Genomic DNA, 57671 nt, shown 5'->3' on the forward strand with positions numbered 1-57671 from the left:
GCAGTCGGTCAGCGCCGCCGTTGAACGCGCTAAAGCGCTGGTTAAGCAGACCACCTCTTCACGCATTCGTCTTGAACCGCTGGTGCCGCAAGGGTTTGCCTCACAAGAAGATCTTGATCAGGCGCGAACGGCCGAAAAAGCGGCGCGCGCCGAACTGGAGGCCACCCTGTTGCAGGCGAAACAGGCTTCCGCCGCCGTGACCGGCGTTGATGCCATGGTGGCGCAACGGGCGGGGATCCTCGCGCAGATTGCGCTGGCCGAGCTGCATCTCGAATTTACCGAAGTCCGCGCGCCGTTTAACGGCGTGGTGGTAGCGCTGAAAACGACGATCGGCCAGTACGCCTCCGCCCTTAAGCCGGTCTTTACCCTGCTGGATGACGACCACTGGTACGTGGTGGCGAACTTCCGCGAAACCGACTTGCAGAACGTGCGGCCCGGCGTTCCGGCCAGAATCACCGTCATGACCAACCACGGCCGCACCTTCGAGGGCGTGGTCGACTCGGTCGGCACCGGCGTTCTGCCCGACGGCGGCAGCGTCATCGAGGGCCTGCCGGTCATCCAGAAGAGTATCAACTGGGTCCACGTCTCCCAGCGCTTCCCGGTCAAAATCGCCGTCAAAGACCCCGACCCGGCCCTGTTCCGTATGGGCGCCTCCGCCAGCGCCGTTCTCCAGCCGCAATAAGGAGACGGGATGCAGAGCCTGTGGCCATTTCTCACCCGTGAACTCCGCGATGCGCCGGGGCGGGCGAACTACACCCTGCGCCTGACGCTCAGCTGCGCGGTGCTGATCGTGCTGTTTATGACGCTGCATATTCCCTTCCTCGCCGTGGCGCTGATCGTGGTGTTTTACGTCAGCCAGCCTAACGTGCTGATGATTAAGCTGGTCAGCGTGGTTTTCGTGCTCACCGTCAGCGTCGCGCTGGGCGGCGTGCTGCTGATTATCAAGTGGACCTATGACTATCCGCTAATTCGCCTGGTCGCCTCGGTGATCCTGTTCTTCTGCGCCATTTACCTGATGCGGGTGCTCGGCAAGCTGGGGCTGGCGTTTTTCGTGGTGGCGCTGGCGGTCATCTACGCCCAAACCTTCCCGTCGATGACCAGCCAGAGCGAAATTCTGGTACGCCTGCTGCTGTGGCTATGGGTGGCGATTAATACCGCCATTCTGGTGACGCTGCTGGTCAACGCCTGTTTCCAGCAGGCCTTTCCCGGCTATCAGTTTAAAGCCCGGCTGGTGGTGATGCTGCGCCAGACGGCGAAGGTGCTTAGCCAACCGGATGAAGGAGAGCCGCAGCCTACCTTTACCGAGATCGCCGGGCAGTTTAACCAGCTGCAGTCCTTGTATCAGCAGGCCGCGCGCGCCACGCCGGAGATCGCCGCCAGCCCGCAGGCCTGGCAATCGCTGATGGCCGCCGCGCTGCGCTGCTACCATTTGACGGCGCTGCTCCAGCCGGGCGACGACCATCCCGATGCGCGTCGGCGGATAGCCCGCGAACTTAACGCGCTGGCGGACAATCTGCCCGCGACGGCAGCGGCGGATATTCAGACGTTGGTGGTCCCACGCGATAGTGATAACAGCGCCATTTTGCAGGAAATCGCCGAGGTGCTGGCGCGGCTGGCGCGCGGCGAAGCCGTTCCGCTGCCGCGGGGCGAAGTGGAAAAAGCGCCGCTGCTTTTGCCGGACGCGTGGTCCAACCCGGCCTATCTGCACTTTGCCCTGAAAACGCTGCTGGCGACGCTGCTGTGCTACGTCTTTTACACCGCCGCAGACTGGCAGGGCATCCACACCATCATGCTGAGCTGCGTGATCGTCGCCCAGCCGGGCCTGGGCGCCACCATGCAGAAAACGTGGCTACGCATCGGCGGCGCGCTGTTGGCCACGCTGATTGCGCTACTGCTGATCGTCTTTGTGCAGCCCTGGACCGACTCGCTGAGCGGCCTGCTGGCGATGACCCTGCCGGTTTTCGCGCTGGCGGCGTGGATTGCGGCAGGCTCAGAGCGCATCGCCTACGCCGGCATTCAGATAGGCTTTACCTTCGCGCTGGCGTTCCTCAGCTGGTTTGGCCCGCTTAGCAACCTTACCGAACTGCGCGACCGGGTTATCGGTATCCTGCTCGGCGTGCTGGTCTCCTCGATTGTTCATCTCTATTTATGGCCCGATAGCGAAGCGCCGCGGCTTAAAGCGCGTCTGGCGCAGCTCTATCGCCAGCTGGCGCAGACCCTCGCCGCCCGCGACGATGAGGTTCAACTGGTACCGCTCTTTGCCGCGCTGACCGAGAGCGAAACCTTAATCAACCGGGTGTCCGCCGAGCCGCTGGGAACCTACGCCCACCCGTGGCCGGAAGCCAAAAACTGGCCGACGCGGACGAGTTTTCGTCAGGCAGAAGAGATCCTGCGCCTCAGTGAAGGCTATCGCCTGTACGCGGCGCCGGGGGATACCTTTTTAGCCCGCTGCGCCCCGCGGCTTGAGGACTACGCCGCCGGTATCGACGCGCAGCAAACCGCCGCAGAATGCTCTCAGGCGCTTCTCCCGGACCCGGCGAATCCGTTTGGCGCGCCGCTGGTCAACGCGTTGGCAGCGCTGCCAACGTGGCCCTTTGCATCCTCCGTTATTCCGCGACAGGCAACCCGCTCATGATAAAAATCACTCCTCCTCCGCGCGTCTGGCGTACCTCGGCACTTGCCTTCGCCCTGACGCTGTTAACCGGGTGCGCGTTAATCCAGGACGATCCCGGCCAGGTGCCGCTGGTCAACCCGCAGCAGGCCGAGCTGGCGCAGGTGATCCACCTCGCGAACAGCGGCTGGCCGACGGCGCGATGGTGGGAAGGCTATCAGGATCCCCAGCTCAATATGCTGGTCAACCGCGCGTTGCAGAATTCACCCACTATGCAGGCTGCGCGGCTGCGTATTTCACAATCGCAGTCCACGGTGGAGCTGGCGCAGTCGGCAATGGGCGTTCAGGCTACCGCCGTGGCGGCGCAAAACCGCCTGCGGGTGACCAATAAACAGTTCACCTGGCCCTACTCCTTCTCCCTGCCGGTGGATAAAAACGGCCCCTGGTACACGTTGAATACGGTCGGCGTCGGGGCAACGCTGAATATCGATTTATGGGGCGCCGACCGCGCCCGCGTCGCCGCCGCGATTGGCGAAAAGAACGCCCGCCAGGCGGAGACCGCCGGTATCGAGCTGGATCTCGCCAGCAGCGTCGCCCAGCTCTATTTCGCGATGCAGGCAACCTTCCAGAAAATCGAATTACTCAACCAACTGGAGGCCATCGCCAGTCTCTCGGTGCAGGCCCATGAGCATCGTACCGCGCGCGGCGTCGAGGATAGCGTCGATGTCGCCAACGCCCAGGATGAACTGCTGGCGGCGCAGCAGCAGGTGATTACGGCGCAGGGAACGATAACGCAGTATCGGGAAACCCTGCGGGCGCTGATCGGCGCTGATGCGCATAGCATGCCGGAGATCCACCCGGTGGCGCTGCCGGCGCTGCAGGAAACGCTCCCGGACTCGCTCTCGTTTGAGCTGCTGGCCCGCCGCCCGGATCTCCAGGCTCTGCGCGGCTACGTCAGCGCCTCGATGAGCCAGGTGGACGCGGCAAAAGCGGCCTTTTACCCGCACTTTGATATCAAGGCCTTCTGGGGCTACAACGCGCTGAGCGTCGGCGACCTGTTTAAGTCCTCCTTCCAGCAGATCAACATACTGCCGGGGCTCTATTTACCGCTGTTTGACGGCGGGCGCTTAAACGCCACCCTGAAATCGACGCGTACGGCGAGCAATATCCTGATTAAGCAGTACAACCAGGCGGTGCTGGACGCAGTGCGCGACGTTGCGATTAGCTCCAGCCAGCTGAACGATTTGAACCAGCAGGCCGCGCTGCAGCAGCAGAAAGTGACGGCGGCGATGGTGACCACCCGCAGCGCCAGCGCGCACCATCAGCGCGGGCTGGTCAGCTACTATGCGGCGCAGGAGGCGCGTCGCCCGGCTATCGCGCAGCAGCTTTTGCTGCTGGATATCCAGGCCCAACGGCTCAGCACCGATATCACCCTGATTAAAGCGCTGGGCGGCGATTACCGCGGCCCGGCGCTGAGCGAGAACGCCCCATTGCGCTAGCCTAACAGGCGCCATTCGCGCGCCTGGTTTACCGCCTGGATGCGCCCCTTCACCTGCAGCTTTTCATACAGCTGCTTAAGGTGCCACTTGACGGTTTCCGCCGAAATACCCAGCTCGCGCGCGACGCCCTTATTGGAATAGCCGTCGGCAATCAAACTCAGGGTCTGCTGCTCCCGTTCGGTCAACCGCAGGGCGAGCGGCTGCGGGCGGGCGCTATCAATCACGATCCCGGCGGCGGCGAAGCGCGACAGCAAAACGGCGATATCGGCGGTCAGCGCATCATCCGCCGCGCCGCGCTTGTGTATTTCAGCCAGCAACGCAGCCATCTCTTCCCTCCCCTCCAGCAGGCTGCGCCATAGCCCCTGATGCAGCGCGCGCGCAAGCGCCGGTCGGCAGATAGCCATCGCCAGCTCCCGCTCGCCGGCACGCCAGAGGGCCAGCGCCTGCCTGAGCCGCAAACGCACGGCGAACAGCCGCTCGCCGCTGCTTTCCCGCACGCCGGCCAGCGTATCCAGCAGCCGCGCGGCGGCCAGCGGTTCGCCGGCGGCGATAAGGAGGCGGCTCTGGCCGATGGCGATATATCCGCCGACGGATTCCGTCTGGCTGAGGCTCTGCAGACGAAGCAGCAGCGCCTCAGCGGCCTGTTTGTCGCCCGCGTGAAGCGCGACGGCGATCCGCTCCGCCAGCAGCGGCGCCTGCGCCCGCAGCCAGCCGCGTTGGGCCGCCAGTCCTTCGGCATGCAGTAATAGTGATTCGGCCTCCGCCAGCCGCCCCGTTTCCCGGGCCTGGCGGGCCAGAACGATGTAGCTGCGGCTAAGGCCATCGGGCGGACAAAAGCTGTCGATGGTCTCCAGACGCGGAACCAGCAGGCTTTGCGCTTGCTCTCCCTTCCCCTGCTCCCAGGCGATCTCCGCCAGGATGGGCGCAAGGGTTGCGCCGCTGCTGGCGTTCTCGCCGGCGTGCCGCTCCGCGTAGCGCAGCGCCCGTGCCGCCTGGCGTTCCGCTTCGGCGAGATTTCCCTGACGCAGATAGCTCTGCGCCATGACGAACGCCCGGTAAACCGTCACGAACAGGTTGCGGTTAGCGAGGCTAACGCCGGATACCCGCTGCTGCACCTCCAGCGCCTGTTGCGGCCGGGAGTCCGCCAGATGGCAGTAGCTGAGGATATTGCACACCAGACCATCGACCCAGATATCGCCGCAGGGCACCTCGCGCAGCAGCGGTTCGACAATGGCGATACTGCGGTCGATATTGTCGGCAAAGGCTTCGCAGATCGCGCGAACCACCCGCAGCTTAACCCACGCGCTGTGGGCCAGCGCCTCGCCATGCGCCGCCGATTGCATCTCAATGGCGTCCAGCAGCTGGCGGGCTTCGCTGAACCGGAAGCGGTGGGCTAGCGCCCAGGCCAGGTTCAGCTGCAGCGCAATGCGCGACGGGTCAGGATTCGCAGGCAGATAGCGGATCCACTGCACCAGGGTATCGATATCCCCCTCTTCCGCCAGCGACTGCGCGCCGGCTTCCGCATCCTTCGCCGCCGACTTCCCGGCGGCCAGCGCATGGCGTATCGCCTCGGCCCACAGCTGCTGTGAGGCGAACCAGCCGCTGGCGCGGTCGTGCAGCTGGCGAATATCAATCTCACCGCTGTGCCGCAGGCGGTGCAGCAGCGCGTCGCGCATCAGCGGGTGATAGCGAAACCAAAGGCCGCTTTCATCCAGCGCGGAAAGAAACAGGTTATGCCGCTCTATCCACGCCAGCATCGCCCTGGCGTTATTGCGGCCGCAGACGACGTCGCACAGGTCCGGATGCAGGCGATTAAGCATCGAGGTCTGCAAAAGGAAGTCGAACACCTCGGGAGGCAGCGGCGCGAAAATGACTTCATCCAGATAGCGGGAGATTGACCGTGAGCCGGCGCTGAGGCCCATCGCCGCGGAAGCGTCCGCAGAGAGCGCGGCCATTTTCATTCCCGCGATCCACCCTTCCGTGAGCGCGATAAGCCGGGGGATCGCCTGCGGATCCAGCCCCGACGCGCCGGCGAACCAGGCGCGGGCTTCGCTGGGGCTAAAGCGCAGCTCGGGGTCGTACACCTCCAGCAGCTGATCCTGCATATGCAGACGGCTCAGGGCTAAAGGCGGCTGACTGCGGCTGCCGATAATCAGGTGCAGCGCCGGCGGCGCATGGTGCAGCAGCCAGCTCATTCCCTGATGAATCGCCGGGTCGCTGATACATTGATAGTCGTCGAGGATCAGGTACAGCGGATGCGGGCACTGATTAAGCTGATTAACGAGTTCAGCAAAGAACAGGGGGAGGTCGGCCGGAAGCTCGCCTTGCAGCAGCTGCAGAAACGACGGGCTCCACCCCTGCCACAATGGCCGCAGCGCCTCCTGCAGATAGCGTATAAACAGCAGCGGCGCGTTGTCATCCTCTTCAAGGCTCAGCCAGGCCAGCGCATCCCCTTGTCGAAGGCGGTGCCGGTACCACTGCGCCAGCAGGGTGGTTTTGCCAAATCCGGCGGGCGCGCGCACCAGGGTTAAACGGCGGGAGACGGCGGCGTCGAGGCGCAGCAGCAGGCGCTCCCGCGACAGCAGGCTTTCAGGCGTACGGGGCGGCGTAAAGCGCGTGGAGATAAGCGGCAGCGTCCCCGTGAAGCGTAAAGGTTCCTGATGAACAAGCGCTGTCAGCGCATCATCCGCCGAGGATAAAAAAGCCATACCGCGATTACTCCTTAATCCAGTCCGTACGCTCATTATCCCCCCCATCAGGGGGGTAGGCCACGCTTATCGCGCCCGATAGAGTAGTGCCATTCGCCGCAGCGGCTACGACGACATCGGCCGCGGGCCTCCCTAGTTTATTAATCAGTACAAGGTGAGTACAGACATGGCTATCGAAAATAAAGTTGCGCTGGTAACCGGCGCCGGTCAGGGCATTGGCCGCGGTATTGCGTTGCGTCTGGCCAAAGACGGCGCGTCGCTGATGCTGGTCGACGTGAACCCTGAAGGGATTGCCGCCGTCGCCGCCGAAGTGGAAGCGCTGGGACGTAAAGCGGCCACCTTCGTCGCTAACATCGCCGATCGCGCGCAGGTGTACGCCGCCATTGATGAAGCGGAAAAACAGCTCGGCGGCTTTGATATTATCGTGAACAACGCCGGGATCGCCCAGGTTCAGGCGCTGGCCGATGTGACGCCTGAAGAAGTAGACCGCATCATGCGCATCAACGTTCAGGGTACCCTGTGGGGCATTCAGGCGGCGGCGAAAAAATTCATCGACCGTCAGCAGAAAGGGAAAATCATCAACGCCTGCTCTATCGCCGGTCACGATGGTTTCGCGCTGCTGGGCGTTTATTCCGCCACCAAATTTGCCGTACGCGCCCTGACGCAGGCAGCGGCGAAAGAGTATGCCAGCCGCGGCATTACGGTTAACGCCTACTGTCCGGGGATTGTGGGAACCGGGATGTGGACCGAAATCGATAAGCGCTTCGCGGAAATTACCGGTGCGCCGGTGGGTGAAACCTATAAAAAATACGTTGAAGGTATCGCCCTTGGCCGCGCCGAAACGCCGGACGATGTGGCAAGCCTGGTCTCTTATCTGGCAGGCCCGGATTCCGATTATGTTACCGGTCAGTCGATTCTGATCGATGGCGGTATTGTTTACCGTTAAGGGATAAACCCGGCGCAGAACGCGCCGGGTTTTTGCGGGATTACGCGTTAGCCGCGGGCTCCTGCGGCTTGTCGCTACGGGTGTTTTCCAGCATCCGGCGAACCGGAACAATCAGCAGGCACAGCACCGCGGCGCAGATCAGCAGCGCAATGGAGCAGCGTGCGAACAGATCGGGCAGCATATCCAGCTGATCGGCCTTCACGTGACCGCCAATCAGGCCCGCCGCCAGGTTGCCCAGGGCGCTGGCGCAGAACCACAGCCCCATCATCTGGCCGCGCATTCTTTCCGGCGCCAGCAGCGTCATGGTCGCCAGGCCAATCGGGCTGAGGCACAGCTCGCCCAGCGTCAGCATCAGAATACTGCCCACCAGCCACATCGGCGAGACGCCCGCGCCGTTGTTGCTCAGGACGTTTTGCGCCGCCAGCATCATCAGGCCAAAGCCCGCCGCCGCGCATAAAATACCGATAACAAACTTGGTGATGCTGCTCGGACGCACGTTTTTGCGCGCCAGCGCAGGCCACGCCCAGCTAAATACCGGCGCCAGCAGAATAATAAACAGGGCGTTAATCGACTGGAACCACACCGCCGGGATCTCGAAGGAGCCGATCATACGGTTGGTATAGTCGTTAGCGAACAGGTTAAACGAGGTCGGTTTCTGCTCAAACGCCGACCAGAAAAAGGCGGCGGAGATCAGCAGGATAAAGCATACCAGCAGGCGGGCGCGCTCTTTGCGGCTCAGTCCGGCGAAGACGAACAGGTAGATAAAATAGAGCACCACCGACGCCGCAATCACGTAGACCAGCACGCTGGCGACCGCCACCGGGTTAATCACGATAACGCCCTGGGCAATCAGCGCGATGATAACCGCCACGCCCACCGTTAGCGCCAGCAGCCATGCGCCGACGCCGTTTCGTTTCACTACCGGACTGTTCCAGGTGGAATCGAGACCGACTTCACGGTCATAGCGTTTCATCGCCGGAACGGCAAAGACGCGGAAGATAATCAGCGCGACCAGCATCCCGATGCCGCCGATGCCGAAACCCCAGTGCCAGCCGTGAGATTTAATCAGCCAGCCGGAGATCAGCGGGGCGATAAACGACCCCATGTTGATGCCCATATAAAACAGCGAGAAGCCGCCGTCGCGGCGCGCATCGCCTTTTTTGTACAGGGTACCGACCATCACCGAAATACAGGTTTTGAACAGGCCGGAACCGAGCACGATAAACATCAGGCCGATAAAGAACAGGCTATCGCCCATCACCGCCGACAGGGCGATGGAGAGATGGCCCAGCGCGATCAGAATTGAGCCGTACCAGACTGCCTTTCGTTGTCCGAGCCAGTTGTCCGCCAGCCAGCCGCCCGGCAGAGCGGCAAGATACATGGTCCCGGCAAAGATCCCGACGATGGCCGACGCGTTCTCGCGCGCCAGCCCCATCCCTCCGTCATAAACGGTGGCTGCCATAAACAGGATCAGTAACGGACGAATGCCGTAAAACGAGAACCGTTCCCACATTTCGGTGAAAAACAGCGAACCAAGCGGGTACGGATGACCAAAAAAGGTCCGAGTTTCATTTTTATTAACAGAGGAATGCATAACTTCTCCCAGGATGTCCGCCGCGCTTTAACGCAGCGGAAAGCGTGTTGGCCTTTTATACATAAGGTCAATCATTCACATTTAATATGACGTTATTTAACCATTTGATAACCTAAAAATGGTCCTGTCTAGTCCCTTCCCCCAACTTTTTAGATGAAAAGTCGACAAACGTCTACTTTTACAGATTTAAAGTTGGCGATAGGGGAAATGTGATTGACATCATAAAACCGAGCACGTTATGTAAAATTTATCTTAATAAACAGATAGTTAATAATAGTTATTTTTATCATTAGCGGGCGAAACCCGAGGGGGTGGTAACCTATCTATAACCTTAATAAATCCATGTCTGATAGGCACAATGCCAGGAAAGACCGATAAATCTAACAATTGAAGTTGTGAAGAAAGGGTGAGCAGAGAGCAACGGCAAGCCAGTATCAGCTGCCTCTAAGCCTCAAGGGGCTTTGTATTATCCGTGCAAGGTGAGTACCGGGGACATTCGCCCCGGTTTTTCAATCAATTACTTTTGCTTTTCCAGCGCTTCCCACAGACCCATCAGGTAGGTAACGCCCAATGCGCGGTCATACAGACCGTATCCCGGACGCCCGGTTTCTCCCCAAATAAAGCGACCATGGTCCGGACGAATATAACCATCAAAACCATTATCATGGAGAGCCTGCATTATGCGGTACATATCCAGAGAGCCGTACGCGGAAGGGTGCGCCGACTCATAAAAATCCTTGTCTTTAATAAGCTTAATATTGCGTACGTGCGCAAAGTGAAGACGCTTACGCCGGGTAAATTCAGCCAGAATTTCATAGACATTATTGTCAGGATCTTCGGCAATCGACCCTGTACAAAGGGTGATACCGTTCGCGGGTGAATCAACCGTATCGCAAATCAACGCCAGATCGGCATGATTTTTTACCACACGCGGCAGGCCAAAAATAGAATACGGCGGATCGTCCGGGTGGATCGCCATTTTAACGCCCACTTCTTCACATACCGGAATGACTTCACGTAAGAAATAGAACAGATTTTCCCGAAGCCTGGTATCATCGACATCGCGATAGCGCGCGAACAGCTCCTGAACCTTCGCCAGACGCTCAGGTTCCCAACCCGGCAAAGCAAAACCGTTCGCGTTCTCCAGTACCTCTTTAACGACGTCTTCCAGAGACTTATCAATACCGCGCTTTTCAAAGGCCATGGTTAATGAGCCATCCGGAAGCACATAATTCATATCGGTTTTCATCCAGTCGAAGACCGGCATGAAATTATAACAAATGACTTTTACGCCAAACCCCGCCAGGTTACGGATAGTTTGCTTGTAGTTGTCAATATAGCGATCGCGTTCCGCTGAACCAATTTTGATGTCATCGTGAATGTTTACGCTTTCGATGACTTCCATCTTCAGGCCTGCGGCGTGGGCCTGCTCAATCAACGCCTTAATTTTTTCTACCGGCCAGACTTCGCCGGGGGCAACATCGTAAAGCGCCCCGACGACGCCTTCTACCCCCGGCACCTGTCGAATATACTCCAGCGGGATTTTATCTTCCTGCGGCCCGAACCAGCGCATTGTCATCTGCATTTTAACTTCTGCCTTCATCATTGAGATAGTTACCATACTAGTAGTAAAAAGAGTATTCAGTAAGTTTTATTAGATCAATAGTTATTTTAAAAAAAATAAATCTCTCTAACGTCCCACACGTTTTAGGCATCATCTTAATAAGTGAACCACTATTAAAACTTGTTATTTATATGTGAAATAAAATGCGCATGGCGCCTATTTTAATTCATTTACGCCCCTCTTTTTTACCATCAGTTATAAATTAGCCCTCCCCCTTACCGTTATCACAATGGCCCGACATTAAATAATATGAGTTGAGTCACATATTTCCTATTTGCACTTGTATGGTAGTAGACTAAAATTATACGCAGGGTTTAATGTCGGCGCTCACAGGCACTATCAGAAAGCAATATCCATTTAAATCAGACAGCGCTTTAGGCTAAAAAAACCGTGTTCAGCGTCTACTGGAGAACTTATGCCATTGATAAATGATAGTTTTATGATCAGCAATCCGACAGGAAAAAAACTCTATCTTGAGATAGCGAGAGAGCAACCTATTATCGATTACCATTGCCATCTTGAGGCGAAGGCTATTTGGGAAAATGAACCTTTCGCCGACATTACGCAGTTATGGCTGGAAGGCGATCATTATAAATGGCGCGCGATGCGGGCAAATGGTATTCCCGAGGAAAAAATCACCGGTAACGCTACCGCTGAAGAAAAATTTGCGGCATGGGCGCAAACCGTTGAGGCCTGCTTCGGTAACCCTCTCTATCACTGGACCCATCTGGAACTTAAATACTATTTTAACATTGATGACACGTTAAATAGCCGTAACTGGCATGAAATAATGACGCGGTGTAATGAGCAATTACGCCGCAAAGAATTCTTACCTCAGGCGTTAATACGCCGTTCAAATGTCGAGGCCCTGTGCACAACGGATGGGCCGCTGGATAATCTGGAATATCATCAGCGGCTGGCGGCAAATAGTGATTTTTCTCCGCTTGTTCTACCGACTTTCCGCCCTGACGAACTCTTTGATACCGATCCAGAAAGCTTTCAGACGTTTATTTCCCGTCTGGCGGAGAAAACCCAAATTCGTATCGCTTCTTTGCAAGACTTGCTGGCCGCTCTGGAATCACGTATCGATTTTTTCCACACTGTAGGGTGCCGCATATCCGATCACGGTCCTCTGGAAATCGTTTACAACCCTCTGGATGAAGCCGCTCTGGCCGCGCTTTTCCAGCGCCGTCTGAAGAACGAGGCCCTGACAAAAGACGAACAGCAGGCGTGGGATAGCGCAATTTTTATCGCACTCGCCAAAATGTATAAGCAGCGCGAGTGGGCTATGCAGATTCACTTTGGCGCAATTCGCAACAATAACAAACCGATGTTTAAGAAGGTGGGCATCAACTGCGGCTTTGATTCCGTTGGCGATCAAACGCTCCTCGCCGGAAGCCTGAATGCGCTCCTCAACGCCATGGGCGAGAACAATGGCCTGCCCAAAACCATCCTTTATAACCTCAATGCCGGCTATAACGATGTGGTGGCCTCTGCGATCGCTAACTTCCAGAGCGGCGAAGATGGCGTGAAATCCCCGCTGCAGTTTGGATCCGGCTGGTGGTTTAACGATACTCGCCGCGGCATGGTCAATCAGCTCAATACGCTCGCCGATCAGGGTTTACTGGCCAACTTCGTCGGTATGCTCACCGATTCCCGCAGCTTCGTCTCCTATACCCGACACGATTACTTCCGCCGGATCCTCTGCGATCTGATTGGAGGATGGGTGGAAAATGGAGAAGTTCCTGACGATAAAAACATTCTTACCTCAATGATTCGGGATATTTGCGTAGAAAACGCACGCCGCTATTTCCGTTTTTCACAAGCCTGAGACAGGTATAAACCATGACCCTTAAAAACAGAAAAGTAACCATTCCTGTCAGTATCGGCTACGGTCTGACGGATATTATGGGCGGCGGCGCCTTTACCGTCATTGGCGCGTGGCTTCTCTTTTTTTATACCACTTTTGTCGGTCTGTCGCCGATTGAAGCGGCTTCAATCGTGGCGATTGCCCGTATTGTTGATGCTATCGTTAGCCTGTTTATGGGCAGCTTCACCGATCATTTCTATAAAAATTATCTGGGTAAAAAATTTGGCCGTCGTCGCTTCTTCCTGCTGATTGGCGCGCCGCTCATGCTGGTTTATATCCTGCTGTGGATGAACGGTATGAATTTCTGGTTCTATCTCGCGGTCTACCTGGCGTTTGAAGTTATCGCGGCAATGGTGCTTATCCCATGGGAAACGCTGCCCTCTGAGATGACCAAAGACTTTAACGATCGTACCAAACTCTCCACTTGCCGAATGTTCCTGTCGGCCTCCGGCACCTTTCTCGCCACCTTTATTCCAGGCCTGTTGATCGGCTGGCTGGGCGAGAACAACGCCGATGCCTATTTAATCAACGGGGTAGTCTTTGCCGTTATGTTTACCCTCTGCGTATTCATTTCCTGGAAAGTCACCTGGGAGCGCGAGTTAACGCCGGAAATGCAGGCAGAAATCGAGAAAGAGACGCAGCCTACGACCTTCGGAGAGAAAATCACAGCCTTCGGTAACTTGTTTAAAGAGTACGCCTCTACCCTGAAGGTGCGCGCATTCCGTAAACACCTGGCTATCTATCTCTTTTCCTTCACCGCGAAGGATATCTACAACACGGTGTTTGTCTTTTTCTGCGTCTACTGCCTGAATGTGTCATCCTCTCTGGCGGGAACGCTGCTGTCGATGAGTATCGTTGGATTGCCGGTCACGCTGGCGGCGGGCGTCGCGATCATTAAATACGGCCCCTCCCGGCTTTATGTTTTCGCCTATACCCTGATGATGCTGTGTCTCGGCGGATTCTTCCTGGTCTATCAGTTCCCGACGGATAACAAAGTAATGCTGCTGGTGATCCTCGCGGGCGTTTATCAGGTCGGCCGCTGCGTACTGGAATTTACCCCGTGGAACGTATTCCCGTTTATTCCGGATATTGATGAAATGATAACCCGCCAACGCCGCGAAGGTCTGTTTGCTGCGGTGATGACCTTCTCCCGTAAAACAACGGTTGCCATTGCGACCTTTGCGGTAGGCCTGCTGTTACAGAGCGGTGGTTTCATGAAAGGTAGCCAGGTTCAGCCTCAGGAAGCCATCACCACGATTGCTATGCTGCTATTTGTCGGCACCGCCGGGCTGTTGATCATCGCGCTATGGCAAGCGCTGACTTTCCATCTGAACAAGCGTACGCACAAAATTTTAGTCGACGAGATCGAACGCCTGAAAGCGCATGGTCGCAAGCAGGATGTGACGCCTGAAGCCCGCCATGTTGTGGAAGATCTTACCGGTTACGCTTATGACAAACTGTGGTGTCAGGATGCAACTGCGCCAGCGACCTCCAATAACCCGGGGGCTGCCCTGAACGGATAGATACGGTCGGCTCCCTGCTGCGTAACGATGCCAAAAATGGGAGCCAATCTATCGCTTCTTTCTGATATCTTGCCTCCGTCTGTACAGCAGGTGGAGGCAAAATCAAATCCCACTACCGAGGCGCCTCTTCATCCAACGAGATCACCTGAATGCCGGCGTTGCGATACGCCTGAACGTCATCGGGCAGACGATCGATCACCACGGTATCAATCCGATCCGCGGCGGTAAATTGGGCAAGGGAGGTGTTATTCAGCTTGCTGTAGTCGCAGACGATAATCACCTGGCTGGCGTGTTCAACCATGCCGCGTTTCGTTTCTGCCAGCATGATATCGGCCACGCAGGCGCCGTGTTTCAGCGACAGCGAATTGGCGCCCATAAACGCTTTATCGACGTTCAGCGTATCGAGAATGGAGCGTCCATTGATCGCCACCACGCAGTGGTACCCCTTCTTGACTATCCCGCCCAGCAGAATGGTTTGAATAGAGGGGCTGGCTTCCAGCTCGCGGGCGATTTGGTAATCGTTGGTCACCACCGTGACGTTTTGTCTGTCGCGAATATTGCGCGCGATATGCAGGGTCGTGGTGCCGGTATCCAGCACGATAATGTCACCATCCTCAACCAGCGCCGCCGCGCGTTGACCGATGCGCTCTTTCGCGCTGAGATTAACGATTTCGCGCGCGTCAGAGGCCTGTTCAAAGCTCGCCCGCGTGCGAAGAACGGCGCCGCCGTGGGTACGGGTCAGCAGCCCCTCCTCTTCCAGCTGGCGGAGATCGGCACGAATGGTGGCGCCAGATACATTAAAGACGTCACACATCTCAGAAACAGCCACTTTGCGTTTTTCCCTGAGAATACTGAGCAACTTCTCCTGTCTTTCTTCTGCAAACATTCTGCCTCTCTCTATATTTACGGCGCTCTCCGCGCGATAGCATACCTTCAGTCTGGCCCCGCGCTCAGCGCATCCAGCCTGTCGTATAAGGCGGCGGATTGCCGGTAGAGCGTATCAAAAAGCTCGCTGCAGGCCTGGTAATAATCCCGCAGACGGGGATCCGGCGAAATCAGCTTGTCGAACTGCACCGTCTGCCGCACGCCGCTGGCAAAATCCGCGTACAGCCCCGCGCCAACCCCGGCGATAATACCGCATCCGGTGACGCCATTCTCCTGATTGCGCGTGGATAATATCGGAAGATTGTACGCCGCCGCTTTGATTTCAAGCCACAGCGGGCTGCGCGCGCCGCCGCCGGAAGCGATCATTTGCTGCGGATATTGCCCGCACGCCTGCAGCTGGCGAAGATTGCGCCAGGACGCAAAGGCCACCCCTTCCAGGACCGCGCGGAATAAATGGCCGCGGCGATGCTTGCGCTGCAGGCCGAAGAACTGCGCCCGCGAGTTCGTGTGCTCGGCCAGGCGCTCTCCCGTCAGATAGGGAAGAAAGAGTAGCCCTTCCGCGCCGGCCGGCACCGCGGCTGCTTCCTGCAAAAGCTGCGGGTGCGTTATCTGGTTATCGGCCAGCGCCAGCCGCGCCCAGCGGACGGCATCGCCCCCAGCATCCAGAATCGTAAATCCGCCCCAGGCCGCGTTGGCGAGATGGAGGTTATTGACCAGCGGATGGCGTAACGGCCGCTGCGATACCACCGTTATCAGCGTCGACGTGCCGGTGGAGTCGGACGCCATACCCGGCTCATACACGCCCGAACCGAGCAGAGAGGCCGCCATATCCGACGTACCCGCCACCACCGGGATACCGACAGGCAGCCCCGTGGTATCGGATGCGCGCGGCGTCACCTGGCCGATAATGTCGCTGGAAAGTTTAAGCTCCGGTAGCTGATCGACCCGCAGGCCAAACGTTTCGCAGGCTTGCGAAGACCAGGCGCGGGTTTCGCTGTCCATCAGGAAATAGCAGGACGCCTCGCTATAGTCGGTCGCCAGGGCGCCGGTGAGCATGAAATTAATATAGTCCTTCGGCATTAACACTTTGGCGAGCTTTGGCCAACGTTCTGGATGATGTTCACGCCACCAGGCTAATTTGAAAGCCGGCCACGCCGCCGCGGGCGGATTATTTAAATGTGCCAGCCACTTTTCCCGCCCTTCGCGCGCGGCAAAGGCATCCACCTGCGGCTGGCTACGCTTGTCATTCCACAGCAGCGCCCGGTCCTCCACCAGCTCGCCGCAGTCGTCCAGCAGGACGGTGCCGTGCATCTGTCCGCAGGCGCCAATGACCGCAATCTGCGTAACTGTTTCAGGATAGCGGTAGAGCACCTCGCGTATGCATTCGCAGGCGGCCCGCCACCATAGAGAAGGGGCCTGTTCTGACCAGCCCGCACGCGGCGTGGTCTGCTCATACTCCCTTTGCGCAAAACCGACCATCGTGCCATCAACGCGCAAAATAGCGGCGCGGGTACTGCCAGTGCCAACATCAATCGTGAGTATTTTATCTTTCATCACTGACTCCGGTGACGTTTTATGGCGGGCCATCAGGCCCGCGGTCTCTCAGTTTAATCGGCGTTCAGCTCGGGAAAGCGTTCCGGGTGCTGCTCCAGTTCAGTCAGCACTTTGCTGACCGCGCCGTGACTCATGCCAAAGCGGCGGACGCCAAGCTGGTAAAGCGCGCGCACCGTTGCCAGATCGCGAATGCCTCCTGCGCCTTTGATATCGATTCGGCCTTTAAGCTGGTCGGCAATGATGCTGACTTTTTCCACCGTCGCGCCGGTGGGCGCCCAGCCGGTGGAGGTTTTGACCCACTTCATCCCCACCTCTACGGCGATATCGCACACGCGGCGAATCTGCTCCTCATTGAGATAGTGCGTTTCGAGGATCACCTTCGCCGGTACCGGCGCGGCGGCGTCCACCACGCGGCGTAAATCTTCGCGCACATAGTCATAATCGCCGGATAACACTTTGCCGATGTTCACCACCATATCGACTTCGCGGGCGCCATCGGCAATCAGCTGCCGCACTTCCTGAACCTTGGTATCAGTAGCATGCCCGCCGCCGGGAAAGCCGACCGGCCCGCCGATCATCACCTCTCCCGTACCCTGCTGCGGCAGCAACGTACTGAGAAACCGCGTCCAGCAGGGCAGCACGTGGACGGAAATAATGTTGTAGCGGGCGGCCAGCTCAGCGCAGGCGCGAACGTCCGCTTCGGTACTGGTGGCCTGGACTGCGCTCAGGTCGACTAAACGTGCAAAACGACGGGTTGTTTCATTCATGGTTTCATCCTGCTCTTTGTTTTTAATTACTTTCATTTAATGCTGTTAATCGGCTTAAATCCATTTAAAAACGCATCAAATGAAAATAACGTGATCAAATTAGCATTTTTTTATTTTCATTTGTTTTTAATTAGCAGGCAAGAAATGAACAGTGCCCTCGCAGAGCGGGCGTAAATGGTCATAAACGGGCGCAAAGGCAATGTTGCATTTATTTTTGTTTGTTTTTGTTTATGCCTGAATAGCGGGCGAGATAGCAAAAACGCTGGCGGCAGTGCAGCCGAAATGCGTGCGCTATCACACTGTCCGGCAGCGAAAAGCTCGCCTTCGTCGGACATTCCCGAGGTCTCAACGCCCTGCGCTAGGGAAAGGTAATCTGATTATGTACTTCAGGAGAGAGCTATGTTGCCGCTGGAACGTCATCGTTTGATTGTTGAACTGCTGGGCCAACGCGGCGTGATGCGGGTGAATGAGATTGCGCAAGCGACTCGGGTCTCAAGGGAAACGATTCGCCGCGATCTGAGCGTGCTGGAACGGAAAGGGATCTTAAATCGGAGCCACGGCGGAGCGCTGGCGGCGGAAAACCCGCTGCCGACGACCCGAGCGGCAGCGTCCGCCCTGCCGGTCGAAGATAGCCAGGGAAGCTTTCAGCAGAGAACGCTGCTGCACAGCGAAGGCAAAATGCGCGTTGCCCGTAAAGCGCTGCAGTTTCTGCAGCCGGGAAAGACCATCATCCTGGACGGCAGCAGCACCAGCTGGTTTTTGGCCCGGCAGATGCCGGAGATGGCGCTAACGGTGATTACGCCCTCCATCCGCATCTTGCAAACGCTGATGAGCCGACGCTCGTTGCATCTCGTAGGACTGGGGGGCGATTTTTCCCCGACCGAGGAGTCGTTCTTCGGTGAAACCGCCTCACGAACGCTGCGCGAGTACGCCATCGATACGCTCTTTTTCTCCTGCCAGGGTCTGGAGCGCGATAGCGGTTTATATGCGGGTACGGAAGCCCACGCCGCCCTGCTGAAACAGATGATGCTGGCCGCCCGTCAGACGGTGGCATTAGTCGACGGCAGCAAGCTGGGGCGAACAGGCGTCGCGCGGATCGGCGGCTTAGGCGAACTGGACTGTTTAATTACCGAAAAGTTTGCCGATCCGCTGCTGGAAAAAGAGATGACCTGGCATAACGTCGGCCTACAAATCGCCTGAGTACGCCGTCATGACGTGACGGCCAATACGCGCAATGTCGAAACGCCGCTTCATGCGGCAGGGCCAGACTTTGCCTGAAATCAGCCACTACCGGAATAAATGAGGCCTTATGCGTTATTACCTTTCTCCCTCGCTCATGTGCATGGACATGATGAAAGTGACGGAACAGCTGCACTTTTTAAACGGCAAAGCCGACAGGCTGCATGTCGACGTGATGGACGGCCACTATGTCAAAAATCTGGCGCTATCGGCCAGCTTTGTGACGCAGATTCGTCCCTACACATCGCTTCCCATCGATGTCCACCTGATGGTCGAAGAGCCCGCCTCGTTTATCCCGGCGCTAATAGAAGCCGGCGCTGACGCTATTTCACTGCATCCGGAAACCATCTGCCGGGAAGCCTTCCGGCTCATCAATATGCTTCGCCAGGCGGGGAAAGCGGTGGGCATGGTGCTCAATCCCGCCACGCCGGTTGAGAGCATCCAGCACTATCTGCATCTGCTCGATAAGGTCACGGTGATGACCGTCGATCCAGGCTATGCCGGTCAGCCTTTTATTCCCGAAATGCTCGCCAAAATCGCGCAGCTTCATCAGCTAAAAGAGACCCGCGACCTCCACTTCTTGCTGGAAGTCGACGGCTCATGCAACCGCACCACCTACCGTGAGCTGCTGGACGCCGGAGCGCAGGTATTGGTGATGGGCAGCAGCGGCTTATTCCGCCCGGATATGCCGCTCGAGCAGGCCTGGGAAAAAATGTCCCGCGATCTGTCCGCCGCGCTGCACTCCCCCGAGCGCGTATAAAGGAGCGAATGATGTCAGGAAAAGTCTGCGTTTTTGGTTCATTCAATTTCGACATGGTGGCCAGAGTGGAGCGCTTTCCGGTACCGGGCGAGTCGTTAGTGGCCTGCGGGAGTATGACCAGCGCCGGCGGAAAAGGGGCGAACCAGGCCACCGCTGCGCTAAAAGCGGGAGCGAATGTCCACTACATCGGCAAGATTGGCAATGATACCTTCGGCCATTTTGCCCGCCGCCATCTGAAAGGCGTGGGGTTTAACGCCGTGACGCTGCTGGTCGCCGAAGATATCCCCACCGGCAATGCGCTGATTTATGTGGCCGGCAACGATGCTGAAAACATGATCGCCGTCGATCCCGGCGCGAATATGACGGTGAGCGATGATGAAATCGCCGGCTGCGTCCCCGCTATCGGCTGCGCGGATGTGGTGCTGGTTCAGTTGGAGAACAATCTTTCCGCGATTGAACGGGTCGTTGACGCCGCTAAAGCAGCCGGGGCCTTCGTGGTGCTCAATCCCGCCCCCTGGCAGCCCGTTGATAACGCATTTCTGAGTAAAGTGGATTTGCTTACCCCGAACGCGACGGAGGCCGGGTTAATGACCGGGTGTCAGGTCGATAGTCTCGCGGCCGCGGCCGAGGCCGCCGATACGCTGCATGCTCAGGGCGCGCGCAACGTCATTATCACCCTTGGCGCAAAGGGCGCCCTGCTGAGCGAGCAGGGCGTGAAATCCCCTATCCCGTGCTTTCCTTCTCATCCCCGCGATACCACCGGCGCGGGCGATGCCTTCAACGGCGCGCTGGCGGCGCGGCTGGCCTGCGGCGAACCGCTGCATACCGCGGCCCGATTTGCGGCGGCCTATGCCGCCGTCAGCGTCGAAAAGCAGGGCGCGTCATCCTTACCTGACTACGAAGAGGCACGAGAACGGCTTTTGCGTGCCGCCTCTGATTATGAAATGGCATAAACCCTACTGTATAAAAACCATTAAGAGGATAGCTCAATGAGTACGTTAATAACGGATAAGGTCGATAAAGCGGCGGTCCACAATGAAAAACTGGATACCAGCGCGTATTTACCGCACACCCCCTGGCTGCAATTTTTACTGGTCTGTTGCCTGTTTGCGCTATGGGGCATGGCGGGCAACCTGAATGATATTTTGATCGCCCAGTTTAAAAAGGGCTTCGATTTAACGGATACCCAGACGGCGCTGGTGCAGTCGATTTTTTTCCTCGGCTACTTTTTTGTCGCCCTGCCTGCGGCGGCGCTGATTAAGCGTTATTCCTATAAAGCGGCGATTATTATTGGGCTGTGCCTGTACGCTCTCGGCTGTTTCCTGTTCGTTCCGGCCGCGCAGATCATGACCTACGGCGCGTTCCTCGCCTGCCTGGGGGTGATCGCCTGCGGACTCTCTTTTCTGGAAACGTCGGCAAACACCTACTCAAGCCTGCTGGGCCCGATTCAATCCTCCACCCAGCGCATTAACTTTTCGCAGATCTTCAACTCGCTGGGGGTGATTTCCGGCGTGCTGATTGGCCAGGTGATGGTGTTTGGCGAAAACGATCCGAGCCATGAACAGCTGCAGGCGATGCCCGCCGCCGCCGCGGACGCCGCGCGCCATCAAATGGTCGGCCAGGTGGTCGGGCCCTATCTGATTATCGGCTCCGTGCTGGTGGTGCTGGCGCTGGTGTTCGTGTTTATTAAATTCCCGTCGTGCAAGGGCACGCCGTCACAACAGCAGCAGATCCCGACAGAAAGCATGGGGTCAACGCTGAAACGCCTGTTTGCTATCCCGCGCTTTCGCCTCGGGATCCTGTCGCAGTTTTTGTACGTCGGCGCCCAGGTTGGCGTATGGAGCTTCACGATCCGCTTTGTGCAGCTCGTGCAGCAGGGCACCAGCGAGCACTCCGCGACCTACTGGCTGCTGGCTTCTCTGGTGATTTACGCCGTGGGTAAAACCGTCGCCACCTGGCTGATGAACCGCCTCAATCCGGCGCTGCTGCTCGGCACCTTTGCCCTGGCCGCCACCGCCCTTTTATTGGTTGCCGTATTCAGCAGTTCAATGCTGGCGGTCTATGCGCTCATTCTGGTCAGCTTCTGTATGGCGCCATGCTGGCCGACCAACTTTGGCCTGGTCATTAAGGGCATGGGGAAAGATACCCAGACCGCAGGCTCGATCGTAGTGATGTCGATTATCGGCGGGGCCGTTATTCCACTGGTGATGGGCATTATCTCGGATATGAACGGCGGCAATATGCAAATCGCCTTTATCGCTCCGCTCCTGTGCTTTGTGTATGTCGCTTTCTACGGTTTCTGGTGCGTGCGTAAGGGGGTATAACATGCGCGAACTTATCAACACGATTGCTCATATTGGCTATCAGGTCAGCGACTTAACGCATTCGCTTGCCTTCTATGAACCACTGGGCTTTCAGCGCCAGCAGCGGTTTAGCAAGCCGTCGCCGCAGGGCACTATTGAAGTCGCGTTCCTGGAAATGGCGGGCGCCGTCCTCGAGCTGTATCAGCTTCCCGCAGGAACGCCCTTTGACGCTCCTCGCTGCGGTATCGATCATCTGGCGCTGGAAGTCCGCGACCTGGATGCGGTGCAGCAGCGGCTGGCGGCGCTCGGCTATCCGCTCGATGAAGGGCCGATTGAGGAAGAAAATGTGCGCTTCCTGCTTATTCGCGGCCCCGACGGCGAACGGCTCGAGTTCGATGCCTTTAAACGCTAAGCGGCAGGGCTGATCCCTTTCTTCCTTTTAGGCCCGGTTAATACGGGTCTAAAAGCGGGCTTCCTCAGGCTTTACAAAAGCCTGTCTGATTCCAGTATTTCTCCCCCCTATCCGGCCTCTCCTGCCTATTGTGCAATGTTACAAAATTGCTTCCGTTTTGTTGATTTTCTATTGTGAGCCATTCGGCAATTTCCTCTCCTGAATTTCCCCAGACTACTTCCAGTCAATACGCAATATCAGGAGAGACAAATGAGCAGCACCTCCGCCGACTTCCAGAATCTGTACCAGGCCCTGAGCCGCAGCGCCGCCCGTAGCCCGGATGCGCTGGCGCTGGCGTTTGAGGATCGGCGCTATCTGTACCGCGATTTTCACCTGCGGGTACAGCGAGCGATGGCGCAGCTTGACCGCATCTGGTCGCTGCGCAAAGGCGATCGAATCCTGCTGGCCTGGGGGAATCATCCCGCTTTTTGCGAAGTCCTATTTGCCGCGCTGGGTCTGGGCATCGAAGTGGTGCCTTTCAGCACTAAGCTTAAGCAGGCCGAAAGCGAGGAGCTGGTGGGCCATATCGCCCCGCGGGCCGTGCTGTTCGATGCAACCGTGCAGGACTGGCTGAAACAGACTCCCGACGCCCTCTGCGTTTCGCTCAGCGAATGGCAGGCGCTCTCTCTTCCCGATCCGCTAACCTGTTTGCCGACCCCGGTTAACCGCGATGATACGGCGGTGATGATGTTTACCTCCGGTACCACCGGAGAGCCGAAAGGGGCGATTATCACGCACCACAACCTGCTCTGCGCGATTGACGCTTACGCGCAAAAACTGAATCTCACCGCCGCGGATAGCACCATTCTGGCGGTGCCTATCTATCACATCACCGGCCTGTCGGCGCTGCTGGCGCTGTTTATTAGCCTCGGCGCGAGCCTCTGGCTACAGCACCGGTTTAACGCCCCGCAGGTAATCAACACCCTGCGCGAGCAGAACATTACCTTTCTGCACGGCTCGCCAACCATTTTTATCCTGCTGTGCCAGGCTGCGCGCGAGCAGAGCGCCAGCCATCCAGGCGATTTCCCCGCGCTACGCACGATTGCCTGCGGCGCGGGCCACCTGAGCGACGGACTGATCGCTGAGCTAAAAACCCTGTTTCCGCATACGGCGATTCAGCCGATCTACGGTCTCACCGAAACGACCTCGCCCGCCACCATCTTTCCAGGCGATGTCTGGGGCAGCGATAAATGCGGCAGCTCGGGGCAGGCGATCCCCGGCCTCGCCATTGCGATCCGCAACGATCGCCAGCAGCCCCTCCCCGCCGGCCAAATCGGGCATATCTGGCTCAAAGGCGATGTGGTGATCCGCGAATACTGGCAGCACAGCGAACGACGGCCGAGCTGCGATGCGCAGGGCTGGTTTTGTACCGGCGATCTGGGCTATCTCGACGACGAAGGCTGGCTGTACATCAAAGACCGCAGCAAGGACATGATCAATCGCGGCGGAGAGAAGATCTACTCGCTGGAGCTGGAGAACATCCTCTCTACCTATCGGGGAGTGCGGGAAGTTGCCGTGATCCCGACCCCCAGCCCGGTCTATGGCGAAGAGCCGGTGGCGTTTATCGTGCCGGACGGTCAGCACCACCTGACCAGCGAAGAGATCCTCGGCTGGCTGAAGGTCAAAATCGCCCGCTTTAAGCTGCCGGCGCGCATTATTTTCACCCGCGTTTTACCGCGTACCCATAACGGAAAAGTGAGCAAGCAGCAGCTCAAAGCGCGCCTCGCGGAATCCATCATCACGCTATCAACGGAGGATAAAAAGTGAGCAGCAAATTTATCGACGCCCATCAAGCGGCGCAGCGGGTCGCCAGCGGCGACACCGTCTGTACCGTCGGGATGACGCTTATCGGCGCGGCGGAGTCCATTTTAAGCGCTATCGAAGCGCGCTTTCTGACCGCGGGCGAACCGCGCGATCTGACGCTGCTGCATGCCGCTGGGCAAAGCGATCGCCAGCGCGGTATCCAGCACTTCGCCCATCCGGGTATGGTGACGCGCCTTATCGGCTCGCACTGGGGCCTGGCGCCGCGCTGGATGGCGATGATCAACAACAACGAAGTGGAAGCCTGGTGTCTGCCGCAGGGGCAGATCGTTCATCTCTATAGCGCGATGGCCGCCGGACTTGCGGGGAGGCTTTCCCCCGTCGGGCTCGGTACCTTTGTCGATCCGCGCATGGAAGGCGGGCGGATGAACGCCCGCACCCGCGAACGGCCCGATCTGATCGAGCACGTGACGTTTCGCGGCGCCGAATATCTGTTTTACCCGGCCATTCCCCTGGACGTGGTCATTGTGCGCGGCACCCATGCTGATGAAGACGGCAACCTCACGACCGATGAAGAGGTGATGAAGCTGGAAGTTCTGCACGCGGTTCTCGCCGCCAGACGCTATGGGGCGAAGGTGCTGGCGCAGGTGAAATATCGCGTGGCGAAAGGCTCGCTGCATCCGAAAAGCGTCACCGTTCCCGGCAACCTGATTGACGCCATTGTGGTGTGCGAAGAGCCGCAGACGGATCACCGCCAGACCTCCAGTTGGGACTTCGATCCGGCGCTGTGCGGCGATATCCAACTGCCCGCCGCGCAGAGCGCGCCGCTGCCGCTCGACCTGCGCAAACTTATCGGGCGGATAGCCTGCCGCTATCTGACGCCCGGCTGCGTCATCAATCTCGGCACCGGCATTCCCAACGACGTTATTGGCGCCATCATTCACGAAGAACGGCTCGGCGAGCAGGTCACCATCACCGTGGAGTCGGGGATCTACGGCGGCCAGCAGGCGGGCGGCGTTGATTTCGGCATCGGTCGTAATCTGAGCGCGATGATAGGCCACCAGGATCAAATGATCTATTACAACGGCGCGGGAGTCGATATCACCTTTATGGGCGCCGGCGAGATGGACCCGCACGGCCACGTCAACGCTACGCGGCTCGGCGCATCCTGCCCCGGCGCGGGCGGTTTTATCGACATCACCCAGAATGCCCGCCACGTCGTGTTCTGCTCCTCTTTTACCGCCAAAGGGCTGGAGATCGCCTGTGAACAAGGGGCGCTGCATATCCGCCGCGAAGGCGAGGTACGTAAATTCGTCGCCGGGGTTAATCAGATTTCTTATAACGGCGAGCTGGCCCGCGCCAAAGGACAAACCATGCATTACGTCACCGAACGGGCGGTTTTCGAACTACGCCCGGAGGGGCCGGTGCTGACGGAAATCGCCCCCGGTATCGATCTTGAGCGCGACATCCTGGCGCATATGGATTTTCGTCCGACGATCGCCGCGGATCTTCAGGTTATGGACAGCCGCTTGTTCACCCCGCAGCCCTGCGGCCTCGCGGAACATCTGTCCCGGAATTCATCCTCTGACTCACAAGGAAATTAGCTATGAAACTTGCCAGTAAAACCGCCATTGTCACCGGCGCCGCGCGCGGTATCGGCTTTGGCATTGCTCAGGTGCTTGCGCGGGAAGGCGCGCGCGTAATCATCGCCGATCGCGACGCGCACGGCGAAGCCGCCGCCGCGTCCCTGCGCGAATCGGGCGCACAGGCGCTGTTTATCAGCTGCAATATCGGTGACAAAGCGCAGGTCGAAGCGCTGTTTTCCCAGGCCGAAGAGGCGTTTGGCGCGGTGGATATTGTGGTGAATAACGCCGGAATCAACCGCGACGCCATGCTGCACAAACTCTCCGAAGCGGACTGGGACACGGTGATCGATGTCAATCTGAAGGGCACTTTTCTCTGTATGCAGCAGGCCGCCATCCGTATGCGCGAGCGCGGCGCGGGCCGCATTATCAATATCGCTTCCGCCAGCTGGCTTGGCAACGTCGGACAAACCAACTATTCGGCGTCAAAAGCCGGCGTGGTGGGGATGACCAAAACCGCCTGCCGCGAACTGGCGAAGAAAGGCGTCACGGTCAACGCCATCTGCCCGGGCTTTATCGATACCGATATGACCCGCGGCGTCCCGGAAAACGTCTGGCAAATCATGATCAATAAAATACCCGCGGGTTACGCCGGGGAGGCGAAAGACGTTGGCGAGTGCGTGGCGTTTCTGGCGTCTGACGGCGCGCGCTATATCAACGGTGAAGTGATTAACGTCGGCGGCGGCATGGTGCTGTAAGGAGAAAAACGATGACACAGGCTAATGATATTGTGGTTGTCAGCGGCGTCCGTACCGCTATTGGCACGTTTAACGGCAGTCTTAAGCATACCCACCAGCATGACCTCGGGGCGGCGGTTATTCGCGAAGCGGTCAACCGCGCCGGACTTGCGCCGCAGGATATCGACGAAACGATCGTCGGCAACGTCGGGCAAATCGCCGAAAGCGGTTTTATCGCCCGCATCTGCCAACTGCGGGCGGGGATCCCACAGGAGAGCACCGCGTATTCGGTTAACCGCCAGTGCGGATCCGGGCTCCAGGCCCTCGCGGACGGCATGATGCAGCTGCAAAGCGGCCAGGCCGAGGTGGTCGTCGCCTGCGGAACGGAAAATATGACCCAGCTCCCCTACTACCTGCGTAAAGCGCGCGATGGCTATCGCATGGGCCACGGCGAGCTGGAAGATGGGCTGATCTCCATTCTCACCTGGCCGGAAGGGCCTTATCACAACGGCATCACGGCGGAAAACGTTGCGCAACGTTTCGGTATCACCCGCGAAGCGATGGACGATTTCGCCTGGTCGAGCCAGCAGAAGGCGCTGAAGGCGATCGCTGAGGAGCGCTTCCGCGAGCAGATTCTGGCTCTTGAGGTGCCGGACGGCAAAAAAGCGACCCGCCTGTTCGCGACCGATGAACACCCGCGCGACACCCCGCGCGAAAAGCTTGCCGCGCTGCGTCCGGCATTTAAAGCCGACGGCGTGGTGACGGCGGCCAACTCCTCCGGCATTAACGACGGCGCGGCCGCGCTGGTGATGATGACCCGCCAGCAGGCGGAAAAGCGCGGCCTCACCCCGCGTATGCGAATTCGCGGCTGGGCGGTTGCCGGCTGCGGCGCGGAGATTATGGGGTTTGGTCCCTCTCCCGCGACCCGACGCCTGATGGACCGTCTCAATATGGATGTTCACGCCATCGATTTAATTGAACTCAATGAGGCCTTCGCCGCCCAGGCGCTGGCGGTGATGAACGATCTGCGTCTCGATCCGGCCCGCGTCAACGTCAACGGCGGCGCGATCGCTCTCGGCCATCCGGTGGGCGCCAGCGGTGCGATCCTGCCGGTCAAACTGATGTATGAAATGGCGCGCAGCGGCGCGCGCACCGGTCTGGTCACCATGTGCATCGGCGGCGGCCAGGGGATTTCTATGCTGTTCGAGCGCGAAGGCGCTTAGGAAAAGACGGCCCGAAGTGGGGCTTCGGGCCGGGCGTCGTTCGGGTCAGCACCCGGCGACAACCTGTGAGCTGACGAACGGGATCGACGCGATCCCGGCAAGGCTTCTGACCACGAATACGGGGAAATAATAACCATGTCCGCAATAAATGAAAAGGCGGTAAACGGGACGCAGCTACAGCGCACCCATAAAAAGATCTACCGCCATTTGATGCCGCTACTTATCGTGGCGTACATCATCAGCTTTATTGATCGTACCAATATTGGCATGGCGAAAGCGACCATGTCGGTGGATATCGGCCTTTCCGCAACCGCATTCGGCCTCGGGGCCGGGTTGTTTTTTCTCACCTACGCGGTGCTGGAGATCCCCAGCAACCTGTTTTTAACCCGGATTGGCGCGCGGCGCTGGATCGCCCGCATCATGATCACCTGGGGGATCATCTCCTGCGGTATGGCGTTCGTCACCGGGCCTACGTCCTTTTACGTGATGCGCCTTTTGCTCGGCGCCGCCGAAGCGGGGCTGTATCCGGGCATTATTTACTACCTGACCCTCTGGTTTGGCCGTGAAGAGCGCGCTAAAGCCACCGGCCTGTTCCTGCTGGGGGTCTGCCTGGCCAATATTATCGGCGCGCCGCTGGGCGGATTGTTATTAAGCCTTGATGGAATGTCCGGCTGGCACGGCTGGCAGTGGATGTTCTTTATCGAAGGGCTGCCCGCGATAGCGCTGGCGTTCGTCGTCTGGCGCAGGCTGCCGGATAAACCCGCCGACGCCCGCTGGCTGGACAGCCACGACGTACAGGCAATCACTGCGGTGCTGGAGAAAGAAGCCGAGGAGACGCGCCATACGCCAAGCCGCTTTTCCCTGAAAACCGCGCTCACCACCCGCGTATTTTTGTTGCTGGTGCTGATTTACTTTACCCACCAGTTCTCGGTTTACGGCCTGAGTTATTTCCTGCCGGGGATCATCGGAAGCTGGGGCCAGCTTACCCCGCTGCAGATCGGTCTGCTGACCGCCATCCCGTGGGTCGCCGCCGCCGCTGGCGGGATCCTGCTGCCGCGTTTCGCCCGGACGGAACAGCGTTCGCGCAGCATGCTGATGGCCGGGTATCTGGTCATGGCGACCGGCATGGCGATTGGCGCGATTGCCGGCCACGGCGTGGCGTTGCTTGGCTTCTCGCTGGCCGCCTTCATGTTCTTCGCCATGCAATCCATCATCTTTAACTGGCTCCCCTCGATCATGAGCGGACATATGCTGGCGGGCAGCTTCGGACTGCTTAACTGCCTCGGATTGTGCGGCGGCTTTCTCGGGCCGTTTATCCTCGGCGCGTTTGAGGACCGCACCGGCGCGGCGACGTCCGGCTTATGGTTCGCCGTCGCGCTACTGATTGTCGGCGCGCTGGCATCTCTGTTGATTAAAAGTTCGTCATCCTCTACCCCCGCCTCGGCAAAACAGGCCCGCGGCGAAAACGCTTAATCAGGAGCGCCTTATGCGTATCGAAGTGTTACTGGATTTAAAAACTCGCCTCGGCGAGAGCCCTGTATGGGATATCGAGCAGCAACGTCTTTGGTGGGTAGATAGCCTCGACGGGCGCCTGTTCGCCTGTAACGCGCAGGGCGGCGCGATTAAGAGCTGGGACGTGCGGCAGAAAATTGGCTCTTTCGCCCTGCGCCAGAACGGCGAAGGCGCGGTGGTAGCGCTACAGAATGGCGTTCATCTGCTCGACTTCGCCAGCGGCGGGCTGACGCTGCTGCACCATCCGGAAGCGGACCGGCCCTTTAACCGGCTCAACGACGGTAAAGTCGATCGTCAGGGACGCTTTCTGTTCGGGTCGATGGATATGCGCGAAGAGGAGCCAAGCGGCGCGCTATATCGCCTGGACGCCGATCTGTCACTGCACGTGCTGAAGAAAAATATCATCGTCTCTAACGCCCCCTGCTGGAGCCCCTCCGGCGAAACGTTCTACTTTGCCGATACCTGGACGGGCGAAATCTGTGCCTGGGACTACAACACCGCGACCGGCGATCTCTCTGGCGAACGTGTCTTTTGCCACGTCGATCGCAGCGAAGGTGGCGCGGCGGATGGCGCCACCGTGGACAGCGAAGGCTATCTGTGGAACGCGCTGGTCTATGCGGGCAAGCTGGTGCGCTACACGCCGGAGGGCGAGGTCGATCGCATCATTGAGATGCCGGTGAAAAAAGTCACCAGCGTGATGTTCGGCGGCGAAAACCTCGACGTGCTGTACGTCACCTCAATGGCGCAGCCGCCGCTACCGCGCTTCCCGGAAGATAATCAGCTACGCGGCAGCCTGTTCGCCATTTACGACCTGGGCGTCACCGGCGTAGCGGAACGGCGCTTTGCCGGTTAAACGAATATCCGGCTCGCCGCGATAACAATAATACCCGGCGAACCCACTCTGACCCTGATACCTGGCGGCGCGCGCCATGCTGTCGCGACGCCGCGGAGTAAACACGACTATGACAACAATCAATCAAACACCTGCCGGCGAACAAGGCGCAAAAAAGCGGCTGATACATCGTTTCTCCTGGGTTTCGCTGCTGGTTTGCTGGCTAATCTGGGTGCTTAACGCCTACGACCGCGAGATGATCCTGCGCCTTGGCCCGGTCATCTCTAAGGAGTTCTCGCTCTCGCCGGAACAGTGGGGCAACGTCGTCGCGCTGATTATGGTTGCCCTGGCGGTGCTGGATATCCCCGGCTCCATCTGGAGCGATCGCTACGGTTCAGGCTGGAAGCGGGCGCGCTTTCAGGTACCGCTGGTGCTGGGCTATACCGCCCTCTCTTTTATTTCCGGGATTAAAGCGATCAGCCACGGGCTGACGGCGTTTGTGCTGCTGCGCGTTGGCGTCAACCTCGGGGCCGGCTGGGGCGAGCCCGTCGGCGTCAGCAACACCGCGGAGTGGTGGCCGAAAGAGAAGCGCGGCTTCGCGCTGGGGGTGCATCATACCGGCTATCCGATTGGCGCGCTGCTGAGCGGCGTGGTGGCAAGTCTGGTGCTTTCCGCATTTGGCGAAGGCAGCTGGCGCTACTGCTTCCTGCTGGCGCTGATCGTCGCCATCCCGCTGATGATTTTCTGGGCGAAATATTCCACCGCCGATCGCATCAACACGCTTTATCAGCATATCGATAGCCAGGGGATGACGCGCCCGGCGACCCAGGAAAGCAGCCATGTTGCCAAAGGCGAAGGGATGAAGACCTTTTTACGTACCCTGCGCAACCGCAATATTTCGCTAACGGCGGGCAATACCCTGCTGACGCAAATTGTCTATATGGGCATTAACGTTGTGCTGCCGCCGTATCTTTATCACGTCTCCGGCCTGTCGCTGGCGGCATCCGCCGGGCTAAGTATTATCTTCACGCTGACCGGTACTCTGGGCCAGATAATCTGGCCCTGGCTATCCGATAGCTTTGGTCGTAAACGTACTCTGATCGTCTGCGGTCTGTGGATGAGTATCGGCATTGCGCTGTTCTATTTCGCCACCAATATGCCGCGTCTTATCGCCATTCAGCTCTTTTTTGGCCTGGTGGCCAACGCCGTGTGGCCTATCTACTACGCAATGGCCTCGGATTCCGCCGAAGAACGCGCCACCTCTACCGCCAACGGAATTATCACCACGGCGATGTTTATCGGCGGCGGCCTTTCGCCATTGCTTATGGGCTGGCTCATCCAGTTCGGTGGGGGATGGGAAAATCCGGCGGGTTATATCTACGCCTTCTTTACCATGGCGGGATGCGCGCTGCTGGGGATGTTGTTGCAGCTGATGACCACCGATAAAACGCCGCGCAAAGCGCATTAACGCAGGAGAACGCATGAAGATTGTTATCGCGCTGGATTCGTTTAAGGGCAGCTGTAGCGCGCAGGCCGCTTGCGCAGCGGTCGCACGGGGATTGCGCCGGGTTGACGAGGCGCTGGAGCTGGTCGAAATGCCCGTGTCGGACGGCGGAGAGGGACTGCTTTCGACCCTTGCGGAAAGTCCGCAGCTGAAGGGCGCGAGGTGGCAGCAGCAGCGCTGTACCTCGCCTTACGGCCTCGCCGTACAGGCCGCGTTTCTGATCCTGCCCGGCGAGCGGGCCATTATTGAGATGGCGCAAAGCTGTGGGCTCGAGCTTACGCCGAAAGCGCAGCGGGATGTGCGTCTGGCCAGCAGTTTTGGGCTGGGCGAACAGGTAAAAGCGGCGCTGGATGCCGGTTGCCGGCGTCTGATTATCGGGCTGGGCGGCAGCGCGACCAACGATGGCGGCATCGGTTTCGCCCAGGCGCTTGGCGCACGATTCTTGCGCAAGGACGGCACGCTGCTGCCGGTTCCCGCCGCGGGCCAGGATCTTGCGCATATCCAGCGCATCGATTTAAGCGAACTGGACCCGCGTTTACGACAGGCCGAAATTCAGGCCTCCTGCGACGTCACCAATCCTCTGCTTGGAACCGATGGCGCCACCTGGGTTTATGGCGCGCAGAAAGGGGCGGATGGGGCGGCGCTGAGCGAGCTGGAGGCGGGTATGGCGCACTACAGCCGGCAGCTTACGCAAACGCTCGGCTACGACGTCAGCGAAGCGCCAGGCGCCGGGGCCGCGGGCGGTATGGGAGCTGCGCTGATCGCCTATGCGGGCGGCACGCTGCGTCCGGGCATTGACCTGGTGCTGGAATTGCTAAACGCCGACCGCCATCTTAGCGATGCCGCGCTGACCATCGTCGGTGAAGGCTGGCTCGATCGCCAGAGCGCCTTTGGTAAAGCCCCGGTGGGCGTGGCGGGCAAAGCGGCGCGCCACGGCGTACCGGTTGTGGCCCTTTGCGGCGGGCGCGATGAGAGCAGTCGGCAATTGTATCAACACCATATTGACGCGATGTGGTCTATCTGCCAGCGCCCTATGCCGCTGGCGGAGTCGATGAACACATGCGAACAGCTCCTCGCCGACGCAGCGGAGAATGTTCTACGAACCTTTCTGAGCGGACGGCGCGGAGAGGCACATAAGCGGATAACTGTATGATTATTACGACGGCGCTGGCTAATGAAATTGTCGCCCGGGCAATGGCGATAATTCATCATAACGTGAACGTGATTGACCATCATGGACAGATTATTGCCTCAGGTGAACGTCATCGTATCGGCGAGCAGCATGAAATCGCCCGCGAGGTGATACGCACCGGTAAACGTATTTGTATTAATAACACCGCGGAAGCCGCGCGTTTTCAGAATGTGCATCCCGGGATTAATCATCCCATTATGTATGACGATCGCGTGGTGATGGTGGTGGGCATCAGCGGCGACCCGGCGGCAATAAGCCGCTATGCTGAACTGGCGGTGCTTACCGCCGAACTACTGGTCCGCCAGGCCATAGAGATGCGGGAAACCAACTGGCGACAGCGTCTGCGCGACACCCTGTTTTGTCAGTACCTTGAGCAGGGAGCCGCGCCCGCCGGACAGGAAGCGCTTCATCGCCTGGTGGAGCTTGGCTTTAATTTTAATGCCCCGCTGATGCCGGTTGTGGTGACCGTGCAGGTCGAACAGCACCAGCTAAGCGAAGTATTGAGTACGCTGCTGCGGGAATTCTCGCAGCTGTCCGGGGTAAGAGACGTCATTTTGCTGGGCAGCAATGAAATACTTATCCTCAATATGCTATGCGAACCCCAGGAGACGATGCTGCGGGGCATCGAGTTTGTTCTCAGCAATCAGATCAGCCATTACCATATCGGGATTGGCGTGCAGGCGGACAACGCCCCGGATATTCGCGAGGCTATCCGATTCGCCCGTTCGGTGATTGAGGTGGGGAGCAAAGTGCAGCCGCAGCGACAAATCTACTACTTTCGCGAGATGGCGATGCTCTGCCTGTTCCGGGTGCTGGAAGACAGCTATATGGTGAATTTTTTTATCAATAACGTACGCCAGCTGCTTGAGCATGATTCCGGCGAAGTGCTGCTGGATACCCTGAGCAGCTTTATTGCCAATAACGCCGAGCCGGGCAAAACGTCGCTGCTGTTGGGGATTCATCGCAATACGCTCACCTACCGGCTACAGCAGATTAAAAAGCATATTCAGCTCGATCCGATGGTCTTCACCGACCTGACGCAGCTGGCGGTGTCGGTACACTGCTATCGTCGGCAGAACCCGCGCCAGAGCGAATGGATTGATACCTTAAGCTAGAGAGCGGCGGGTGCTCTCGCCCGCCCTGCAGGGGAAATACCCCACAGCCATGTCCGGGAGGAAGCGGCTCGAACGTTACCGGTCGCGGTGTATCACTCTGAGATCGACGTTTATCAAAATAATAGCGCGCCCGGCGTTTTTATCGCGAGCGGGGCGCCCGTCGCCGATGGCGGGCTTTTCGCCTCATCCCTTCGGCGAAGCTTGCTCGCTTCAGTCGCCATTTCTGTACATAATTTAATCAAATGGCACCTTTCTTGCCTTTTATCTACGTTCCCCGACGGCGGCGTTCGTCGGTCAATATAGATAAAAAGGACAGGAAAATGGCGCAAATGAATGAAAACGTCGCGACCGCACCGGTCTCTCCCTTACGCGATTTTTTCGCGAAACCACGCATCATCGCCAGGCCCGGTTTTAACCGCTGGCTGGTGCCCCCGGCCGCGCTGGCCGTTCATCTCTGCATAGGTATGGCCTACGGATTTTCGGTTTACTGGTTGCCTATGTCGCAGCTAATAGGAGGAAGCGAGTCCTTACAATGCCCCGTCACGATGTCGTTCTGGCAGCAGCTGTTTACCCGCGATTGCGACTGGAAGATCTCCATGCTGGGATGGACCTACACGCTGTTTTTTGTTTTTCTCGGCTGTTCGGCGGCGCTGTGGGGCAGCTGGCTTGAGAAGGTTGGACCACGGCTGGTGAGCTTTATTGCCACCTTGTGCTGGTGCGGCGGCCTGTTGCTATCTAGCGTCGCTATCTATTTCCACCAACTTTGGTTGCTGTGGCTGGGAGCCGGGGTCATCGGCGGAATCGGTCTCGGACTGGGCTATATCTCACCGGTTTCGACGCTGTTGCGCTGGTTTCCGGATAAGCGCGGAATGGCGGCCGGGATGGCGATCATGGGTTTTGGCGGAGGCGCGCTGGTGGGGGCGCCGCTGGCAAACGGACTGATGAATTACTTTGCCGGTCCGGCCGGCAACGGGGTATGGCAAAGCATTCTGGCGCTGGCGGCGATTTATGCGCTGTTTATGCTCGCCGGAACCTTTGGCTATCGTCTGCCGCCCATGGGCTGGCACCCTTCGGGCGAGAAGGCGCAAAAAACGATGCGCAATAATCCCACGATCCAGGTGCACGTCCGCGTCGCCTGCCGTACCCCGCAGTTCTGGCTGCTGTGGATGGTGCTGTGGCTCAACGTCACCGCGGGGATCGGCATTCTCGGTATGGCCTCGCCGATGCTGCAGGAGATCTTTGCCGGTAAACTGCTGTCGCTCGATCTGAGCTGGCATGAGCTGAACGGCGAGCAGCTGAAACGCATTGCTACCATGGCCGCAGGATTTACCGGCCTGCTCAGCCTGTTTAACATCCTGGGACGTTTTTTCTGGGCATCGGTATCCGACCTGTGCGGGCGCAAAATGACCTTTGCGATTATTTTCTGCCTGGGCGCCGCGCTGTACGGGACGTTGCCGCTGGTGAATCACGGCGGCTATATCGCGCTGTATGTCTGCGCGATGTGCATTATCATTTCGATGTACGGCGGAGGCTTTGCCAGTATTCCCGCCTATCTGGCCGACGTCTTTGGCTCACAAATGGTCGGCGCGATTCACGGGCGTTTGTTAACCGCCTGGTCTGCGGCAGGGATCAGCGGCCCGGTGCTGGTCAACTATCTACGCGAGTATCAGCTGACGCACGGGGTCCCGCCCGAGCGCGTCTATGATATTACGCTGATGGTGCTGACCGGCCTGCTGGTGATGGGTTTTATCTGTAATCAGCTGGTGCGTCCGCTGACGGAAGAGCATGCGATGACCGCGGAACAGCAGCAGCAGGCGAAAGGTCTGTACACCATCAACAAGAATGCTCAGCTCACGTGGGAGGCCCGTCCGTCCACGCTGCTGCTAACCGTAAGCTGGGTGGCGGTGAGCGTGCCGCTGTTATGGGGCGTCGGCACCACGTTACAGCAGGCCGTGAAGTTTTTTATGTAGGTTCTTGCAGCCGATGCCGCCCGTGATTCCCTGGCGGCTCTTTATGCGCTTACCGGAGTGCCTGACTGGATATGTTGAAGGATCCTCTCGACCGCCTCTTCGGCGGTCAGTACGGAGGTATCCAGAGTCAGGCTGGCGGCCAGCAGGCGAGCAAGGGTTGATTTCCCGGTACCGGGCAGGCCACCAAAGATCAGTAACATAGAGACGACAGCGTCATGTTGTTTCCGCTGGTGATGATTATTGATGATTTTCCAGCTTACCTGAACACGGATCTTATTCAGTCAGGTATGATTAATATTCAATACTGGCTGAAGCGGCATCAGGAGGCGTCTGCAGATAATCGTCACGTCCAGGGCAACGTTCAGTGATAGTGATCCCGTCCCGCAGGCAATTTACTTAAGCCTTTTGCCCTCATCATCCACCACTTTCTCGCCATCTTCCTTTGCAAACGCGCCCTTTTGCGCGTCAGGAAGGATATCCAGTACCCCCTCCGATGGGCGGCACAGGCGCGTTCCCAGCGGCGTCACCACAATCGGGCGGTTAATCAGGATTGGATGCCGCAGCATGAAATCGATTAACTGGTCATCGGTAAATTTATCTTCCGCCAGGCCCAGTTCTTCATAGGGCTCAACATTTTTACGCAGCAGCACTCGTACCGCGATCCCCATATCGGCAATGAGTTTGACCAGCTCATCGCGTGGCGGTGGATTTTCAAGGTAATGAATAACGGTGGGTTCAGTACCGCTGTTGCGGATCATCTCCAGCGTATTACGCGACGTGCCGCAGGCCGGGTTATGATAAATGGTAACGTTGGTCATTTGTGTATCTCATGACAAAGTGAAAGAGAGACGTAGCGCCAGCGCGGCCAGCGTTACAAACAGTACAGGCAGAGTCATGACGATCCCGGTGCGGAAGTAGTAACCCCAGGAGATGGTCATGTTCTTCTGTGAAAGTACGTGCAGCCAGAGCAGCGTTGCCAGGCTACCAATAGGTGTAATTTTCGGCCCCAGATCGCAGCCAATCACGTTGGCATAGATCATCGCCTCTTTGATCACGCCGGTTGCGGTGCTTCCATCGATAGACAGTGCCCCCACCAGCACGGAAGGCATGTTGTTCATGATGGAAGACAGGAAAGCCGTCAGAAAGCCAGTACCCAGCGTCGCGGCCCAAAGTCCTTTATCCGCCAGCACGTTCAATACCCCTGAAAGGTATTCGGTTAGCCCGGCGTTGCGCAGACCGTAGACCACCAGGTACATCCCCAATGAGAAGATGACGATCTGCCAGGGTGCGCCACGCAGCACTTTGCCGGTATTGATGGCATGACCGCGCTTAGCGACCGCAAGCAGAATGATCGCCCCTGCCGCGGCAATCGCGCTGACCGGAATGCCAAGCGGTTCGAGGACGAAAAAACCGACCAGCAGAAGAATCAAAACTATCCAGCCGGTGCGGAACGTAGCCGGATCTTTAATGGCGTTTGCCGGCGATTTAAGCAGGACCAAATCGTAGGCCGGCGGGATATCTTTGCGAAAGAACAGGTGCAGCGTCACCAGCGTAGCGCCTATGGCGGCAATATCGACCGGCACCATTACCGAGGCATATCCAGTGAATCCCAGCCCGAAGAAATCTGCCGATACGATGTTCACCAGATTCGACACAATAAGCGGCAGGCTGGCAGTATCAGCAATAAACCCGGCAGCCATCACGAAGGCCAGCGTCGTGCCCTTGCTGAATCCTAATGCCAGCAGCATGGCAATCACGATGGGCGTCAATATTAATGCCGCGCCATCGTTGGCAAACAACGCCGCCACCGCTGCGCCGAGCAGAACAATATACGTAAACAGCAAACGGCCACGACCGTTTCCCCAACGAGCTACGTGCAGCGCAGCCCATTCAAAAAAGCCGGACTCATCGAGCAGCAGGCTGATAATAATTACCGCAATAAAGGTCGCCGTCGCGTTCCAGACGATATTCCACACCACCGGGATATCATCGACATGTACAACGCCAGCAATCAAAGCCAGTACCGCGCCCAGCGACGCGCTCCAGCCGATGCCTAACCCCTTCGGCTGCCAGATAACCAGAAAAATGGTCAGGACAAAAATAGCACCTGCCAGTAGCATACCCCTCCCTGAAAATCACATTCGATAAAACATATATGTTACGGCAAATTTTTAAAGGCAGAACGCTTTACCGCTTCCAGAACAGTTTGCTGATGCCAGCTTGCGGGCGATGGCCTGTACGATCTCCTGTTGGCTTAACCAGGCCTGCGCTATTACCTGTGCCGCCCATGCAGGCATATGCGGTGATAAGCGATAGTGCACCCACTTACCCTGCTTGCGATCCAGCAATAATCCGCTTTCCCGCAGCATAGCCAGATGGCGGGAGATCTTGGGCTGCGACTGATCCAACGCCGCACAGAGATCGCACACGCACAGTTCCCCCATCTCTTTAAGCAGCAGCACAATACCCAGGCGGGTTTCATCGGACAGATTTTTGAAAAGCTGTAAGGGTGTTAATGACATCATTCCTCCCGATCGTCGACGGGCAGGATACTCCACAGAGATATAAGTTCAACACCACATATGAAAAATCATATGTGTTAAGTAACAAAAAACAAGAGGCAAGTATGCCAGGCGGGTTAACCAGATCAATTTATAGGGGAAGAGCAGAATTCAGAAGTCTGGAGCGGGCGAAGGGATTAGAACAATCAATGTATTTAATTGAATTTAAACAATTTTTTAAGTTATAAGTGAATTTATACCCCCATACATACCCCCAAAGCAAGGATGCTTGAAATCCCACCTCTTCCCTCGTATTGATAAATCAGCAGATAGCGTGATGATAGCAAAATGCTTTCATACTCAAAGGTAGAAATGCAATTGTTCTAAACTAGCTACGGTTAGTGATACCAAGATAGCGACGAGCCCTCATGATATCAACAATCGTAAGGTAAGGCGCTTGCTCCTGCCAGCTAAATCCCCTTTGGTCGACACGGACCAACTCGTACTTCTCCACCAGAGAATTAACGGCATCGACAAGCGTGATGCCAGCTTCGATATGTCCCTTAATAACAGCTTCATCGCTGAACGGCGTGTCATTTAACGTCAGGCCATAGTGTTGCTCAAGTAGCCGAGCAAGCAGCATTTGCCAGACAACCACGGGCGATGGGTATGGCTGAACAGCCCGCTGGTTTATTGCAGGTAAAGTATTCATGAGTTGTTCTTTAAAAATGAGCACTAAAAGTCGGTTAGCTTTGGGTGGGATAAATGGCGATATAAACGTAACCGCAGGAGCCCAGCGTATCAGCTTCGCAGGTCAGCCCCTTTGCATAGAGCGTAACGCAATGCTGGTGTCGGGGATTCAGTTCGCCGCTGGTAAGCATGAGCTCCACCTGCTTCAGCAGTACCGGGAATGCCTGGTCAAGATGGAGTAAATCCGCTTCATTGAACTGACCTGTTATGCTGGCGCGGTCAGCCAGGTAATGCAGGCGATTACCTTCCTGGACCATACGTGCGCCAAAACAAGGGATGACGTTACGACTCAAGCCCCACCAGGGCTCAGCAGTATCGTCATTCGCTGTCAGTGTCTTATTCGACATCTTAATCTCCTTTTATAAGGTTAATTTAGAGTGACGCTGCGTAGACAAACATAAGGTCCGTTCCGGTCCTGGCGTCGTTCGGCAAAGACAGCCAGAACACCTTTGATATCCTGAACTTCACGACCGTAGTAATGGCAGACGCTTCCGGACCAGCTATATTTCCCGGTACAGAAGCGAAACAATCGGGATTCAGGATGCAGACGATAAATTGCCATCGCCTGACGCTTACTGATAATTTTCATTAGCCTTCCTCTTCTTATAGCCATCCATGCTCAGCAAACGACAACGCTTCACCATCACCAATGATGAAATGATCCAATAGCCGGACATCGACCAGCCCCAGAGCCTCTATAATCCTGGACGTAATAGCTCTGTCAGCTTTACTGGCATCGGTAATGCCAGATGGGTGGTTATGAGAGACGATTACCGCAGCTGCATTATGACGCAGTGCAGATTTCACAATTTCGCGAGGATGGATTTCGGTATGGTTAATCGTGCCGAGGAAGAGCGTTTCATGCTCCAGCAGACGATGTTGATTATCGAGATAGATAACAACAAAGACTTCGCGCTCCTGCTTTGCCAAATAGAGCTGTAACCATTTTTTTGCGAAACTAGCGGCAAGGAACGACTCACTGGGCTGCCGCTGATATTTCTCCAGTAATCGCAGGGCACGACGGATGGTACGTTGCTCATTCATCGGGAAGACCGAAGGTAAATTCAGCTCGGACATGGTGGCTCCTTAAAAGTAAAAGCCCCGTAACAACCAGCTACAGGGCTATAAACAAACACAGAGATATCGTTCATGAGGCGAGTTGCAGCATATTTTCTGCCATCACCCACAGCGCTCGATTCAGCTTCACATCACCATCAATACCTTTAATTGCACGTGTATGTGTGCGTCCTCCTTTTGCATTGCGACCGTTCAAACCACCTTTGATTAGGTTCTCCTGAATACGCTGATAAGTTGTCCAGAGATCTCCGGACTCATCCTGCCAGCGACGAGGGGCTAATAGCTGTGATTCCGTCACGGGCTGATGCTCCTCGCCAAAGCGATATGTCAGTGCAGCTTTTGCCAGTACCTGTTGTGCTGGTGGCGGAAGCATTAGTGACTGCATGGCGTCGCGTTTTTCCTCCACCCTGTCAAACACCCCAAGCACCTCGTAAGCCCCTTCAATAACCTTTTCCACCACGTTGCCCTTATGGGGCACTCGCACCTCTCCAAAGCTCTCGCCGCAAATCAGTCCGTTCTGACAGACCGATCGGAACAGTCCCGGCAGCATCTGGTATGAACTAGAACCGTCATGGCTGTTAAGCAGGATAATTTCCGGCACCTGTTTACCGGTAATCTGCCCTTCGCGGCGCAGACGTAGCATATGTTTGGTGTGTTCCCGCTTGTCGGGGTTACGCACACGGGTCTGGCAGGCAAAGAACGGCTGAAAACCTTCGCGCTGCAGGTTATCCAGCAGAGTGATGGTCGGGATGCAGGTATAGCGCTCGCTGCGCGATTCATGCTTTTCCTCACTGAACACGCTGGGAACATAGTGAGCAAGTTCATCACGGGTTAAGGGACGGTCACGGCGAACAAGGTTCACCGCACCAAAGCGGGATGCTAATCGCATAATTCACTCCTTTGTGTGTTTATCGGTATAAAAAGAAAAGGCCACGCTCCCGAAGGAACATGGCCTTTAACATTAAAAATGGCGTGGCGGATAAGACGTTATTGCCCCATGTATTCAACCCTGGCACCGGTGGCCTTACCATCAGCACCAACGGTCACCACCACCTTATCGTAGGTACGATATCCGGCATTGTAGACCTCATAAACCACAGTATTTCCCTCCACTTTGTAGCTGCCAAAATCAGCGGCCTCAGCCGTGTCACGGTCATACTCTTTCGTGTACGCTTCTTTGGCCGCTTTCATGACTGAGCCTTTGTTAATCTCCGGCGCTCGACTCCCGGTACTGGCAGCAAGGGCAGATACGTATTTCGGGCAGACCGTCATCATGTCCCCACGGGTGAATGTCAGTTGCGCACCAAAGACCTGAAGGGTCGATGTTTCCTGACCTGCAATCGAAGCAATTGCCTTTCTGGCGGCTGCAGGTGCCTGCCCACCTTCAACCTCAACAGCCTTAAATCCTGTTTGCTGGTTGCACAACTGAGATGTGGGTACCAGATTGCCGTTTACACTGATGCGACTCCCCATCAGCTCCTGCGGGCCATTGGGGCAGCCCTGCAACTGACCAAAGATGCCAATGGTGTTGTTTTTCAGCATCACCAGTGCCTGACCATTATCGGTCAGCGTCTGGCACCAGCCGTTTTTCACAGCCCAGTTACCCGCCTGAGCAGAAACCGAAATGGCTGACAAAACAAGTGCAATCACGGTCTGAATTTTCATATGTCACCTTATTAATGAATCAGAAGCGGCAACGGAGGACGCGGTACACAGAACCTGATGCATCTTTGTATCCGGACCATCACGTCAACGTCCCTGTTCGTCGTGCTCATGAACACTTTTGAGAAAGAAATATCCCTTTGCTTTGATAGGTAAAAGCGATCAATAGGGGGCTTATACATCGATATTTTAATAGATAAAAACGATCGATATTCTATTATCGATCGTTTTTACAGATCAATGTACTGTTTTTTGAATGTGGTAATTGAGGGGTAAAGCGGCAGATTTCAGCCAAATACTCGGTCCCATAATGTCGTGGCAAGTTGCACTAATTTTTGTCGGAGACTCCTTAACAGAGCAGTCCAGACAGAAGGCAGGTGGTCAGGATTAATCACCGTGTCAAAAGCCTTACCCGCTGCCTCACCAAACTGCTGCCGTACAGCGGCGTCAGTGTCCGGGGTCTGATGCTCTGGTTTCAGCTGGCAATACACGGCACTGCTGGCCTGTACGGGCAAGGCATGCACCATCAACTCCACCAGGGCGGGCAGGTTATAGCCGGTATGTGCAGAGACAGCCATGACCGGGAAAGAGGACGGCAACTGACCGGCAACCTGCGCACTGACTGAAGCCAGTGAAAGACTTTGCTCAGAAGAAGGTGATGCCTGCCAGGGCTCACCATCCCTGAGGGGTGGAATGCGGTCGGCCTGAGTCAGTACAAACAGGAAACGTGAAGGGTCGGCACCGGCTTCCATCAGTGCCCTGTATGCCGTGATATCCGTTGCCCGAGCACGGTCATCGGCACGCAGTACCCAGATAATCAAATCCAGCTCTACCAGCATCGCCTTATAGAGCGCCAGATACTCCTCGTCGTATTCCGGTGTCTCGCCCACCCCAGGCAAATCCACCAGTGTCATGCTGCGCTCACCAACGGTGAGTAACAGACGCTGGGGTTCCCGGGTGCAGCCCAGCAAATCACTGGTCAGACAGACGGGTTGCTGAAAAAGCGCGTTGCATAATGAACTCTTGCCCGCACCACTTTTGCCCATGATGCCTATCATGGGTTCATAGCGAATCGCCTCCTGGAGGCGGGAAAGAATACGTTCAGCAGAATGCGGGGGTAAGAGATTAAGACAGGTGCGCAGAACATTGCTTGTATCCTGCGGGTCGGGGATTTGAGGCATGATTTACTCCTGTGAAAAAATAGCGCCGGAAAATGGTTAACCGTCTGTTCAAAGGAGTAATATAGGTTTAAATTTTTCTGGAATGAGGGAATATGAAATGGCTAAATGTGTACGAAAAAACTGCAATCGTTTAGTGTCCCCATTACCTGAAGCAAAACGTAAAAGGCTCTGTAAAAAACATTATTTGCGCTTCTGCGAACTGAGTGAGCGCAAGGAAAAAGACCTTGTTTATCGGATTAATAAATATATCCCTCGTAAAATAAAACGATTAAAGAAGGGGCGCATTTACTATTGCGCATTCAATAGCAGGAGGGGATATGTCAGAAAGATATCTTCAATTGAAAATGCTGGATTAATAAGACAGGCCAGAGAGAAGCTTGTATTAATACGAAAAACACCGGCTTGGAGAAACACAGAAAGCTATGTACGCCGTATAAGAATCGGGCCGGATATTCCTGTTTCATTAAATGAAGTAACGGAACTGTATAGTATCTACTCCTGGATTAATTTTTGTAAAAACAGCAAGCTTTATGCAATAAATTATCTTGGTGGCGGCGAGGGAAATTTAAAATTGCAACTTTATAAACTTCCTTCCCCAAGTAAGATAGGAGATTCCTCACACCAACAAAACATTATCACACCTATTACTTTAAAAAACAAAGTAATTAATCAACTCGCAAAAAACCGCAATTCCAGGGGGACTACTAACGTAAAAAAACCACTCAGCCTGTACAAATCTTTGATTGAGTTAGAGGATGAACGGGTTGTGGCATTAAAATTACTCCAATTAACAATTGAGACATCTGTACACCCTCACCAATATAGTAATAATCTACCGTATCTTAGCCCTGGCGATGTCCCTCCATTATTTGGCCTCTTATTAAATGAACTAAAAAGACTGAATGTCGTTGGCGTGAATGATTCGATGTTAAAACTCGCTAAAAAATACAAAAATGAATCCTTTACGTTAGAGTTAATAGCAATTCATGTTATTTTTAACATGGCAAGAAATGGCACCCCCGAAGTTTATTCATTTTTATCAAGTAAGTTTGATAAAAATGGTCATTTGTACAGGTCCGTAATGATTATCTTCATGATGCTTGAGTTGGATTTGGATTCTTATTCTGAATTATTGGGGTTTTACAACTCTTTCTTTAGTACGGATGTAATCAAAATCAAAGATAATATATTGCTATGGGCGTCAGGTAAGAAAGAAACACTCCCTTTTGAATACCAACCTGGAATTTAAAAATTAAAGGTGTCTAACACCAACAAATCTGATAGTGATTGTCATTCTCATTTGTAAATTTCGTTTTTTTAGCATGTGCGAAAAAATCGATCATGGTGGTGAAAGCCTCGTTAGTGCTATGACATAGCTTGCTATGCGCTAAACGCGCAGAGCTGTGAATCTCAACCTTGAGAGGTACTTCTGGAAAATCAACATAGCTTTACACAGTCTAAAATTTGCTTGCAGGCGGCTCGATAGGACTCTCTTAAGTACAACCCTAACAAAGGGCACATACTGAGCATAAAAGATATTAACTGTATTTTTTTACTGTTGAGTACCATGGTGTGAGGTGAATATCCAAGGTACCACTGGGTACCACACATCGCCTCCCGAACTCACACTACATTGCGGGAGCATTTCCATGACAAACAAAACTCATCCGATATCATCCAGCACCCAGACAACCACATCTTTACTGAATGATCAGCTCGTTGATATGACGTTCATCACCGCCTATACAAACATGACAGACAAATGGTTCTACCGATTAATTTCAGAGAATGCGTTCCCTGCACCAATTAAACTGGGTCGCAGTTCACGCTGGCTAAAAAGCGAAGTGGAAAAATGGATGCTGGATAGAATACAAGCATCTCGAGGTTAGAACCTTTAGTGTTGGTGTTTTACACAGGAAGGTTACGTAATTTAATATAGGTTTTTTAATATAATTATACTCACTCTCATTTGTTCTTATATTCACCGCTTACTGTCAATGTCTCTTTTAAACACCCTCGCAAATACTATTGGAACAACCAGCCTCGCCTTTAAAGCAATAATTAATTTAAGTATCAGCTCAGCATTGCCTTAAAGAAAAGTCTTGCATGAAACATCATTAACTTAGTGCTTGCACTGGCCTCTCTCATCATCAGCAGTGGAATAATCATGCTAAAAAATTCAGATAGAAATTTTAATGAAGACTGGTTCCTGGCTTCAGTTCTCAATGCACACATCGATGAAATGATAAACAGATACTCATGCCTTTTGGCATTACGTATGGATTTTTTCTACAAAAAGAAAAGTGCCAGGCATTCACACTTAAATCACCAAACACTTGAACATGATTTGCGTGAACTAATGGAGAAAATGACAAAAGAGAAAGGTGTGGTGGGCTATTTCTGGGTTGTCGAATGGACTGAACGACATAGATACCATGCGCATGTCGTATTCTGGCTGGACAGACAAAAAACACAGCACTCTTATCCCTTTGCCCTTACAGCAAATACACTTTGGGAGGAAATAACGCACCGGGACGGCGTATCGCACCGATGTGAATATCGGCCGCAGTATTCTAGAAATATCAATATACCTGTTCGGTATAACGATCCGGAAAGCATTAACAATATCCGTCATGTTCTGAGCTATCTGGCTAAGGAAGAACAAAAAGAAGGTTTGTGTGCATACGGCTGTAATGACGTTTCTCCACGATCAGCGGCAGGGCGTCCACGTAAGCCAGGCCCCTGATCCTACGGCTACGCAACTGGCTCTGCATCCTGTACAAACCCCGTTATTACGGCGACAAATAATGTCCTCGCGGACATGACTGGACCTGCCGCTGGAACCCTGACGTTCCGACCTGTAGTGAATCAACAATTCCACAACTCCATTTATACCCGGCAGCTCTCCTGTCGGGTATTTCTCATATCTGTCAAACAAGGGACATCAAAAATGAAACAGCCAGAGAACACGATCGCGGTAAAAGTGGCGGAATACCGTTTACACATCACCCGGCTAAGGATCTGCCGGGATAGCCTGGCTGGATGTTGCAGTGATGCCGAGCGGCGTGGCTGGCGTTTGAGAGCTCTTGAGCAGTTAAGTAAAGCCTCACTGCTCTACTGCCGACGGGCAAGTTCTGCCGATACCTGCAAGTTTCAACAGGCCTGTGAAGGTCTCCAGCAACACATCAGCAGAGTTTTACCAGAAGGCCAGTGGTGCGGTGATTTGTTTGGGCAGGGGATGCAGGCAAAATTTTGAGGTATCTGTATGAAACAACAACCGACTAAATTCGCGATCGATGAATGGGGGAATTTGGTCAATGCAGAAGATTTTCGCTATCCCTCATTCTGGAAACTGTACTGCTTCTACTGCAAGAGTCCGGTAGTACTGGTTCTTGCCCCGAACGGGCAGGTATCGCATTTTCTGCATGATGAAACCTTTATGGTATCAGCCGATTTCATGGCATGCCCGAACGTGGAATGTTCCTAACCGCAGTAACCCGCGTCAAAAGCAGAAAACGACTTTTTCGGCCACAACGTCCCCTTTTACACACGCCCCTTATTTCCATTATTGAAAGAGAAATTGATGAACAATTGTGCTGAAAATGAAGCGTTAAAGACGAACTCTGATGGTAACAATGTCATGCTTATTCGTAGAGTGTTGCAGCAGGCGACTGATCATTACCCACGACTGGCTGCGCTGGGGTTTACTCTACAGTATGCGAATTGCCACTCCTGCGACAACGAACAACAAAGTAATGCCCAGTTGCTACGTTTTCACGCTGAAGCCTATTGCAGAATTGGCGAATATTCAAAGAGGCGTATTGAAGCGGGTAAACCATCGCAACCTGCGCTTCTTCGCTGGTTGTGGGAGGCTGAAAGTATTTCAACATGTCGGATGATGATGCTATTCAATTTGGGTGTTTGCAGTCATCCCCGATATGACTCTTCTGCATCGGATGAAATTCAGGAAGTAATGTCATTGCTGGCGGCTGCATGGCGTGAAGTCGAACCGGACGGGGAGTTAAAGGAAATAAAAGTCCATCGGATAGAGAGAAATAAGCCAGCAGATTTCGATAAGCGTTATGCTGAGTTACGAGATACGGCATTGCAAATGGCCTCGCCAGTTGCTTTTGCCAAGAGTTTTCCGACAACGTAGTTATTGCCACCCATTTCTACTGGCATTGCAGTTCGGTAACACTATGAGAATACTGCTTATCGCTGGCCCCAAAAAACCTGCAATAATCTTTTCGATTAATGAATATCACTCATAGTCCCAATCCTCCTGCCTGTGATTATCAACAAGCACAAACCCGTTAACATACCCTTATCTCTTCATGTCCAACGGATCACCATGCTTAATCAACAGGCAAAAACACAGTCAGCTACAGCTAAAAAAACCGGTCTCTCGTTTCTACTCATTCTCAGCGCGTTAATGGCTGTTACTTCGTTATCAACCGACATCTATCTTCCGGCTATGCCGGTCATGGCAAAAGATTTACAGGGTGACGCAGAGCTGACAATCACAGGGTTCCTTATCGGTTTTTGCATTGCACAACTGATTTGGGGACCAATTAGCGATCGTTATGGACGCCGTCTACCGCTGTTTATCGGTTTAGGTCTATTTATCATCGGCTCGGTGGGCTGCGCGTTATCAACAGATATTGTACAAATTGTCTTCTGGCGAGTTTTTCAGGCGTTAGGTGCCTGTACCGGGCCGATGCTGGCTCGAGCAATGATCCGTGACCTGTTTAGCCGCACTCGTGCAGCACAAATGCTTTCGACTCTGATGATCATCATGGCCATCGCGCCGATTGCCGGGCCCCTGATCGGCGGGCAGATGATTAAAGTCACCTCGTGGCATGCCATTTTCTGGCTGCTGGCGATTATCGGGACATTAATGCTGATGTCTTTATTCTGGTTGCCGGAGACATTACCTGCTGAAAAACGCTCGCACGCCTCCGTAACCAGAGCATTTCACAACTACTATGCCTTGCTCACCAACGCCAGATACATGCGATTTACTTTGTGCCTGACGTTCTACTACGTTGCAGCCTACGCCTTTATCACCGGTTCCCCATTTGTGTACATCACATACTTCGGCGTTGACCCGCAGCATTACGGTTGGCTGTTTGCAGTAAACATTGTTGGACTGATGGCGGTGAGCATGGTCAACAGACGTTTGGTTCACCGCTATCCACTGGAAGCGTTGCTCAGGAATGCCGTATTCATCGCCGCTATTGCGGCAATAGTGCTGGCAGTCACCACCGGTCTGGGTATGGGTGGAATTATCGTGATTGTCGGCGCTGTGTTCGTGTTCTTCTCTATGAATGGCATCATCGCGGCGACATCCACGGCTTGCGCTCTGGACGCAGTGCCTAATGTGGCTGGTTCCGCATCGGCGCTAATGGGCGCGTTACAATACGGCAGCGGCATCATCTCTTCACTTCTTCTTGCCCTGTTCAGTGATGGCACACCATGGACGATGGGCTGGATAATTGCGTTGTTTACAGCAGCCAGCGCCCTGATGGCACTGACCGTTCAGATAAAAAAATAAAACGTAGTTATTGATGCCAGACGACACTTTCGTCCAGAGATACCCGCCCTTCCCTGTAACTCAGGAAGGGATGCGTTTTATCTGGGATCCCAAAAGAAATACCGTAAAGCAGCCTGAAACTCTCAGGAACATTTAATATTCGACGCACCGTTTGGGCAAAATAACTCAGCACTGCCTGTGGAACGCCTGCGTAACCTCGAGCTGCCAGAGAAAGCAGGAATGTCTGGGCATACATACCGGCGTCCGAGGCTACGCGAACGTTGTCCCCTACAGCAGGAATGAACAGCAGAGCAACATGAGGCGCGCCGAAAAATCTCACATTACGCTCGACCACTTCTGAGCGACTTAAGTTATCCCCCCGCGCAACGCCCAGTGCCTGATAGTACGAGCGCCCCTGCTCCGAAGCCCGTTGCCTGAATGGCTCGGGATAAGCTTCTTTATCAAAGGTAAAATCAAGACTGTAGTTCCCCGCCCTCAGATCTTCCGTCAGTGCGTGGCTTAATTCACGAAGTTTATCTCCTGCAACAATATGCAGGGACCAGGGTTGAGTATTGCAGTTGGATGGTGCGCATTGCGCTTCGAGCAAAATGTCTTTGAGGATCTCTCTGGGGATAGGAGTTGGAAGAAAGGCTCTTGCCGAGTATCTGTTTTTTACTACCTCACTAAATGTTGGCTCTTGCGAACTCATTTGCTTCTCCGCCTGAAAGTAATTTGAAGTGAATGATTCACTCTATCCAGATCCATCCTGTCACATCAGTCTCATCGTTTTCATTCCCGGTTCCAGATTAGGTCTATGAATTCTATTCATAGCGCCTATTTAAGCAGCGTAATTATCTTTAACCGCAACTTCGTTAATCTGGGTCTATCGCGTGAACACGCAAGCGGAAAATGGCTACAGCTGATGGACATACCCCAGCCTGCGCGGCTGGGGCATCATCGGAGGCTAACTAAATATTCTTATTGAAGAAGACGTCTAACTTTTGCATTGCCTGGTCAACGTATTTGGGCACCCAATACGTCTCGATATGGGTAGCGCCATCGATCAGGAAGAGTTCTTTGTCCTTCGTACCAGTGGCTTTCGCGAACGCGTCTTCAGTCATATAGAGCGTATCCGCTTTTGTACCGGCAATCATCAGCAGCGGTTTATTGATGAGATTGATATGGTCCGTTACGTCAAAGCTCATCAAATCCAGAAGACTGCTGGTGGTGTATTTAAACGTGGAATTCGGGTGCGCGTGGGTTTTCCAGTAGTACTCGTAGCCCTGGCGATACAAGGCAAAAGGTAATTTAGCAATCTGTTCATCAGTCAGGTTGGCATCGCCGGAGTAGAGCTCCTCTCCTCCGGCTGCTTCCTGAGCACGTGCGTCAGAAGCCTGCTGAAGACGCTGCTGGATAGTATCCAGCTGTGAATCCTGCATACCGTTGCGGCGCACAAGGCCTGAATTAAACATGCTGATGGTTGCTATCGATTTGAACCGCTTGTCAGTTTCAGCCGCAACAAGTGAATACCCGCCGCCTCCGCAAATACCCAGCAGACCAAGGCGGGCGGTATCTACACCAGGATACTGACTGATGTAGTCAGCCATGCCGTGAATGTCCTCGATACGATTAGCAGGTTTATCCACGCTGCGCGGCATCCCACCGCTAGCGCCCTGATACGCCGCATCGGCGGTAATCGTGATGTATCCCTGCTCGGCAAGACGCTGAGCATACAACCCGGCGACCTGTTCTTTTACGCCGCCATTAGGATGTGCCACCACTACAGCAGGGTATTTTTTGGCGGGATCGTAGTTAGCAGGGGTATAGACATTCGCAGCAATCTGGATGCCATGCAGATCGTATTTCACGGGATGAATGTTGACCTTGCCTGTGACGTTCTCAGTTATGGCACCGTCATAGACGAGTGTGAATGGATTTTTTTTGTAATCAGCCGCATTGACTGAGGTCACTCCGGCCATTGCCGTGAGTAGCATTGCACTGATAAGCGTGAATTTCATGGTCTCTCCCGATGAGTGTCGGCCTGGTTATACAGGCCCGCAGAATCAAATTTGCAGGCTCAGATTAGGCGGAGAGGGCTGTCAGCATCGTGACAGGGAAATAACATTTTTGTCAGGAAACAGGCTGGGATGGGAAAGCATTTCTGACAGCGCTGTCAGGTAGCCGTCAGCTTTATGTTGGCAATCCAAAGGCAGAATGGTCTCGCTTAAATGAGATTCATGTTCAATTTTCTGAGAAACGGAGCGATCAATGAAAAGACAGAATGCCCCAACAATGCCAGAGCGGCGCAAGCTATTAGTCGCCGGGGCCGGTATTGCCGCCGCCTCGCTGATTCCGCACGTATCAGCGGCGAGCCAATCCTCTCAGGTCGATTCATCCAGACAACCCAGCCAACGCAATGCTGCTCCGGGCAAGCGTAAACTCGGGAAGCTGGAAGTTTCTGCCGTCGGTCTGGGCGTGCAGAACATGAGTCGTAAATACGACACCTCCGTTCCCTGGCGTCCCGAGATGATCAATGTTATCCACCGGGCATTTGATGAAGGGGTAACATTCTTTGACGCTGCTGAAGCCTACGGCCCGTTTGAAGTCGAAAAAATTCTCGGGGAAGGCGTCGCCCCGTTCAGGGACAAAATCGTTATCGCCACCAAGTTTGGCTGGAACATTGACCAACAGACGGGTAAGCGTCTGCCGGGCCTTAACAGCAGACCTGAGCATATCCGACAGGTCGTCGACAATATGCTCAAACGCCTGCGTACCGATCGTATTGACTTACTGTATCAACACCGGGTTGATCCACAGATCCCGATCGAAGATGTCGCCGGTGTGGTGAAAGATTTAATGGATCAAGGGAAAGTCCTGCACTGGGGTCTGTCTGAAATGGGCATCAACACGTTGAGACGCGCTCATGCAGCATTACCCGTTACCGCCGTACAAAGTGAATACTCCATGCTCTGGCGTGGCCCTGAAAAGCAGGTATTTCCGGTGTGTGAAGAACTGGGCATTGGGTTCGTGCCATGGAGCCCACTCGGCGTGCAATTTTTAACGGGCTGGATTGATGAGAGTACCCGGTTCGCTACCGGTGATTTCCGCGCGACAGAAACGCGTTTCTCGCCTGAAAACTTGCCACACAACTTACAGCTGGTTGAACTACTGAAATCCTGGGCAATACGAAAAAATGCGGCACCGGGACAGATTGCTCTGGCATGGCTCCTTGCGCGTAAACCCTGGATTGTCCCCATCCCTGGCACCACCAATAAAGACCATATGCTGCAAAACACAGCGGCTACCGGCGTATCGCTGACTTCCGCTGAGATGACCGAGCTCACCCGCTCACTGGATGCGATCACTATCCAGGGGCAACGTCTGCCGGATGCCGTGCAGGTTTATTCCGATGTTGAAGCACCAATGAAAAGTTAAGAGGAAGTCCCGTTATGCGCCTGTTGTTAGTCGAAGATGAAGAAAAAACGTCAACCTATCTCTCCCGTGCGCTGGGTGAGTCCGGGTTTACGGTAGATGTCTCTGCAGATGGCGCGGAAGGACTGCATTACGCGCTGGAGTTCGACTACGACGCGATAATACTGGATGTAATGCTGCCGGGGATGGATGGTTACCGGGTACTTGAGGGTGTGCGAGCAGCCAAACAGACGCCGGTGCTGATGCTCTCGGCTCGGGGTTCGGTCGATGAACGCGTTAAAGGGCTTCGCCTTGGCGCGGATGATTATCTGCCCAAGCCCTTCTCGCTGATTGAGCTGGTGGCGCGTATTCAGGCACTGGTGCGCCGCCGCGCTACGGATGGCGCAGACATCACCCAGCTGCAAATTCACGATCTGCATCTCGACCTGCTGGCTCGTCGCGTATTTCGCGCCGGAACACGGCTGGAGCTGACCGCGAAAGAGTTTTCCCTGTTGAGCCTTTTGGCCCGGCATCAGGGAGAGATTCTGTCAAAAATGATGATTGCGGAGCAGATATGGGACATGAATTTCGACAGCGATGCCAACGTGGTTGAAGTGGCCATTAAACGACTTCGGGCCAAAGTGGATGCGCCGTTCGATATCAAGCTGTTACATACCGTTCGTGGCATGGGGTATGTCCTCGAAGTCCGGTCCGAATAAATGAAGGGGATAAGCATGCTTAAGCGTTCCATCTCCGTTCACCTGGCGCTGATGTTTGCCTTATCCGCGCTACTGATTGTTTCCGTTATCGGCATCCTGCTCAGAAGCTCCTTGCATGACTCTTTGCAAAAGCAGATGCACAACGAGCTGCTGTTCCGCGAATCATTAATGAGTCCGTGGATCACCGCACAAACCTCTGCTGACGGCTGGTCACTGCTTGCCAATAAATTTACCGTATTAACCAATTCTGAAGGCGAACGCGTTCGCTACTGGATAGTGAGCGATAACCCACGCTTTAGCATGGGGGGAACACCACCGGTAGGTGTTCAGTGGTCTTCTTTGCGGGAAGGCTTTAATAAAGTGCCCGGCGCATCAGAAGGTGCATGCTCGCTGTTTCTGTTAGTGAAAACGATCCCCGCCAACGGTGAGCGGCCTGAGCTGCGCTATGTGGTTGCCATCGACTCCACGCCGTATATGGGCACACTCGATGCGTTCACGCGGACATTGCTGATCATTACCGCACTGGGCGTCGTGATTGTCGCCTTACTGGGATACGTCGTGTCAAGGATCGGTCTTCGTCCCGTTGGGGCGCTCAGTAAACAGGCTCGGCAACTCGCTCCTGGGGACCATGGTCAGCGCCTGAATACCGAAGCATTACCTGACGAATTACAGCAGTTAGCATCATCTTTTAATGGCGTGCTGGAACGGCAGGAGGTCGCCTGGCGGCAGCTCGAAAGCTTTAATGCCGATGTTGCGCATGAACTCCGGACTCCGCTGACTAACCTGATCGGCCAGACGCAGCTGGGGCTTTCGCGCCGACGCTCGCAGGATGAACTGGAAGAGTTACTGGGTTCCAATCTGGAAGAACTTGAACGCATGACGTCTATCGTTAACGACATGCTGTTCCTGTCCCATGCCCATGCGGGTGAACATGCTTCCCAGCTTACGCATGTGTCCCTGCGCGAAGAAACCCTAAAAACAGCGGAGTATGTGGAACCCTCTTTTGCTGAAAAACAGCTCTCTCTCGATGTTCAGGGCGACGTCACCGCGGACATCGACCGACGACTGTTCCACCGTTCACTGGCCAATTTACTGGAAAACAGCGCAAAACACTCCCCCTCCAACAGTACGGTTACGGTGCGGTTAAGCGAAACCGGTCATCAGGCCTGTGTTGAAGTGTCAAACCCGGGCGATCCAATAGCACCAGAGCACTTACACCGGCTTTTCGAGCGGTTCTATCGCGTTGACACCTCCCGGGCCAGGAGTGATACCCATCATGGGCTGGGCCTGTCGATCGTGCGTGCCGTCGCCATTATGCACCGGGGAGATGTCTTTGCCCGTAGTGAAGGAGGCATCAATACTTTTGGCCTCACCTTTGCGCTACAAGCGGATAAAGCGGCAGACAATGCTCAATCCGGTACTGAGCCGGGACCCGGGTTAGCTGACAGAATTGTCAGGGGGGCGTCAGCCTGACGTCATTACCCTCCCGATAAAATCATCGCAGGCAATCCCCTCTTCATTGATAAGGACGCTTTGCATGATCGGACATTTACGTTACCTCGGGCTGTTACTGCCCTTCTTCACATTTTCATCCTGGGCAGCGGAACAAAATCCCGCTGTCCATATCGCCCCCGCAGGAAGTCAGAATGCGGTGTTCGGGCCAGCCGAGAACTTTACCGGTCTTGTCAGGGTTGATCCTCTCTTCAAACCGGATAACGACATCCCTGTTTCCGGGGCTTATGTCACGTTTGAACCCGGCGCTCGTTCCGCCTGGCATACGCATCCGGCAGGTCAGCGGCTGATTGTGACCTCGGGTGTTGGGCTCACCCAGCAAGAAGGCCAGCCGGTGCAGGTTATCCGCGCTGGTGACGTTGTCTCTTGCCCGGCGGGCGTCAAACACTGGCACGGGGCGGCCCCCGGCAGCGCGATGACGCATCTGGCGATAACTGGGATTGTGGATGGCAAAAGCGTTAACTGGATGGAGAAAGTGACAGATGAACAATACCACGCCCATTAAAACATTAGCGGCAGCGGTACTGCTGACCTTTGGTTTTGGTCTCGCGGCACATGCTGCGTCCGTCAATAAAGGAGCCTCAGAAATGAACCACGAACAAACGGTTTCAGATACGCTGTCAGCCAGCCAACAGGCCATCCCGTTGATTGCGGCATCGATGGCCAGCAGCCAGATGGATAAGCTGAATGCAGCCCTGAATCAGGGTCTTGACGCAGGGCTCACGATAAACGAAACCAAAGAGATTCTCGTCCAGCTTTATGCCTATACGGGCTTCCCCCGTAGCCTGAATGCGCTTAATGAACTGATGACGGTCGTCGAAGCACGTCAACAACGTGGTATCAAGGACATTGAGGGTAAAGAGCCGGTTGCGCCGATCCCAGTCGGGGATGAGCTTCGCCGTGTCGGTACCGCAAACCAGACAAAAATCTCAGGCGCTCCCGTCCAGGGCCCGCTGTTTGATTTTGCCCCGGTGATTAACCAGTTCCTGCAAACGCACCTTTTCGGCGACATTTTCGCCCGTGATAACCTCGACTGGCAAAGCCGCGAGCTGGCAACGGTTGGCGCATTAGCGGCCACGCCGGGCGTCGAATCACAACTGCTGTCGCATACGCGAGCAAGCATGCGGGTCGGCCTGACGGCAGCGCAGCTGCGCCAGCTGGCACAGGTTCTGCGTGAACATGGCGAAAGTGATGCAGCAACGCGAGCTGAAAAGGCGCTGCAGCAGGCGCTCGCAAACAATTAGGAGTGGATTATGGAGCATGATCCCAACCGCAGAATGTTAATCACCGCACTTGCCGGGCTGACGCTGGCGAACGTTTCTTTTGCCTCAGCTGCGACCGGAACCGCAAACGAGCAGGGTAAAAGCCGTGTTCTGGTGGCGTACTTTTCCCGCAGCGGAAATACACGGGTGATTGCGGGCGTCATTCACCGCAGCCTGAATACCGATCTGTTTGAAATCGAACCGGCTACGCCTTATCCGGAAGACTATTTTCAGACCGTTGAACAGGCGAAAAATGAGCGAGAGCGGGGAGTAAAACCCGCATTGAAAAATAGCGTCGCAGATATCTCACGCTACGAGACCGTGTATTTAGGCTTTCCGATCTGGGGGACCAGCGTGCCGCCTGTCGTGCAAGCATTTCTCAGCAGCCACAACCTTGCGGGCAAATTACTCATCCCCTTTATTACTCACGGTGGCTACGGTAAAGGAGACAGCGACGACATCCTTGCCAGTCTCGCCCCAACTGCGCGTCGGGAAAAACCGCTGGTTATTGAATGCGACCAGGAGCGAAGAACCACTGAAACGGTAACAAGTTGGTTAGAGACAATACGCAGTTAATCGTCCGCATTCATGAGTCTGCCCAATAAGGGCAATCAGGGGTGCTAAATAATTAACGCTGACTACTCAGATATGATTGAACGGCAAACATAACAGAGGATGTAATCTTGAAGACAATCTTAAAAACGCTGGCCATCTGCGTAATGGCGGGTGGCCTGGTGGCTCAGTCGGTCTATGCCGAGCCGCTGGTCATTCAGGAACAGGGAAGCTTTTCTGCTGGTGGCACTATCATCACCGCACCAGGAACATTTGATGCGAAAAAGCCGCTGGATTCAGCTGGCCAAACCTGGCATGGCGATCATGCCTCAGTGTTCTACCAAATCCCGGAGAATCCGCATAAATACCCTATCGTCATGCTGCACGGCGCAGGTCAGTTCTCCCGTACCTGGGAAAGTACCCCGGATGGTCGCGAAGGGTTCCAGAACATCTTCCTGCGTCGCGGGTTCTCAACTTATCTTGTCGATCAGCCGCGTCGGGGCAGCGCCGGACGCACGACTGTAGAAGGTACTGTTACGCCTAAACCGGATGAACAGATGTGGTTCAACCAGTTCCGCGTTGGCGTGTGGCCAGAGTATTTTAAGGGCGTTCAGTTCTCTCACGACCAAGAAACACTGAATCAGTATTTCCGTCAGATGACCCCAAATACCGGGCCGTTTGATATCAATGTTATCTCTGATGCGATGTCCGCCGTCGTGGATAAATCCGGCCCGGCAATCCTCTTCACCCACTCTCAGGGCGGCGGACCAGGCTGGTACACGGCGATGAAAAACAACAAGGTCAAAGCCATTATCGCCTTCGAGCCTGGCAGCAGCTTTGTCTTCCCTGAAAAAGAACTCCCAGCCCCTATGCCAAGCGCGTTTGACACGCTGAAGGGTGAGCCTGTGCCGATGGAGCAGTTTATGGCACTGACCAAAATCCCGATTCTGATTATCTACGGCGATAACATACCTGATCAACCTGTCGCCATGCCCGCGCAGGACAGCTGGCGCGTACGTCTGGCGATGGCTCGCGAGTGGCGTGATGTGGTGAACAAGCATGGCGGGGATGTGATTGTGACGCATCTGCCTGAAGTGGGAATCAAAGGGAATACCCACTTCCCGTTCTCTGATTTAAATAATGTGCAGATTGCTGATTTGGTGAGTCAATTTTTGAAAGATAAGAATCTACAGTAGCATAAGAAAATGTGGGCCCTCAATACTGAGGGCTCAGATCCAATATCTTATTTATAAGGACATTCTCTAATATGAAGTAGTTGAAGCGTCCCTGGAATGGCATGATGCCTTCAGTATGTATGAACAGTGGCCGAAAGTAGCTTGTTACCAGAGAAAGTGCATAGACTTATCAATTTTATGAAGGTAAAAATGGCGAGTCCGTTCGGTTAGCACTAATACAACTAACAGGGGGCACCATAACTTCCTTTTCTTTAATCATTTCGAAAGAGCGATGGTAAATCAGCTCAATATTAAACTCGAATTGTTGAAGGGTTGTTGCCTTATCCGAAAGGATTTCAAGTAACCACTGAATTTCTTCATAGACCAATTTGTCAAATAGTCTTTTTTTCTGCGCAGAACAAAGCCACTGTTTTATAAATACTTTCTGATTGATACTATTCACAGAGGGAAGATTGAATTTGTTAAGTTTAATAGCCAGAAGAAAGCAGTAATAAAAATGATTCAGAATAAGAAGTTCATGCAACGATTTCATGATACTCCCAGGTAAAACAA

At 55.2% G+C, this 57671-nt stretch carries 55 protein-coding genes and 1 pseudogene (1 of these 56 cut by a window edge); 36 read left to right on the top strand and 20 right to left on the bottom strand.

Translation table 11 applies throughout. From position 1 onward, the window contains the following. The 3 genes in view from mdtN to CMQ96_RS19930 are tightly spaced (at most 9 nt apart) and all read left to right on the top strand, a layout consistent with a single transcriptional unit that may run on beyond the window. Positions 1–682 carry the 3' portion of a multidrug transporter subunit MdtN gene (gene mdtN, locus CMQ96_RS19920; protein ID WP_004134521.1) on the top strand. Its footprint begins 347 nt before the window's first position, so 682 of the gene's 1029 nt are visible here — the last part of the coding sequence; its start codon lies off the left edge, out of view; its stop codon occupies positions 680–682. A 9-nt stretch (positions 683–691) separates the two neighbouring features. Further along, entirely contained in the window at positions 692–2635 is a 1944-nt protein-coding gene (locus CMQ96_RS19925; RefSeq protein WP_098067215.1) for an FUSC family protein, read from the top strand. After that, on the top strand, positions 2632–4110 hold the full coding sequence (locus CMQ96_RS19930) for an MdtP family multidrug efflux transporter outer membrane subunit (RefSeq protein ID WP_049099815.1): 1479 nt from the start codon (positions 2632–2634) through the stop codon (positions 4108–4110). Before CMQ96_RS19925 ends, CMQ96_RS19930 begins: the two co-directional genes overlap by 4 nt. Here CMQ96_RS19930 and CMQ96_RS19935 read toward each other — a convergent pair. Beyond that, on the bottom strand, positions 4107–6818 hold the full coding sequence (locus CMQ96_RS19935; protein ID WP_049090258.1) for a LuxR C-terminal-related transcriptional regulator: 2712 nt from the start codon (positions 6816–6818) through the stop codon (positions 4107–4109). The two genes, CMQ96_RS19930 and CMQ96_RS19935, sit on opposite strands and share 4 nt — an antisense overlap. A 166-nt stretch (positions 6819–6984) precedes the next feature. On the opposite strand from CMQ96_RS19935, the gene CMQ96_RS19940 reads away from it, so the two are divergent. Continuing rightward, the gene (locus CMQ96_RS19940; RefSeq protein WP_004134509.1) at positions 6985–7764 is read left to right on the top strand and encodes an acetoin reductase; all 780 of its coding nucleotides are present in this window, start codon (positions 6985–6987) and stop codon (positions 7762–7764) included. 40 nt (positions 7765–7804) lie between these two features. On the opposite strand, the gene CMQ96_RS19945 is transcribed toward CMQ96_RS19940, so the two are convergent. Together CMQ96_RS19945 and uxuA are read right to left on the bottom strand one after the other, a co-directional pair. Beyond that, the gene (locus CMQ96_RS19945) at positions 7805–9358 is read right to left on the bottom strand and encodes a peptide MFS transporter (protein ID WP_024358581.1); all 1554 of its coding nucleotides are present in this window, start codon (positions 9356–9358) and stop codon (positions 7805–7807) included. 517 nt (positions 9359–9875) lie between these two features. Then, positions 9876–10943, bottom strand: coding sequence for a mannonate dehydratase (gene uxuA / locus CMQ96_RS19950; RefSeq protein ID WP_024358582.1), 1068 nt, complete (start codon positions 10941–10943; stop codon positions 9876–9878). A 454-nt stretch (positions 10944–11397) separates the two neighbouring features. Between uxuA and uxaC the strand changes: the two genes are divergently transcribed. Together uxaC and CMQ96_RS19960 are read left to right on the top strand one after the other, a co-directional pair. Further along, entirely contained in the window at positions 11398–12813 is a 1416-nt protein-coding gene (gene uxaC / locus CMQ96_RS19955) for a glucuronate isomerase (protein ID WP_024358583.1), read from the top strand. Between the two features lie 14 nt (positions 12814–12827). Then, complete coding sequence (locus CMQ96_RS19960; protein ID WP_004134486.1) at positions 12828–14375, top strand: MFS transporter; 1548 nt, start codon at positions 12828–12830, stop codon at positions 14373–14375. Between the two features lie 112 nt (positions 14376–14487). Here CMQ96_RS19960 and CMQ96_RS19965 read toward each other — a convergent pair whose 3' ends face one another. From CMQ96_RS19965 to deoC, 3 genes are read right to left on the bottom strand one after another with little or no spacing between them, the layout of a single operon-like run. Further along, positions 14488–15261, bottom strand: coding sequence for a DeoR/GlpR family DNA-binding transcription regulator (locus CMQ96_RS19965; protein ID WP_004134484.1), 774 nt, complete (start codon positions 15259–15261; stop codon positions 14488–14490). Positions 15262–15308: 47 nt separating this feature from the next. Beyond that, on the bottom strand, positions 15309–16814 hold the full coding sequence (locus CMQ96_RS19970) for an FGGY-family carbohydrate kinase (protein WP_098067216.1): 1506 nt from the start codon (positions 16812–16814) through the stop codon (positions 15309–15311). A 53-nt stretch (positions 16815–16867) separates the two neighbouring features. Beyond that, complete coding sequence (gene deoC, locus CMQ96_RS19975; protein ID WP_024358585.1) at positions 16868–17617, bottom strand: deoxyribose-phosphate aldolase; 750 nt, start codon at positions 17615–17617, stop codon at positions 16868–16870. A 363-nt stretch (positions 17618–17980) separates the two neighbouring features. Here deoC and CMQ96_RS19980 point away from each other — a divergent pair, with 363 nt between their 5' ends. The 15 genes from CMQ96_RS19980 (at position 17981) to CMQ96_RS20050 (ending at position 35763) form a co-directional block, all read left to right on the top strand. Continuing rightward, positions 17981–18781, top strand: a complete 801-nt coding sequence (locus CMQ96_RS19980) for a DeoR/GlpR family DNA-binding transcription regulator (protein WP_098067217.1) — start codon at positions 17981–17983, stop codon at positions 18779–18781. A gap of 109 nt (positions 18782–18890) precedes the next feature. Continuing rightward, positions 18891–19580 carry a D-allulose 6-phosphate 3-epimerase gene (gene alsE / locus CMQ96_RS19985; protein WP_098067218.1) on the top strand — a complete coding sequence of 230 codons (690 nt, stop codon included), beginning with the start codon at positions 18891–18893 and terminating at the stop codon, positions 19578–19580. A gap of 11 nt (positions 19581–19591) precedes the next feature. Next, positions 19592–20533 carry a ribokinase gene (locus CMQ96_RS19990; RefSeq protein ID WP_098067219.1) on the top strand — a complete coding sequence of 314 codons (942 nt, stop codon included), beginning with the start codon at positions 19592–19594 and terminating at the stop codon, positions 20531–20533. A gap of 36 nt (positions 20534–20569) precedes the next feature. Continuing rightward, on the top strand, positions 20570–21904 hold the full coding sequence (fucP, locus tag CMQ96_RS19995) for an L-fucose:H+ symporter permease (protein ID WP_098067220.1): 1335 nt from the start codon (positions 20570–20572) through the stop codon (positions 21902–21904). 1 nt (position 21905) lies between these two features. Further along, positions 21906–22295 carry a VOC family protein gene (locus CMQ96_RS20000; RefSeq protein WP_098067221.1) on the top strand — a complete coding sequence of 130 codons (390 nt, stop codon included), beginning with the start codon at positions 21906–21908 and terminating at the stop codon, positions 22293–22295. A 249-nt stretch (positions 22296–22544) separates the two neighbouring features. Then, positions 22545–24101 (top strand): class I adenylate-forming enzyme family protein, encoded by a 1557-nt coding sequence (locus CMQ96_RS20005; RefSeq protein WP_024358591.1) that lies wholly within the window; start codon positions 22545–22547, stop codon positions 24099–24101. After that, positions 24098–25699, top strand: a complete 1602-nt coding sequence (locus tag CMQ96_RS20010; protein ID WP_098067222.1) for an acyl CoA:acetate/3-ketoacid CoA transferase — start codon at positions 24098–24100, stop codon at positions 25697–25699. Before CMQ96_RS20005 ends, CMQ96_RS20010 begins: the two co-directional genes overlap by 4 nt. A 2-nt stretch (positions 25700–25701) precedes the next feature. Continuing rightward, positions 25702–26436, top strand: a complete 735-nt coding sequence (fabG, locus tag CMQ96_RS20015) for a 3-oxoacyl-ACP reductase FabG (protein ID WP_004134466.1) — start codon at positions 25702–25704, stop codon at positions 26434–26436. Between the two features lie 11 nt (positions 26437–26447). Beyond that, a complete protein-coding gene (locus tag CMQ96_RS20020) occupies positions 26448–27638 on the top strand; it encodes a thiolase family protein (protein ID WP_004134465.1) in 1191 nt (396 codons plus the stop codon). A gap of 135 nt (positions 27639–27773) precedes the next feature. After that, the gene (locus tag CMQ96_RS20025; RefSeq protein ID WP_098067223.1) at positions 27774–29111 is read left to right on the top strand and encodes an MFS transporter; all 1338 of its coding nucleotides are present in this window, start codon (positions 27774–27776) and stop codon (positions 29109–29111) included. Positions 29112–29124: 13 nt separating this feature from the next. Next, a complete protein-coding gene (locus CMQ96_RS20030; protein WP_024358593.1) occupies positions 29125–30003 on the top strand; it encodes an SMP-30/gluconolactonase/LRE family protein in 879 nt (292 codons plus the stop codon). Between the two features lie 76 nt (positions 30004–30079). Then, positions 30080–31450 (top strand): MFS transporter, encoded by a 1371-nt coding sequence (locus CMQ96_RS20035; RefSeq protein ID WP_024358594.1) that lies wholly within the window; start codon positions 30080–30082, stop codon positions 31448–31450. A 13-nt stretch (positions 31451–31463) separates the two neighbouring features. Beyond that, positions 31464–32639, top strand: a complete 1176-nt coding sequence (locus tag CMQ96_RS20040; RefSeq protein ID WP_098067224.1) for a glycerate kinase — start codon at positions 31464–31466, stop codon at positions 32637–32639. After that, a complete protein-coding gene (locus tag CMQ96_RS20045; protein ID WP_098067225.1) occupies positions 32636–33793 on the top strand; it encodes a sugar diacid recognition domain-containing protein in 1158 nt (385 codons plus the stop codon). The genes CMQ96_RS20040 and CMQ96_RS20045 overlap by 4 nt, the downstream gene beginning before the upstream one ends. Before the next feature lie 320 nt (positions 33794–34113). After that, complete coding sequence (locus tag CMQ96_RS20050; RefSeq protein WP_024358595.1) at positions 34114–35763, top strand: OFA family MFS transporter; 1650 nt, start codon at positions 34114–34116, stop codon at positions 35761–35763. Between the two features lie 41 nt (positions 35764–35804). Here CMQ96_RS20050 and CMQ96_RS28920 read toward each other — a convergent pair whose 3' ends face one another. Continuing rightward, positions 35805–35963: an AAA family ATPase gene (locus CMQ96_RS28920; RefSeq protein WP_004134456.1), complete on the bottom strand. Its 159-nt coding sequence runs from the start codon at positions 35961–35963 to the stop codon at positions 35805–35807. A 15-nt stretch (positions 35964–35978) separates the two neighbouring features. On the opposite strand from CMQ96_RS28920, the pseudogene CMQ96_RS29045 reads away from it, so the two are divergent. Further along, positions 35979–36062, top strand: a pseudogene (locus CMQ96_RS29045) (hypothetical protein); the annotation flags it as partial. Between the two features lie 93 nt (positions 36063–36155). On the opposite strand, the gene arsC reads toward CMQ96_RS29045, so the two are convergent. The 10 genes from arsC to CMQ96_RS20105 all read right to left on the bottom strand — a co-directional run bounded on the left by arsC (position 36156) and on the right by CMQ96_RS20105 (position 42934). After that, positions 36156–36581: a glutaredoxin-dependent arsenate reductase gene (gene arsC, locus CMQ96_RS20055; protein ID WP_049131304.1), complete on the bottom strand. Its 426-nt coding sequence runs from the start codon at positions 36579–36581 to the stop codon at positions 36156–36158. Between the two features lie 9 nt (positions 36582–36590). After that, positions 36591–37883 (bottom strand): arsenic transporter, encoded by a 1293-nt coding sequence (locus tag CMQ96_RS20060; protein ID WP_024358597.1) that lies wholly within the window; start codon positions 37881–37883, stop codon positions 36591–36593. Positions 37884–37934: 51 nt separating this feature from the next. Beyond that, entirely contained in the window at positions 37935–38285 is a 351-nt protein-coding gene (locus tag CMQ96_RS20065) for a transcriptional regulator (protein ID WP_004134443.1), read from the bottom strand. A 367-nt stretch (positions 38286–38652) separates the two neighbouring features. Continuing rightward, positions 38653–38976, bottom strand: a complete 324-nt coding sequence (locus CMQ96_RS20075; protein ID WP_098067227.1) for a TA system toxin CbtA family protein — start codon at positions 38974–38976, stop codon at positions 38653–38655. A 34-nt stretch (positions 38977–39010) separates the two neighbouring features. Then, positions 39011–39361: a type IV toxin-antitoxin system YeeU family antitoxin gene (locus CMQ96_RS20080; RefSeq protein ID WP_098067228.1), complete on the bottom strand. Its 351-nt coding sequence runs from the start codon at positions 39359–39361 to the stop codon at positions 39011–39013. A gap of 20 nt (positions 39362–39381) precedes the next feature. Continuing rightward, a complete protein-coding gene (locus CMQ96_RS20085) occupies positions 39382–39603 on the bottom strand; it encodes a DUF987 domain-containing protein (RefSeq protein ID WP_098067229.1) in 222 nt (73 codons plus the stop codon). 14 nt (positions 39604–39617) lie between these two features. After that, positions 39618–40091: a DNA repair protein RadC gene (radC, locus tag CMQ96_RS20090; protein ID WP_098067230.1), complete on the bottom strand. Its 474-nt coding sequence runs from the start codon at positions 40089–40091 to the stop codon at positions 39618–39620. A 70-nt stretch (positions 40092–40161) separates the two neighbouring features. After that, positions 40162–40983, bottom strand: a complete 822-nt coding sequence (locus CMQ96_RS20095; protein WP_176519000.1) for a DUF932 domain-containing protein — start codon at positions 40981–40983, stop codon at positions 40162–40164. Positions 40984–41078: 95 nt separating this feature from the next. Continuing rightward, positions 41079–41756, bottom strand: coding sequence for a hypothetical protein (locus CMQ96_RS20100; RefSeq protein ID WP_098067232.1), 678 nt, complete (start codon positions 41754–41756; stop codon positions 41079–41081). A gap of 284 nt (positions 41757–42040) precedes the next feature. After that, positions 42041–42934: a GTPase family protein gene (locus tag CMQ96_RS20105; protein ID WP_098067233.1), complete on the bottom strand. Its 894-nt coding sequence runs from the start codon at positions 42932–42934 to the stop codon at positions 42041–42043. 97 nt (positions 42935–43031) lie between these two features. Between CMQ96_RS20105 and CMQ96_RS28420 the strand changes: the two genes are divergently transcribed. The 7 genes from CMQ96_RS28420 (at position 43032) to CMQ96_RS20140 (ending at position 48488) form a co-directional block, all read left to right on the top strand. Beyond that, complete coding sequence (locus tag CMQ96_RS28420) at positions 43032–44183, top strand: hypothetical protein (RefSeq protein WP_141522397.1); 1152 nt, start codon at positions 43032–43034, stop codon at positions 44181–44183. Positions 44184–44583: 400 nt separating this feature from the next. Beyond that, on the top strand, positions 44584–44823 hold the full coding sequence (locus CMQ96_RS20115; RefSeq protein ID WP_004129359.1) for an AlpA family transcriptional regulator: 240 nt from the start codon (positions 44584–44586) through the stop codon (positions 44821–44823). Between the two features lie 278 nt (positions 44824–45101). Next, positions 45102–45680 carry an inovirus-type Gp2 protein gene (locus CMQ96_RS20120; protein ID WP_098067235.1) on the top strand — a complete coding sequence of 193 codons (579 nt, stop codon included), beginning with the start codon at positions 45102–45104 and terminating at the stop codon, positions 45678–45680. A 204-nt stretch (positions 45681–45884) separates the two neighbouring features. Beyond that, the gene (locus CMQ96_RS20125; RefSeq protein WP_098067236.1) at positions 45885–46190 is read left to right on the top strand and encodes a hypothetical protein; all 306 of its coding nucleotides are present in this window, start codon (positions 45885–45887) and stop codon (positions 46188–46190) included. Positions 46191–46199: 9 nt separating this feature from the next. After that, complete coding sequence (locus tag CMQ96_RS20130) at positions 46200–46421, top strand: hypothetical protein (RefSeq protein WP_176518995.1); 222 nt, start codon at positions 46200–46202, stop codon at positions 46419–46421. Positions 46422–46517: 96 nt separating this feature from the next. After that, complete coding sequence (locus tag CMQ96_RS20135) at positions 46518–47090, top strand: hypothetical protein (protein WP_098067238.1); 573 nt, start codon at positions 46518–46520, stop codon at positions 47088–47090. A gap of 195 nt (positions 47091–47285) precedes the next feature. After that, on the top strand, positions 47286–48488 hold the full coding sequence (locus CMQ96_RS20140) for a multidrug effflux MFS transporter (protein WP_098067239.1): 1203 nt from the start codon (positions 47286–47288) through the stop codon (positions 48486–48488). A gap of 7 nt (positions 48489–48495) precedes the next feature. Here the strand turns inward: CMQ96_RS20140 and CMQ96_RS20145 are convergent, their stop codons facing one another. Both CMQ96_RS20145 and CMQ96_RS20150 read right to left on the bottom strand, forming a co-directional pair. After that, positions 48496–49176, bottom strand: a complete 681-nt coding sequence (locus CMQ96_RS20145) for a nitroreductase (protein WP_098067240.1) — start codon at positions 49174–49176, stop codon at positions 48496–48498. A 259-nt stretch (positions 49177–49435) separates the two neighbouring features. Further along, entirely contained in the window at positions 49436–50461 is a 1026-nt protein-coding gene (locus tag CMQ96_RS20150) for an alpha/beta hydrolase (protein WP_223226932.1), read from the bottom strand. 274 nt (positions 50462–50735) lie between these two features. Here CMQ96_RS20150 and CMQ96_RS20155 point away from each other — a divergent pair, with 274 nt between their 5' ends. The 7 genes from CMQ96_RS20155 to CMQ96_RS20185 all read left to right on the top strand — a co-directional run bounded on the left by CMQ96_RS20155 (position 50736) and on the right by CMQ96_RS20185 (position 57119). Continuing rightward, positions 50736–51902 (top strand): aldo/keto reductase, encoded by a 1167-nt coding sequence (locus tag CMQ96_RS20155; RefSeq protein WP_176518996.1) that lies wholly within the window; start codon positions 50736–50738, stop codon positions 51900–51902. Positions 51903–51916: 14 nt separating this feature from the next. Continuing rightward, on the top strand, positions 51917–52597 hold the full coding sequence (locus CMQ96_RS20160) for a heavy metal response regulator transcription factor (RefSeq protein ID WP_021571249.1): 681 nt from the start codon (positions 51917–51919) through the stop codon (positions 52595–52597). Between the two features lie 15 nt (positions 52598–52612). After that, positions 52613–54070 carry a heavy metal sensor histidine kinase gene (locus CMQ96_RS20165; RefSeq protein ID WP_098067262.1) on the top strand — a complete coding sequence of 486 codons (1458 nt, stop codon included), beginning with the start codon at positions 52613–52615 and terminating at the stop codon, positions 54068–54070. 64 nt (positions 54071–54134) lie between these two features. Then, entirely contained in the window at positions 54135–54614 is a 480-nt protein-coding gene (locus tag CMQ96_RS20170) for a cupin domain-containing protein (protein ID WP_098067243.1), read from the top strand. Then, positions 54592–55353 (top strand): carboxymuconolactone decarboxylase family protein, encoded by a 762-nt coding sequence (locus CMQ96_RS20175; RefSeq protein WP_098067244.1) that lies wholly within the window; start codon positions 54592–54594, stop codon positions 55351–55353. The genes CMQ96_RS20170 and CMQ96_RS20175 overlap by 23 nt, the downstream gene beginning before the upstream one ends. 9 nt (positions 55354–55362) lie before the next feature. Further along, positions 55363–55947: a flavodoxin gene (locus CMQ96_RS20180; RefSeq protein WP_098067245.1), complete on the top strand. Its 585-nt coding sequence runs from the start codon at positions 55363–55365 to the stop codon at positions 55945–55947. Between the two features lie 107 nt (positions 55948–56054). After that, complete coding sequence (locus CMQ96_RS20185; protein WP_098067246.1) at positions 56055–57119, top strand: alpha/beta fold hydrolase; 1065 nt, start codon at positions 56055–56057, stop codon at positions 57117–57119. A gap of 175 nt (positions 57120–57294) precedes the next feature. Here the strand turns inward: CMQ96_RS20185 and CMQ96_RS20190 are convergent, their stop codons facing one another. Continuing rightward, positions 57295–57651, bottom strand: coding sequence for a hypothetical protein (locus CMQ96_RS20190; RefSeq protein WP_141522398.1), 357 nt, complete (start codon positions 57649–57651; stop codon positions 57295–57297). Between the last annotated feature and the right edge of the window lie 20 nt (positions 57652–57671).

Source organism: Klebsiella sp. MBT K-1 (genome assembly GCF_002556465.1).
Classification (GTDB): Bacteria; Pseudomonadota; Gammaproteobacteria; order Enterobacterales; family Enterobacteriaceae; genus Klebsiella; species Klebsiella grimontii.

Coding starts and splice junctions, on each gene's coding strand:
- CMQ96_RS20115 (WP_004129359.1), top strand. CDS start 44,584: ATGACAAACAAAACTCATCCGATATCATCCAGCACCCAGACAACCACA.
- CMQ96_RS20105 (WP_098067233.1), bottom strand. CDS start 42,934: ATGCCTCAAATCCCCGACCCGCAGGATACAAGCAATGTTCTGCGCACC.
- uxuA (WP_024358582.1), bottom strand. CDS start 10,943: ATGCAGATGACAATGCGCTGGTTCGGGCCGCAGGAAGATAAAATCCCG.
- CMQ96_RS19970 (WP_098067216.1), bottom strand. CDS start 16,814: ATGAAAGATAAAATACTCACGATTGATGTTGGCACTGGCAGTACCCGC.
- CMQ96_RS20040 (WP_098067224.1), top strand. CDS start 31,464: ATGAAGATTGTTATCGCGCTGGATTCGTTTAAGGGCAGCTGTAGCGCG.
- CMQ96_RS20025 (WP_098067223.1), top strand. CDS start 27,774: ATGTCCGCAATAAATGAAAAGGCGGTAAACGGGACGCAGCTACAGCGC.
- CMQ96_RS20030 (WP_024358593.1), top strand. CDS start 29,125: ATGCGTATCGAAGTGTTACTGGATTTAAAAACTCGCCTCGGCGAGAGC.
- CMQ96_RS20065 (WP_004134443.1), bottom strand. CDS start 38,285: ATGTCATTAACACCCTTACAGCTTTTCAAAAATCTGTCCGATGAAACC.
- CMQ96_RS20135 (WP_098067238.1), top strand. CDS start 46,518: ATGAACAATTGTGCTGAAAATGAAGCGTTAAAGACGAACTCTGATGGT.
- CMQ96_RS20130 (WP_176518995.1), top strand. CDS start 46,200: ATGAAACAACAACCGACTAAATTCGCGATCGATGAATGGGGGAATTTG.
- alsE (WP_098067218.1), top strand. CDS start 18,891: ATGCGTTATTACCTTTCTCCCTCGCTCATGTGCATGGACATGATGAAA.
- CMQ96_RS20000 (WP_098067221.1), top strand. CDS start 21,906: ATGCGCGAACTTATCAACACGATTGCTCATATTGGCTATCAGGTCAGC.
- CMQ96_RS20165 (WP_098067262.1), top strand. CDS start 52,613: ATGCTTAAGCGTTCCATCTCCGTTCACCTGGCGCTGATGTTTGCCTTA.
- CMQ96_RS20160 (WP_021571249.1), top strand. CDS start 51,917: ATGCGCCTGTTGTTAGTCGAAGATGAAGAAAAAACGTCAACCTATCTC.
- CMQ96_RS20050 (WP_024358595.1), top strand. CDS start 34,114: ATGGCGCAAATGAATGAAAACGTCGCGACCGCACCGGTCTCTCCCTTA.
- CMQ96_RS20140 (WP_098067239.1), top strand. CDS start 47,286: ATGCTTAATCAACAGGCAAAAACACAGTCAGCTACAGCTAAAAAAACC.
- fucP (WP_098067220.1), top strand. CDS start 20,570: ATGAGTACGTTAATAACGGATAAGGTCGATAAAGCGGCGGTCCACAAT.
- arsC (WP_049131304.1), bottom strand. CDS start 36,581: ATGACCAACGTTACCATTTATCATAACCCGGCCTGCGGCACGTCGCGT.
- CMQ96_RS20155 (WP_176518996.1), top strand. CDS start 50,736: ATGAAAAGACAGAATGCCCCAACAATGCCAGAGCGGCGCAAGCTATTA.
- radC (WP_098067230.1), bottom strand. CDS start 40,091: ATGTCCGAGCTGAATTTACCTTCGGTCTTCCCGATGAATGAGCAACGT.
- CMQ96_RS19935 (WP_049090258.1), bottom strand. CDS start 6,818: ATGGCTTTTTTATCCTCGGCGGATGATGCGCTGACAGCGCTTGTTCAT.
- CMQ96_RS19930 (WP_049099815.1), top strand. CDS start 2,632: ATGATAAAAATCACTCCTCCTCCGCGCGTCTGGCGTACCTCGGCACTT.
- fabG (WP_004134466.1), top strand. CDS start 25,702: ATGAAACTTGCCAGTAAAACCGCCATTGTCACCGGCGCCGCGCGCGGT.
- CMQ96_RS20035 (WP_024358594.1), top strand. CDS start 30,080: ATGCTGTCGCGACGCCGCGGAGTAAACACGACTATGACAACAATCAAT.
- CMQ96_RS19925 (WP_098067215.1), top strand. CDS start 692: ATGCAGAGCCTGTGGCCATTTCTCACCCGTGAACTCCGCGATGCGCCG.
- CMQ96_RS19980 (WP_098067217.1), top strand. CDS start 17,981: ATGTTGCCGCTGGAACGTCATCGTTTGATTGTTGAACTGCTGGGCCAA.
- CMQ96_RS20175 (WP_098067244.1), top strand. CDS start 54,592: ATGAACAATACCACGCCCATTAAAACATTAGCGGCAGCGGTACTGCTG.
- CMQ96_RS20005 (WP_024358591.1), top strand. CDS start 22,545: ATGAGCAGCACCTCCGCCGACTTCCAGAATCTGTACCAGGCCCTGAGC.
- CMQ96_RS20170 (WP_098067243.1), top strand. CDS start 54,135: ATGATCGGACATTTACGTTACCTCGGGCTGTTACTGCCCTTCTTCACA.
- CMQ96_RS20060 (WP_024358597.1), bottom strand. CDS start 37,883: ATGCTACTGGCAGGTGCTATTTTTGTCCTGACCATTTTTCTGGTTATC.
- CMQ96_RS20190 (WP_141522398.1), bottom strand. CDS start 57,651: ATGAAATCGTTGCATGAACTTCTTATTCTGAATCATTTTTATTACTGC.
- CMQ96_RS20075 (WP_098067227.1), bottom strand. CDS start 38,976: ATGAATACTTTACCTGCAATAAACCAGCGGGCTGTTCAGCCATACCCA.
- CMQ96_RS19945 (WP_024358581.1), bottom strand. CDS start 9,358: ATGCATTCCTCTGTTAATAAAAATGAAACTCGGACCTTTTTTGGTCAT.
- uxaC (WP_024358583.1), top strand. CDS start 11,398: ATGCCATTGATAAATGATAGTTTTATGATCAGCAATCCGACAGGAAAA.
- CMQ96_RS20120 (WP_098067235.1), top strand. CDS start 45,102: ATGCTAAAAAATTCAGATAGAAATTTTAATGAAGACTGGTTCCTGGCT.
- CMQ96_RS20085 (WP_098067229.1), bottom strand. CDS start 39,603: ATGAAAATTATCAGTAAGCGTCAGGCGATGGCAATTTATCGTCTGCAT.
- CMQ96_RS19990 (WP_098067219.1), top strand. CDS start 19,592: ATGTCAGGAAAAGTCTGCGTTTTTGGTTCATTCAATTTCGACATGGTG.
- CMQ96_RS20145 (WP_098067240.1), bottom strand. CDS start 49,176: ATGAGTTCGCAAGAGCCAACATTTAGTGAGGTAGTAAAAAACAGATAC.
- CMQ96_RS20180 (WP_098067245.1), top strand. CDS start 55,363: ATGGAGCATGATCCCAACCGCAGAATGTTAATCACCGCACTTGCCGGG.
- CMQ96_RS28420 (WP_141522397.1), top strand. CDS start 43,032: ATGGCTAAATGTGTACGAAAAAACTGCAATCGTTTAGTGTCCCCATTA.
- CMQ96_RS20125 (WP_098067236.1), top strand. CDS start 45,885: ATGAAACAGCCAGAGAACACGATCGCGGTAAAAGTGGCGGAATACCGT.
- CMQ96_RS20100 (WP_098067232.1), bottom strand. CDS start 41,756: ATGAAAATTCAGACCGTGATTGCACTTGTTTTGTCAGCCATTTCGGTT.
- CMQ96_RS20045 (WP_098067225.1), top strand. CDS start 32,636: ATGATTATTACGACGGCGCTGGCTAATGAAATTGTCGCCCGGGCAATG.
- CMQ96_RS20080 (WP_098067228.1), bottom strand. CDS start 39,361: ATGTCGAATAAGACACTGACAGCGAATGACGATACTGCTGAGCCCTGG.
- deoC (WP_024358585.1), bottom strand. CDS start 17,617: ATGAAAGTAATTAAAAACAAAGAGCAGGATGAAACCATGAATGAAACA.
- CMQ96_RS19965 (WP_004134484.1), bottom strand. CDS start 15,261: ATGTTTGCAGAAGAAAGACAGGAGAAGTTGCTCAGTATTCTCAGGGAA.
- CMQ96_RS28920 (WP_004134456.1), bottom strand. CDS start 35,963: ATGTTACTGATCTTTGGTGGCCTGCCCGGTACCGGGAAATCAACCCTT.
- CMQ96_RS20150 (WP_223226932.1), bottom strand. CDS start 50,461: ATGCTACTCACGGCAATGGCCGGAGTGACCTCAGTCAATGCGGCTGAT.
- CMQ96_RS19960 (WP_004134486.1), top strand. CDS start 12,828: ATGACCCTTAAAAACAGAAAAGTAACCATTCCTGTCAGTATCGGCTAC.
- CMQ96_RS19940 (WP_004134509.1), top strand. CDS start 6,985: ATGGCTATCGAAAATAAAGTTGCGCTGGTAACCGGCGCCGGTCAGGGC.
- CMQ96_RS20020 (WP_004134465.1), top strand. CDS start 26,448: ATGACACAGGCTAATGATATTGTGGTTGTCAGCGGCGTCCGTACCGCT.